Origin of the sequence: Frankia sp. ACN1ag (assembly GCF_001414035.1) — a bacterium.
GTDB classification, from domain to species: Bacteria; Actinomycetota; Actinomycetes; order Frankiales; family Frankiaceae; genus Frankia; species Frankia torreyi.
This window is the reverse complement of sequence record NZ_LJPA01000042.1, coordinates 1-57,671: the sequence shown is the minus strand read 5'-3', so window position 1 is coordinate 57,671 and position 57,671 is coordinate 1. Positions and strand designations below refer to the sequence as shown.

Sequence of the window (57,671 nt, the reverse complement as noted above, 5' to 3'; positions counted from 1 at the left end):
ATGCCTCGACCGCCGCATCGACGACCTCGACGTGCTCAACACCGAACTCGCCGCCTGGCAGACAGCCGTCAACGCCGACCAGCGCCAAGTCCACTGGCACTTCACCACCGCCGACGCCCGCACCAAACTCCGCCACCTATACCCCAAACATTAGTGGCGACGGTCTACTAGGATGTCGCCGGTCGGCGGGAAGTCCTGGTTCGCACAAGAGGAGACGCCACGGCGATGGTCACGCTCGACAAGGACGCCGTGCGGCAGGTCGGTCGGGAGATAACGATGTTTCTCCCCGATCTGGTCATCATGCTGCGGCAGGTCGTCGCCGATCCACGGGTGCCGCAGTCCGCGAAGGTCGAGGCCGCGGCGGCGCTGGCGTACCTGGTGTCGCCGCGCAACCGGCTGACGAACATGATTCCCGTGGTGGGCCAGCTCGACGACGTCGCCATCGTCGCCTTCGCGTTCCGCCGGCTGGTCGTCGGCGCCGGCGAGCCGATCCTGCGCGAGCACTGGCGGGGCAGCGACCGCGGCTTCCAGGTGCTCATCGGCGCGTCCTCGGCCCTGGCGAGCCCGGCCGGGGCCCTGCGCAAGGCGAAGGTGGCCCGGTCGCTCGTGGCGGCCGGCATCGACCGGGTCCGCGGCGCCGCTCCGGGCGGAGCGGGGGGCGCCGGCGGGGTGGGTGATGCCGGCGGGCGGGCTGCGGGTTCTGCGGGCGCCACGGGTGCGGCCGGGCGCGCGTGGGGTCGCGGGCGCGGCGGCCGTGCTGGCGATCCGGCCGGAGATCCCGGCCGCATCGTCGACGGGGAGGTCGTGGACCGGGCCGAGTGGGTCGCGGCGCCGGATTCGGACGGCGGCCCGGCGGGGCCGCGGCCGCGGCGGCCGCGCTCCTGGGAGCCGGGCAGACGGGGTCGGTGACGCGTCGGGCGCGGCGCCGTCCCACCCGGGGTAGGGACGCGCGCGGGCAGAACGGGCGCGGGCAGAACGGGCGCGGGCGGCCGGTCGGGGCGTGGCTGCCCGATCCGGTGGTGGTGCTGCGCGACGGGGAGTGGGTGGTCCGCCCGGTCACCGGGGCGGCGACGGCGAAGGTCTACCGGTGCCCCGGGTGTGACCACGAGATCAACCCGGGCACCGCCCACCTGGTCGTCTGGCCGCCGGAGCGCGTCGAGGACCGCCGGCACTGGCATCGCCCGTGCTGGGATCGCCGCTGTCGGGCGGCGCGCCTGCGGTCGGAGGGCCCCGGCTGAAGGCGCGCCCGCCCGAGTCAGCCGCGGAGGTTCCGGCCTGGGCTCAGGCGCTGCGCACGCTGGCGGGCGCGGGCAGCACGGTCGTCTCCGCGCCGATCGCCTTGCGCTCCTCGACCGGCGCCGCCTCGATCGAGGCGATCGAGGCACTGGCGGCGGTGAGCTTGTCGCGCAGCGCGCCGAGCTGGGCCGTCACCTGCTCGCGCAGGGCGGCGAGCTGGGTGGTGACCTGCTCGCGCTGACGCTCCAGATCGGCCAGCCGGCGCTTCGACTCCTCCTCGGCCGCCGCCGCGGTGGACCGGGCGATCTCGACGATCCGCTCGGCCTCGGCACGCGCCGTCGAGACGATCGAGGCGGCCTGCTCGTCGGCCTCCCGCAGCGTCTTCTCCCGGGCGGCCTCGGCCTCGGTGACGATCCGGCGGGCCTCCTCGAGCTGGGCGTCGGCCTCACGGGTCCGCTCGGCGCGGACGGTGGCCGCCTCCTCCTCCGCGAGCTGCAGGATCTGGGTGACCCGGCCGCCGAACTCCTCCCACGCGGGACGGTTCGCGACCAGATCGTCGCGCACGCGGGCCGCCTCCGACGCTGCCTCGGACGCGGCGGCCTCGGCCGCGGCCCGGTGCGCCTCGGCCTCGCGAAGCTGCTCGACGAGCCAGTTCACGTGGTGGGTGACCTGACTGGGGTCGTAGCCACGGCGGACCAGATCGAAGGCTGGGGGCCCGTCGGTCTCGCCGGCCATCGGGATGAGATCCGTGTGTTCGGTCATAGGACCTCAGCATCTCAGACCGTCAATGCGAACGTGACGCCAGCCGGGCATCGGGTCCGTTGCGATTTCCCCGGCTACACGCCGCGGAACCGGTTGATTGCGGTCAGGTGGCGGGCGCGGAGCTCCTCGTCGCGGATCCCCAGCCCTTCGGCGGGTGCCAGACAGAGCACGCCGACCTTGCCCTGGTGGGTGTTGCGGTGCACGTCCTGGGCGGCCTGCCCCGTCTCGGTGAGCGGGTACACCCGGGAGAGGGTGGGATGGACCATCCCCCGGGCGATGAGCCGGTTGGCCTCCCAGGCCTCCCGGTAGTTGGCGAAGTGGGAGCCGACGACGTGCTTCAGGTTCATCCACAGGTACCGGTTGTCGTACTCGTGCAGGAAGCCGGTGGTGGAGGCGCAGGTCGCGATGGTGCCGCCACGACGGGTCACGTAGACGGAGGCGCCGAAGGTCTCCCGCCCGGGATGTTCGAGCACGATGTCCGGGTCGTCGCCGCCGGTGAGTTCGCGGANGCGCCGGCCGAACCGCTGCCATTCCCGCGGATTCTGCGTGCGTTCGTCGCTCCAGAACCGGTAGTCCTCGGCGGCCCGGTCGATGACGAGCTCGGCCCCGAGGGACCGGCAGATCTCCGCCTTCGCCGGCGACGACACGACGCAGACCGGGATCGCCCCGCCGTGCAGCGCGAGCTGGGTGGCGTAGGAGCCCAGCCCGCCGGAGGCCCCCCAGACCAGGACGACGTCGCCCTGCTTCATCCGGGCGCCGTTGGCGGAGACCAGCTGGCGGTAGGCGGTGGAGTTGACCAACCCCGGCGCGGCCGCCTCCTCCCAGGTGAGATGGCCTGGTTTGGGCATGAGCTGGTTGGCCTTGACGAGGGCGAGCTCGGCCAGCCCACCGAAGTTCGTCTCGAAACCCCAGATTCGTTGCTCCGGATCCAGCATCGTGTCGTTGTGACCGTCGGCGCGTTCCAGCTCCACCGACAGGCAGTGGGCCACGACCTCGTCCCCCGGGGACCAGACGTGTACGCCGGCTCCTGTCCTCAGCACGACTCCGGCCAGATCGGAACCCACGACGTGGTAAGGCTGGTCATGGCGGGAAGCGAGGGGAGATGTCCGACCGTAGCGTTCGAGGAAGCCGAACGTGGACATCGGTTCGAAGATCGATGTCCACACCGTGTTGTAGTTCACCGAGGAGGCCATGACCGCCACGAGGGCCTCACCGGGGCCGACCTCGGGTGTGGGCACCTCGTCGACGTGCAGGGAGCGGCGCGGATCCTTGTCCCGGGACGGGACGCCGTCGAACATCCCGGTCTCCTCGCGGCGCACGACGACGCCGCGGTAGAACTCCGGGACCGCGAACGCGGCGAACTCCGCTCGCCGGTCGGGGGACGGCGGGCTCTGGGCGAGGATCGCTTCGAGGATGTCCTTCACGATCGGCCTCCGGCGGTGCGCGGTCGAGGGCGGGTGACGGGCGGCACAGGCAGTTGACGGGCGGCACGNGCAGTTGACAGGGNGGCGCAGGTAGGCGCAGGTAGTTGACAGGGCGGCAGAGGTAACCGATGGGTACGGAGACGGGGTCGCGGGATGTGGGGGCTGTCTGTTTCGTGTGCGACGCGATAGAACTTTCGGGACAACTTCGAGTGCTCGGTCCGCGTCCAACGTGGTGTGACCGCGCCCATGACAGTCGTGGAGGGGTGGCGGCCCGTGCCTGCGCGGAGCGACGCCGCCCGTAGCGACGTCGCGCGGGACGCGGACGCCGCCCTGACCGCCTTGTACTCCGAGCACTACCGGTCATTGGTGCGTCTTGCCGCGTTGCTGCTGGATGACGTGGGTCTGTGCGAAGAGGTCGTCCAGGACGCCTACATCCGCGTCCACGGGGCCTGGGGACGCCTACAGGACCGGGACAAGGCCCTGGCCTACCTTCGGCAGACCGTCGTCAATCTCGCACGTTCCACGCTGCGTCGTCGACTCGTCGCTCTCAAGCATGCCCCCAAGCCCATGCCCGATGCCGCCAGCGCCGAGGAGGGGGCCTACTCTCTCGTCGAGCGAGCCGCCGTCATCCAGGCACTGCGAGAGCTGCCGCGGCGCCAGCGGGAGGCGGTCGTCCTGCGCTACTACGCCGACATGTCCGAGGCGGACGCGGCGGCGGTGATGGGCTGCAGCGTCGGCTCCGTCAAGGCCTACACCTCCCGAGGGCTGTCCGCCTTGAGCGGCAAGCTGGAGGGCCTACGGTGAGCGCGTTGGAACCGGACGAGCTCACTCGGCTGCTGACCGAGGCGGTTGAGCCCGTCCGGCCATCCCCGGACGCCTACCGGCAGATCCGCGCCGGCATCGCCCGCCGACGCCGCTGGCGCATCCCCGTGTTCACCGTCGGCGGGATGGTGATGGCGGCGCTCATCGGGCTGGCGGTGGTGGCCATCCGGCCGAGCCCGTCGAACCAGGTCGTCGAGCCGGCTGCGCCGCCCGTCCTGCCGAGCACGTTCAGCGAGCCGAGCCGGGCGGCGACCGTGCCGTCGTTGGGCGGCGGCTCGGGTCACTCCAGCTCCGGTGGCGGCGGCGGGTCGGCCTCGGGATCGACCACCCGCCTGCCGACGAGCCCGCCGCCGACCCGGCCGACGGCATCCGCGTCCGCGCAGTCGGTGGCCCCCACCAGCCCGCAGTCGTCCGCCCCGTCGAACTCGACCGGCCCGGGCAGCCCGCAGCTACCCACGCCGGTGGCGAAACCGGCGGGCGTGAACGACGTCGACGGCGACGGCCAGCCCGACACGGTCGCCGTGGAGGGGACGAACCTGCGCGTGCGGTTCTCCCGGGACGGCCAGCAGGCCAAGGTCCCCCTCGGCAGCATCGTCACCCCGCTGAACAGCGCGGTCGTCGACATCGACGGCGACGGTTTCGGTGAGCTGCTCGTGCAGACCCAGGTGACCAACGGGACGAAGAGCTACGCCCTGCTGCGCTACGTCAGTCTCGACCAACTGGTCGTGGTGACGCCGCCGAGCGGACTGGCTCTCGGTGCCGGCGTCCACGGCAACTCCGGCATCGGCCTGCGCTGCGCCGACAAGACCCTGCAGATCAGCACCGGGACCTCGAACGACGGCACCCTGTTCAACGTCGTCACCACGACGCTGGGGTTCACCCCCGACGGCCTGACCGTCCAGGACTCCGCCTCCAGCACGGTGCGGCTGCCGGCGGATCCCTCCCCCTTCGTGGTGGCCTGCGGCGCGCTGTCCTGACCGGGGGCCGGGCGGCGGGGCCGGGGGTCCCGCCCGGCCGCCGCGGGGCGGCCCCGGCCGGTCACGGGGTGCGCCGCCGGGCCGGGCACCAGGAACAAGATCACGTTATCGTGGTGTTGCGGGTACCCGTGGGGTGAGCGCACCGACCGTACCGCCGTGACGTCGTCGCAGGGGTACGTGCGGCGTCGGCCCGTGGGAGGACGCCGGCGAGGATCTTCCCAACAGTGATGAGGAGGCAGCCATGCCTGGTTCCGTGATCGTGGCCGGCGCGCGGACACCGATCGGGAAACTGTCCGGGGCGTTGAAGAGCTTCACCGCGACGGACCTGGGCGGCATCGCGATCTCCGGTGCGCTGGAGCGGGCCGGGCTGTCCGGCGACGCGATCGAGTACGTCATCATGGGGCACGTGATCCAGGCCGGCACCGGTCCGATCACCGCTCGGCAGGCGGCCGTCGCCGCCGGCATCCCGATGACGGTGCCCGCGATCACCGTCAACAAGGTGTGCCTGTCCGGCCTCGACGCGATCGCCCTCGCCGACACCTACATCGCCAGCGGCGAGTTCGACCTGGTCGTCGCCGGTGGGATGGAGTCCATGACCGGGGCGCCGCACCTGCTGCGCTCGATGCGCGCCGGGGTGAAGTACGGCGCGGCCGAGGCGCTCGACGCCATCGACCAGGACGCTCTGTTCTGCGCCTTCGACCAGATCTCCATGGGCGCGAGCACCGAGCGTTACAACGGCGCGCTGAACATCTCCCGTGCCGAGCAGGACGAGTTCGCCGCCCGGTCGCACCAGCGGGCCGCCGCCGCCGCCAAGAACGGCCTGTTCGACAACGAGATCGTCCCCGTCTCGGTGCCGCAGCGCCGCGGCGAGCCGCTCGTCGTCAGCCAGGACGAGGGCGTGCGTGCCGACACCTCCGCCGAGGTGCTCGGCAAGCTGCGCCCGGCGTTCGGCAAGGACGGCACGATCACCGCCGGGTCCGCGTCGCAGATCTCCGACGGGGCGGCCGCGGTCATCGTGGCCAGCCGGGCCAAGGCCGAGGAGCTCGGCCTGCCGATCCTCGCCGAGGTGGGCCACCACGGCTTCGTCGCCGGCCCCGACACCTCGCTGCAGTCCCAGCCGTCCAACGCCATCCTCGCCGCCCTGGCCAAGGAGCGGCTCACCCCCGCCGACCTCGACCTCGTCGAGATCAACGAGGCGTTCGCCGCGGTCTCCATCCAGTCCATGCGCGACCTCGGGATCGGCTCCGACATCGTCAACGTCAACGGGGGGGCGATCGCCATCGGCCACCCGCTCGGCGCGTCCGGCGCCCGCATCGCCCTGACCCTGCTCAACGAGCTGGCCCGGCGTGGCGGCGGGATCGGCGCGGCCGGCCTGTGCGGCGGCGGCGGCCAGGGCGATGCCCTGATCCTGCGCGTCCCGGCGGCGTGACCACCGGCTCCGCCGCGGGTGTCGGCCGCGAGCGGAGTCTGCCCGACCGCGCTCGCGCCCCGGCCACGGCGGGGCTGGGCGGGGCGGATCCGGCCACGGCGGGGCTGGCCACGGCGGAGTCGGCTGGAGCGGAGTCGGCTGCGGTGCAGTTGGTCGCGGCGGCCGTCGGCGGTGATCGGCGGGCGCTCGCGCGGCTGCTCTCGGCGGTGGAGAACACTCCCCGGTGGTGGCCCGAGATCAGCGCGGCGCTGGCCGGGCACGTCGGCGGCGCGCAGACAGTCGGCCTGACCGGCGCCCCGGGCGTCGGCAAGTCGACGACCGTCACCGCGCTGGTGCGGGCCTACCGCCGCGCCGGGCGCCGGGTGGGGGTGCTCGCGGTCGACCCCTCCTCGCCGTACTCCGGCGGCGCGCTGCTCGGCGACCGGGTGCGGATGAGCGAGCACGCCGGTGATCCCGGGGTGTTCATCCGCTCCCTGGCCAGCCGCGGGCGCCTCGGTGGGCTGGCGGCCGCGACCGCGCAGGCACTGCGGGTCCTCGACGCGGCCGGGTTCGACGTCGTCATCGTCGAGACCGTCGGCGTCGGCCAGGCGGAGATCGACATCGCCGCGCTCGCGGACACGACCTGCGTCCTGCTCGCTCCCGGCGCGGGCGACGACGTGCAGGCGGCCAAGGCGGGCCTGCTGGAGGTCGCGGACGTTCTCGTCGTCAACAAGGCGGACCGGCCGGGCGCGGCACGCACCGTCGCCGACCTGACCGCGCTGACCCGGATGCGCGCCGGCGCCCGGCGGCCGGCGGTGGTCCGCGTCGCCGCGACCCTGGGCGAGGGCATCGACGAGCTCGTCGCGCGCATCGCCGCGCACCGGCGGGAACTCGCCGCGACCGGTGAGCTCGACCGCCGCCGGCTGGCCCGCGCCGCCGACGAGATCCGGGGGCTGGCCCTGACCGCGCTGCGGGACCTCCTGGCCGCCCCGCCGCACGACGCGCGCCTGGCGGAGCTCGCCCACCAGGTCCTCGCCGGTGCCGCCGACCCCTGGTCGGCCGCCGAGTGCCTCCTCGGCGACATCCTGACGGCACAGCCGGCTCCGTCCCGCTGACGGTCCGGCCGACCCGGCACGTCCCCGGCGTGTCGCTGTCCCCGGCGTGTCGCTGCGCCCGGCACGTCGCTGCGCCCGGCACGTCGCTGCGCCCGGCACGTCGGTGCGAGCTGTGGGGGAGGATCTGCCGATGAGCCGTCTCGACGACCCGACGACGTCCGCCGACGAGCTGATCGACACCCTCGGCCTTGAGTCCCACCCGGAGGGCGGCTGGTACCGCCAGACCTGGGCCAGCCCCGACGTTGTCACGGCGCACGGCGGGCAGCGCCCCGCGATGACGTCCATCCTGTTCCTGCTGCGCCCGGGCGAGGTTTCCCGGTGGCATCGGGTGGCCTCGGCCGAGATCTGGCTCTGGCAGGGTGGTGGCACCCTCGAGCTCACCCTCGGCGGCACGGCCCGCCGGCCGTCGCCGGGCCCCGCAGGCCTGCTCGGGCCGGATGCGACGGCCGGCGAGGTGCCGCAGCTCGTCGTTCCGGCGGGGCAGTGGCAGACGGCCGCGCCCCGCGACGGGCGGCACGTTCTCGTCGGCTGCGTCGTCGCGCCCGGCTTCGACTGGGCCGACTTCGAACTCCTCGCCGACTAGACGACTCAAGTCCACACAGGGCGGGCCGGTGGCGGAGAACGCTCGTGGTCCGGGGGCGAGCGTGAGGTCAGGGCGGCGGCACTGCTGTTACTCAACGTCGATCGTCCACGACTCGGAGCAGGTGGGGCTTGCTCGCCTCAGCCGCCTGTCTACTTGTGATCACAATCGGATACGCGCCTGAACAGCCATCTCCGAGCTCATGAGGAAGGGTCCGGCGGCCGGTCGGTGCCCCATGACGGTCATCAGTTGCTGGAGGTCAGTGGCGGTTCGTCCGCCCGCCGACGTCATCAGCCTCCGGCAATTGCCGGAGCAACCGGCGGCTGGGGGCCGAGCGGGGGAGCGGACGCGGATCAGCGGGGGGCGGTCATCGCGGCGGTGAGGGCAGTCGCGGCGGCGACGAGGCTCGCCGGGTCCAGCGGGAGGGCGAGGATGTCGACCGCCCCGGCGCGGCGCAGCATGGTGCGCTCGCGGGGATCGGTGTCCTCGGTCAGGACGAATGCCGGCGTGGCGGCCGTGGTGGGGTCCGCCGCGAGCTGGGCGAGCAGCTCGGGCGCGCTCGCGTCGGGCAGGTCGCGGTCGAGCAGGATGAACGCCGGCCGCGCGCGGCGCACCGCGTCGACCGCGAGGGCCGCCCGTGGCACGGTGACCGGGTCGGCGGCGAGGCTTTCGGTGAGCATGTCCGCGACGGCCGCCCGCACGGCCGGATCGCCGCTGACGTGCACGACCCGTAGGCCGCCGGGAGCCGCCCGCCGCCCGACTCCGCCCGCTGCGCCGCCGACGGAGACGCGCGCGTGTCGCCCGCCGTGGGCACCACCCTCGCCGGTGCCGGTAGGGCGGGCCCGCCCATTGCCGGCGTCGCCATAGGCGGCGTCGCCATAGGCGGTGTCACCGTAGCCGGCGCGACCGTGACTCGCTTCGCCGTAGCCGGCGCGACCGTAGCTCGTCCCACGGTAGCCGTGGCCGCCGAGGTGATCGCCGAAGCCGTCGTCGTCGGAGTCGGGGTCCTCGAAGCGCATGTCGACGGCGTCGAGCACGATGGCGAACACGCTGCCGACCCCGTAGCGGCTGGCGACCGTCAGCACCCCGCCCATCGCGGTGACCAGGGCGTGGGAGAGGGCGAGCCCCAGCCCGCTGCCCTCGATCCCGCTGCGTTCGGCGCCCAGCCGCTCGAACGGTCGGAACAACCGGTCGATCGCCCGCGGGGACAGGCCCGCGCCGTCGTCCTCGACCTCGATGCGGATGCGGGAGCCCGTGATCGGCACGATGCCGACCCGCACGCTGCCGCCTTCGCGGCCGTACTTCAGGGCGTTGCCGACGAGGTTGAGCAGCACCTGCCACAGCCGGCGGCGGTCCGCGTCGGCGATGAGCGGCACGGCCGGGTCGATCACGCGGCGGATGCTGCGCTGCGCGGCGAGCGGCTCGACCAGCTCCACCACGCCCTGGACGATGTCGAGGACGTTGACCGGGCCCTTGTTGATGTCGCCGCGACCCGCACGCAGCCGGGCCAGGTCCAGCACGTCATCGATGAGGGCCTGCATGTGCCGGCCGCCGGTGATGATCCGCTCGACGTCGTCGTGCAGGTCGGGGGTGAGTGGCTCCAGCTCCAGAAGCTGGGCGAAGCCGAGCATCGCGTTGAGCGGGGTGCGCAGCTCGTGGCCCAGGCGGGCGATCAGCTCGTCCTTGGCCCTGGAGTCGTTCTCGGCGATCTCGCGGGCACGCTGGTCGGTCGTGTCGCGGGCGAGCAGGACCAGGCCGCCGTCCGGATCGCGCCGGATGGTCACGTGGTGCGGCACGGTCGTCCCGGCGGGGTCGACCAGACCCACGGAGCCGCGCCACTGCCCGGACTGCGCCAGCGCGGCCGTCGCAGCCTCGCTGAGCGCGGCGCGGAACGCCGGGTCGACCACCTCGACGAGGTCCCGCAGATGCGGGTCACGGGGGATCCGGTCACCGAGGAAGGCGCGAGCCGCGGCGCCCATGTCGGTGACATGGCCGTCCGCGCTGACGACCACAGCCAGGTCCGTCAGCGCGTCGAGCAGTGTGCGTGGCCCCACCTACGCCTCGTCATCCGTCTTCTTCCACCCCACGGCGGGCAATGGTAGGGCGTGCCGTCAGAGCCCGTTGTCCCGGGTTTGCGTAAGCGCCCACACGGGGGTCGATCGCGCAACTTTTCGTGACAAGTCGCTAGCTTACCGACCCATCCGTTTTGTCAAAGTAGCAGGCGCGTGGCACTGCGTCGGAGCGATGGTCGTCGCGGCGTCGGCGTGGTAGGTCTGATCCCATGCTGGTTGCCTTCAGTGTCACGCCCATTGGAACCGGCGAGGGTGTCGCCGAGCTGGTCGCCGAGGCGGTCCGCATCGTGCGCGCGAGCGGCCTGCCGCACGAGACCAACGCCATGTTCACCACGATCGAGGGCGAGTGGGACGAGGTGATGGACGTCGTGCGCCGGGCCACGCAGGCCGTGGGCGCCCGTGCCGGCCGGGTCAGCCTCGTGCTCAAGGCGGACCTGCGCCCCGGCGTCAGCGACGCCCTGCACGGAAAGGTGGCGAGCATCGACCGGCTGCTCGCCGGGGGTCCCGCGGGGGACGTCGCGGGGGACCTCGCGGGGGACGATGCGGGCTGACCCGGGCCGCCGGGAGACGGCGCGGACAACGGGCCCCGAAAAGTCATCCGCCGGCAGGGCCGTCCGCCCCACCCGGATGTCACGATGGAGGCATGCAACGTAGGCCACCAGTCCCATCCGGACCGCCGCGGGGTGCGGGAGGCCCGGGACGACCCGGGCGCCTGCCCGACAGCCTCGGCGGTCTGCGCCTCGCCGGCGCCGTCCCCCTCGACCCGAAGCCGGCCACCCCGCCCCCGCCCGCGAACGCCGGGCCCGCCGCGACGGGCGCGAACGGCGCCACCGCCGCCGGCTCCGGTGACGCGCCCGGCGGTCCCGTGGTCATCGACGTCACCGAGGCGAGCTTCGCCACCGACGTCGTCAGCCGCTCGATGCAGGTGCCGGTCGTGCTCGACTTCTGGGCGTCCTGGTGCGGCCCGTGCAAGCAGCTCAGCCCGGTGCTCGAGAAGCTGGCGCTGGCCGACGGCGGTCGCTGGGTCCTCGCCAAGATCGACGTCGACGCCAACCCGGGCCTCGCCCAGGCGGCGGGGGTGCAGGGCATCCCGGCGGTGAAGGCCGTCGTCGGCGGCCGCATCATCGGCGAGTTCACCGGCGCCGTCCCCGAGCGCGAGGTGCGCAACTGGCTCGACCAGCTGCTTTCCCTCGTCGACGAGGCGATGGGCGGGATGCCCGGTGCGGCGGCCGGTGATTCCGCGCGGGATCCGCACCTGGCGGCGGCCGAGGCCGCGCTGGCCCGCGGCGACATCGACACGGCGGTCGAGTCCTACCGGGTCCGCCTCGCCGAGGCGCCGGCGGACCCGGATGCGCTCACCGGTCTGGCCCGCGCCGAGCTGCTGCGCCGGGTGCGCGACCACGACCCGGCGGACATCCGCGCGCGGCTCGCGGCCGATCCCGACGACGTGGACGCCGCGATCGCCGCGGCCGACCTGGGCATCGCGCAGGGCGACGTGGCCGGTGCGCTCGCCGGTCTCGTCGCGGTCGTGCGGCGTACCTCCGGCCCGGAGCGAGAGCAGGCCCGTGCCCACCTCGTCGACCTGTTCCAGGCACTCGGCGACGCCGAACCCGCCGTCGCCCCCGCCCGCCGAGCCCTGGCCGCAGCCCTGTTCTGACCGCGGCCCGGCGGCTGCGGCCCCGACTCCGCCGACGAGACGCCGACCCCGGCCAGGCCTTCAGGCCGGGGAACCGGGGGAGTCGGCGGTGCCGGGCTCGTAGCGGAACCAGACGGTGCCCAGCGGCGGCAGCGTAAGGGTCGCGGAGGCGGGCAGGCCGTGGTGGGACTCCTCGACGGCCTGCACGGCGCCGAAGTTGCCGACGTTGCCGCCGCCGTAGCGCTGTCCGTCCGAGTTGAGCACCTCCCGCCAGCGGCCGGGGAAGGGCAGGCCGAGGCGGTAGCCGTGGTGACCGATTCCGGCGAAGTTCGTGACGCAGGCCAGGACCCCGCCGTCCGCCGCGTCCGCCCCCGTCGGGTTGCCGCCGGCCGTCGGCTGCCCCGCCACATCGGCCCCGGCCCGGGCGGCTGCGTTCGGGGCGGCTGCGGCCGGGTGGCCGCCGGCCGAGGTCCCGTCCGACCAGCGCAGGAACGAGAACACGTTGTTGGCGGTGTCGTTGGCGTCGATCCAGGAGAAACCGCTCGGATCGCTGTCTCGGCGGTACAGCGCCGGGGTGGACCGGTACAGCTCGTTGAGGTCCGCCACCAGGTTGGCCACGCCCCGGTGCGACGGGTCGCTCAGCAGCGGCCAGTCGAGCGAGGCGGCCTCGTTCCACTCGTTGTCCTGGCCGAACTCGCAGCCCATGAACAGCAGCTTCTTGCCGGGATGCGCCCACATGTAGGCGTAGAGCGCGCGCAGGTTGGCGAGCTGTTCCCACCGGGTGCCCGGCATCTTGCGCAGCAGCGACCCCTTGCCGTGGACGACCTCGTCGTGGCTGAACGGCAGGACGAAGTTCTCCGAGTAGGCGTAGACCATCGAGAACGTCATCTGGTGGTGGTGGTAGCTGCGGTGCACCGGCTGGCGGGAGTTGTAGTCCAGCGTGTCGTGCATCCAGCCCATGTTCCACTTGAAGCCGAAGCCCAGCCCGCCGAGATGGGTGGGGCGCGTGACGCCCGGCCAGGCCGTCGACTCCTCGGCGATCATCATGACGCCCGGGAAGCGCCGGTAGACCGTCGCGTTGGTCTCCTGCAGGAACGCCACCGCCTCGAGGTTCTCCCGGCCGCCGTGCACGTTCGGCAGCCAGCCGCCGTCGGGGCGGGAGTAGTCGAGGTAGAGCATCGAGGCCACGGCGTCGACCCGCAGGCCGTCGATGTGGAACTCCTCGAACCAGTACAGCGCGTTGGCGACGAGGAAGTTGCGCACCTCGTTGCGGCCGACGTCGAAGACGTAGGTCCCCCAGTCGGGCTGCTCGCCCCGGCGCGGATCGGGGTGCTCGTACAGGGGCGTGCCGTCGAAGCGGCCCAGCGCCCAGGAGTCCCGGGGAAAGTGGGCCGGCACCCAGTCGACGATCACGCCGATGCCGGCGCGGTGCAGCGTGTCGACGAGGTGGCGGAACTCGTCCGGGCCGCCGAAGCGCGCCGTCGGCGCGTAGTACGCCGACACCTGGTAGCCCCAGGAGCCGCCGAACGGATGCTCGGCGACGGGCAGCATCTCCACGTGCGTGAAGCCGTTGTCCAGGACGTAGGCGGTGAGCTGGTCGGCGAGCTCGCGGTAGGACAGCCCGCGCCGCCACGAGCCCAGGTGGACCTCGTAGACGCTGATCGGCTCGGCGTGCCAGGCCGTGCGGGCACGCCGGTCGAGCCAGTCCTGGTCGTCCCACGTGTAGTCCGAGTGGGTGACGACACTCGCGGTGGCGGGCGGGACCTCGGTGCGGAAGGCCATCGGGTCGGCCTTCTGCCNCCACACCCCGTCGAAGCCGAGGATCTCGTACTTGTACCGAAGCCCGACGCCGGCGCCGGGCACGAACAGCTCCCACACGCCGCTGTGGCCCAGCGAGCGCATCGGGAACGCCCGGCCGTCCCAGAAGTCGAAGTCGCCGACCAGCCGCACCCCCCGCGCCGACGGTGCCCAGACGGCGAAGCTCACCCCGGTGACGGTCGTGCCGCCCGGGGTCGACAGCTCACGCAGGTGCGCCCCGAGCACCTTCCAGAGCTCCTCGTGCCGGCCCTCGCTGATCAGGTGCAGATCCATCTCGCCGAGGGTCGGCAGGTGCCGGTAGGGGTCGTCGACGACGTGGGAGCCGTGCGGGTAGGCCACCTCGACGCGGTAGTCGGGCAGGACCTCCGGCAGCGCCACGGCGAACACCCCGCCGCTGTGGAGTCGAGCCGCCGGGTGGCGGTCCTCGCCGACGAGCACGGTCACGGCGCTCGCGTCGGGACGCAGCACCCGCACGACGGTCGTGTCCCCGGCCGGGTGCGCCCCGAGCAGCGAGTGCGGGTCGTGGTGGGTGCCGTTGACGAGCCGTTCGAGGTCCTCGCGTGGCAGGCCGAGCGGCACGCCCGGCGCCGGCGCGGCGGCGGCGAGGGACGTCGGCGGCCTGGTAGCCGCGTCGGGGCCGCCCGGGGTCGCTGGGTCGCCGGCCGCCGCCGGCGCGTCGGTCGCCGAGTTGTCCAGATCGGGCAGGCGCCCCGGGACCCGGTCGGCCAGGGCCACGCGGCCCGAGCGGTCGCGGGCCGGTGCGCTCGCCGGATCGGCGTCGGGTCGGCCGGTGATCTGCCCGGCGCCGCGGTGTCCCGTCCGCGCCGTGCCGTTGTTGACGTCGCCGCTGTTCACTGGGACACCCCTGCCTCTCTCCGCGATGGGGACGATGGTTCGGCGCACCGGCGGCGGATCGGTCCGCCCGCTCCCGCTCATCCGGCCGGTGGGTGGGTCTGAGCCGGTGGGTGGATCTGAGCCGGTGGGTGGGTCTGGGCCGGTGGGTGGGTCTGGGTGAGCCGCTCCACCGAGGCCATCGGGATGCCGATCCACCCCGGCCGGTGGCGCGCCTCGTAGAGCACCTCGTAGACCGCCTTGTCGAGCTCGAACGCACGCAGCATCGCCGCGTCCTCGCGTGGGTCGCGACCGGCAGCGGCGCCGTACCCCCGGCAGAACGCCTCCCGGTTGCGGTCGGCCCACTCCTGCGCCCGGTAGACCAGCGCGGGCTCGTCGCCCCGCTCCAACAGCATGGAACGAGCCGCGTAGTCGAACGACCGGAGCATCCCGGCGACGTCGCGCAGCGGCGACTCCAACCCCACCCGCTCGGCGACCGGGCGGGCCGGCTCGCCCTCGAAGTCGAACAGCACCCAGCCCGAGTCGACCCGCAGCACCTGGCCAAGATGCAGGTCGCCGTGCAGCCGCTGGAACGGCCGGGGATGAACGACTGCCGGCGCCGCGCCGGTGAGCTCGTCGTAGGACTTGCGCACGGCGGCCTCGAAGGGCCGCAGCTCGGCAACGGCCTCGACGGCGGCGTCGAGGCGGCCGTGCAGGTACGTCACCAGGGCACGCAGCGCGTCGGCGGTGGGTGGGCGCGTCGGCAGTGCCCGGGCCAGGTCCGCGTGCACCTCGGCGGTGGCCACGCCGAGCCGCTCCGCTTCCGCGTCGAAGTCCCCGCCGACCTCGTCGGCGTGCAGGTCGGCCTCGGCGTAGAGGTCGCGCACGCTGGCCAGCGCCAGCCGCCAGCCCTCGGTCCCGCTGCGCAGGTACTCCTGGAGGAAACCGAGCGTGGTCTGCCGCCCCTCGACCTCCCCGGAGAACCAGGCGACCGGGGCGGCGACGTGCGTGCTGCCGACCCCGGCGAGAGCCCGGGTGACCTCCAGGTCCGGGTTGATGCCCGGCCAGAGCCGGNGGAACACCTTCAGGATGTAGGCGTCGCCGTAGATGATCGAGGTGTTGGACTGTTCCGCGCCGACGGCGTGCGCGGGCAGGTCGTCCAGCGTCCGCGTCGTCTCGGCGACGAGGTCGTCCCGGCGGGCCGAGCGGCCGAGGAACTGCAGCAGGGCGGCGCTGCCGTCGGGGTCGTGCAGCCCGTCGTACACCAGCCCGCCGGCACACTCGCCGATCAGGAAGCCCTCGTGGCCGAAGGGGGCGTCGGTCCGGACCACCAGGGGAACCTGGTAGTGGTCCGGTGGCCCGTGGTCGTAGTCCACGTCGACGACGAGCAGCCGCAGCGGCTCGAAGACGGTGGTGTCCCGGCGAATCCGGATCCGCCCGGCGCCGCGGCCCTTGCCGGCGAACCAGCGCTGTCGGGGAAGCCAGTCGGTCAGCAGGCCGGTCAGTTCGGCGTGGTGGTCACCCATCCTCGACCTCCCGATGCCTGTGCTCGACGATCATCGTGTGCACCTAACGTCGAATGTCCCGAAAGTTACCTTTCGTCAGCCACGTCGCGCGCGTACCACCGCGGCGACCTCGGTGTTCCCGCCGGCCAGCCCCGCGGTCTGCCGGCCGGCCCGCCGGTTTCACCGGACCCTGCCGCCGTCACCGGGACCGGGTCTAGCGCTCTACTCTCCCCCCGTCCGCCCCAGGGGGCTAGGGGGTGAATTCCCCCGGTACGGTCAACGCGAACCAGTAATGTCCGTGCCCGGGCAACGTCAGAAGGTAGGGAAGCTCGCCGATCGGCGGGAAGTGCACCCGGCCGAGCAGCTCGACGGGCACCAATCCCTCGAAACGGCGCAGATCCAGCTCCACCGGCTGGGCGAAGCGGGACAGGTTCGCGACGCACAGCACCCGGTCGTCACCGAATTCGCGCACGTAGGCGAAGACCGACGGATTGGACGAGGCCAGCTCCTCGTACGTACCCAGACCGAAGACGGGATGGCGCTTGCGCACCTCGATCATCCGCTTCGTCCAGGACAGGAACGACGTCGGCATCCGCTGCCCGGCCTCGACGTTCAGGGCCTGGTAGCCGTACACCGGGTCCATGATCAGGGGCAGGTAGAGCCGGGCCGGGTCGGACGTGGAGAAGCCCGCGTTGCGGTCGGGCGACCACTGCATCGGGGTCCGCACGCTGTCCCGGTCGCCGAGGTAGATGTTGTCGCCCATGCCGATCTCGTCGCCGTAGTACAGCACCGGGGAACCCGGCAGCGACAGCAGCAGGGCGGTGAACAGCTCCATCTGGTCGCGGCTGTTGTCCAGCAGCGGGGCCAGCCGGCGGCGGATGCCGATGTTCGCCTTCATGCGGGGGTCCTTGGCGTACTCCGCCCACATGTAGTCGCGCTCGTCGTCGGTCACCATCTCCAGGGTGAGCTCGTCGTGGTTGCGCAGGAAGATGCCCCACTGACAGTTCGGCGGGATCTGCGGCGTCTGGGCCAGGATCTCGGAGATGGGATAGCGCGACTCCCGCCGTACCGCCATGAAGATGCGCGGCATCAGCGGGAAGTGGAACGCCATGTGGCACTCGTCGTCGTTGCCGAAGTACTCGACGACGTCGGAGGGCCACTGGTTGGCCTCGGCGAGCAGCACCCGGTCGGCGTACTTGGCGTCGACCTCCTTGCGGACCCGCCGGAGGTACTCGTGGGTCTCCGGCAGGTTCTCGCCGTTGGTGTTGTCCCGCACGTAGAGGTAGGGCACCGCGTCGAGCCGGAAACCGTCGATGCCGAGGTCCAGCCAGAAGCGCAGGACCTCCAGCATCGCCTCCTGCACATCCGGGTTGTCGTAGTTGAGGTCGGGCTGGTGGGAGAAGAAGCGGTGCCAGTAGTACTGACCGCGCACCGGGTCCCAGGACCAGTTCGACTTCTCCGTGTCGACGAAGATGATCCGCNCCTCGGGATACCGCTCGTCCGTGTCTGACCAGACGTAGAAGTCCCCGAAGGGCCCCTCCGGATCCGACCGGGACGCCTGGAACCACGGGTGGGCGTCGGAGGTGTGGTTCATCACCAGGTCGGCGACGATCCGGATGCCGCGCCGGTGCGCCTCGTCGACGAGACTGACAAAGTCGCCCAGGTCGCCGAATTCGGGCAGGATCTGGAAGTAGTCGCTGATGTCGTAACCGCCGTCGCGCAACGGCGAGGAGTAGATCGGCAGCAGCCACAGACAGTCGACGCCGAGCCACTCCAGATAGTCGAGCTTGGAGATCAGGCCGCGGATGTCGCCCGTGCCGTCGCCGTTGGAGTCGGCGAAGCCTCGGATGAGCACCTCGTAGAACACGGCGCGCTTGAACCAGTACGGGTCGCGGGACGACTCCCCGACGGGACCGGCGGGGGCCGGGCGGGGGGTGTCGTCGCCGATGGGCTCGCTGAGGGGCTCCGGCTCCGTCACGACCGGGCTCGCACGGTGAGGATGTGCGCGGGCTCGACGGACGGGTCGAGCCGGACGTAGTTGTCCCGGCCCCACCGGAAGGTCTGCCCGGTGATCTCGTCGGTCACGTCGAAGGAGTCGTCCCAGCCGAGGCCGAGGGCGGGCATGTCGAGGCGCACCGTGGTCTCCCGCGTCTCGTGCGGGTCGAGGTTGACGATGACGAGCACGGTGTCAGCGCCGCCCGTCCCGCCCGGACCGGCTGGCCCGGCCGATCCGCCCGGGTCGTCCACCTCCGCCAGCCGCTTGGAGTAGACGATGAACTCGTCGCCGTCGGCGTGGTGCAGGTGCAGGTTGCGCAGCCAGTGCAGCGCCGGGTGGGCCCGGCGGATCTGGTTGAGCCGGGTCAGGTAGGGCGCCAGCGAGCGGCCCTCCCGCTCGGCCGCCGCCCAGTCCCGCGGCCGGTACTGGTACTTCTCCGAGTCGAGGTACTCCTCGCTGCCCGGCCGGACCGGGGTGTTCTCGTACAGTTCGTACCCGGCGTAGACGCCCCAGGTCGGCGACATCGTGGCCGCGAGCACCGCCCGGATCCGGAACGCCGCCGGCCCGCCCTCCTGCAGGTAGCCCGGCAGGATGTCCGGGGTGTTCACGAAGAAGTTCGGCCGCATGTAGTGGGCGGCATCGATCAGTTCGCGGGCGTACTCCTCCAGCTCCCACTTCTGGTTGCGCCAGGTGAAGTACGTGTACGACTGGGTGAAGCCGACCTTGGCGAGGGTGTGCATCATCGCCGGCCGGGTGAACGCCTCGGCGAGGAACAGCACGTCCGGCTCGGTCGCCTTCACCTGACCGATGAGCCACTCCCAGAACTCGACCGGCTTCGTGTGCGGGTTGTCCACCCGGAAGATTCGCACTCCGTGCGCGGTCCAGTGCCGGACGACCCGCAGGATCTCCTGGTAGAGCCCGGTCGGGTCGGTGTCGAAGTTCAGCGGATAGATGTCCTGGTACTTCTTCGGCGGATTCTCCGCGTAGGCGATCGAACCGTCGCTGCGCACGACGAACCACTCCGGGTGGTGCTTCGCCCACGGATGGTCCGGCGCGCACTGCAGGGCGAGATCCAGGGCGATCTCCATGCCCAGGGAACGGGCCCGCGCGACGAACAGGTCGAAGTCCTCGATCGTGCCCAGGTCCGGGTGCACGGCGTCGTGGCCACCGTGCTCACTGCCGATCGCCCAGGGCGAGCCGGGGTCGTCCGGGCCGGGAACGAGGGTGTTGTTCGGACCCTTGCGGTTGACCTCGCCGACCGGGTGGATCGGGGGCAGGTAGACCACGTCGAAGCCCATCGCCGCGATCGCCGGCAGGCGCTCAGCGGCGGTGAGGAAGGTCCCCGAGCGCGGCGGGTCGAGGGTCGCCCCCTCCGAGCGGGGGAACATCTCGTACCAGCTCCCGTACAGCGCCCGGGGCCGGTCGACCCAGACCCGGTACAAGGAGGAGCGGGTCACCAGCTCGCGCAGCGGGAAGGCGTCCAGCAGGCTCGTCAACCGAGGGTCCAGGGCGGCGGCGATCCGTTCGTGGGGATCATCGCGACTGTCGTCGCGCAGCGCGGCCACCGCCCGGGCGATCTCGGCGCGCCGGCCCTCCGGCACGCCCGGCAGCGCCCGCAGCAGCAGCCGCGCGCCGTCCTCGAAGTCGACCGCGAGCTCGTCGACGTCCTGTCCCGCACCGACCTTGAGCTCGATGCCGTGCCGCCAGGTGGCGACCGGATCGGACCACGCCTCGACGCGGTAACCCCACAGGCCCTCGTCGCCGGTAGTGATCTCCGCCTCGAGCCGGTCGGTGCCGGAGCCCGCGGACCGCATGCGGATGAACGGCGTGCCCTGGCCGTCGGGTCCCGACAGCACGACGTTGGCGCCGATGAGGTCGTGACCCTCCCGGAACACGGTCGCACCGACGGTGAGGTTCTCGCCCACGACCGCGCGCGCGGGCCACTGCCCACACGACACGACCGGGGTCACATCGGAGATGACAACCCGGCCTACTGAACGTCCGATCATCATGGCGACCTTATCCAGACGAACCACGCCTCAATAGTCCGCCCTGCACGTGGCGAATAGCGACACCTCTGCGTGAACTGCCTGCGGCCACCGGATGGGTGATTGTTGGCGTTGGGGTGGGTCTGACGGCCCCGTCCGGATGGTTCCCGCCGAAGCCGATGTTCCCCAGTTGCTGCGCCTACGAACGTCCGAACCTCGTCTGTTGTGCCGTCCGGCGTGCACATTCGCTGCCGCACCGGTGACAGTGTCGGGCCCGGAGCGGATCCGGCGGGGCCGCCCCGCGTTGTTGTTGCGTTGGGTGACCGGTCGGGTCGTGTTCCATCCGCGTTTCCGCCGGGTGAAGTGACCGCCTGATGGGGTCATCGCGGGGCTGGTCCTGGTCCTGTCGGCTGCGCGACGGCGAGCGGGCTGGCGGCCCGGTATACCGGATCGGGTCGCGCGGCCGTCCGCCGCCGGACCGGCGGCGGACCGGCGGCGGGAACCTCGCGCGTGACTCGTTCGTCCCGCAGAGCACACGTACTCCGGCACGTGGCCTCCGCGGGCGGAGAGTCACCGTGCCGAACGCGTCGGGCAGTAGGCTGCCGGCGCCCGGCCGCCGGGGTATCCGGGACACCCGGGGGCGTGCCGCGCTTCCGGACAGCGGCCGCCGCCCGGCTCGGGTGCGGCCCCCAGACAACGCAGTCGACGCACAGCAGGAGGAACACAGTGGGAGTCAGTCTCAGCAAGGGCGGCAACGTGTCGCTGTCCAAAGAGGCGCCCGGCCTGACCAACATCCTGGTCGGCCTCGGCTGGGACGTGCGCAGCACGACCGGCGCCGACTTCGACCTGGACGCCAGCGCCATCGCGTGCCGCGCCGACGGCAAGGTCGTCTCGGACGGGCACTTCGTCTTCTTCAACAACCTCAAGAGCCCCGAGGGCGCGATCGAGCACCAGGGCGACAACCTCACCGGTGAGGGCGAGGGTGACGACGAGGCCATCTCCGTGAACCTCACGTCGTTGCCCGCGGAGATCGACAAGATCGTGTTCCCGGTCTCCATCTACGACGCGGACTCGCGCCAGCAGAACTTCGGCCAGGTCCGCAACGCCTTCATCCGCATCGTCAACGGCGCCGGCGGCACCGAGATCGCCCGCTACGACCTCACCGAGGACGCCTCCACCGAGACGGCCATGGTGTTCGGCGAGGTCTACCGGCACGGATCGGACTGGAAGTTCCGCGCCGTCGGCCAAGGCTACGCCTCGGGCCTGGCCGGGATCGCCCGCGACTTCGGCGTCAACGTCTGACCCGGGTTCGCAGCACGTGCGGCACGCCGGGCCACGTGCCCGGCGGCGGGGACGGCCGGCGCCGGTCGCAGGACCGGCACCGGCCATCCCGGGGAAGCCGTTCACCGGCCCGGGACGGCCGGCGGCGGCCCGGCGGCCCGGTCACCCGGAGTGTGTGGAGGTAGTGCGCGGGTAGGGCGCGACCTATCCGGTGTAACCCATTTGTCAGGTCGCGCCCACCGGATGAACAGCTACGATGCCGACGACCGCCGCTCCGGGCCAACCGGCCGCGGGCCGACGCGGTCTCCGGCGAGTTCAGGCGACGCGGCGGGATCCGACGGACCGCGGATCCGCCCGCGCGGCGCGACCGGGGTCTGGCGATCGGTCCGGAAAGGTGTTGATGGGCGTGCACGCCTTGCGGATCTTCGGGTGGTCGTTGGCGATCACCGCGATCGGGGTGGCCGGAGCGGGGGTGATCGGCAGCCCCCGGGACGCGGCGATCGTCGCCATCCTCGCCGTGCTCGAGATCAGCCTTTCCTTCGACAACGCGGTCATCAACGCGACGATCCTGCGCCGGATGAACCCCTTCTGGCAGAAGCTCTTCCTGACGCTTGGCGTCGTCATCGCCGTGTTCGGCATGCGACTGCTCTTCCCGATCATCATCGTGGCGCTCACCGCGCACCTCGGTCCGATCAAGGTCTTCGACCTGGCGCTCAACGACAGCGCGCAGTACGCGGAGAAGCTCGGCGACGCGCACCCGGCGATCGCCGCCTTCGGCGGGATCTTCCTGTTCATGCTGTTCCTGGACTTCCTGTTCGACACGGAGCGGGACGTTCAGTGGATCAAGAAGCTGGAGGAGCCGCTGCGCCGCGCCGGCCAGCTTGACGTGATCCCGACCGTGATCGGCCTCGTCGCGCTGCTCGTCGTGGGCGAGGCGTTCTCCGGTGACCACACCCAGCAGGTGCTGACCGCGGGCGTCGCGGGCCTGGCGACCTACCTCGGCGTGCGGGGACTCGGCGAGTTCTTCGAGTCGCGCGGAGTCGGCGCCGACGCCGACGAGGACGAGGACGCCGACGACGACGCGGCCGCCGAGGGCGCCGGGAAGACCGCTGCCCCGCGGTCCTCCGGGCAGCCGAAGCTGGTGCTCGCCACCGGCCGGGCGGCCGCCTTCCTGTTCCTCTACCTGGAGGTCATCGACGCGTCGTTCTCGTTCGACGGCGTCGTCGGCGCGTTCGCGATCTCCCAGAACATCTTCGTCATCGCCACCGGCCTGGGCATCGGCGCGATGTACATCCGTTCGCTGACCGTGTACCTCGTCCGCCGCGGCACCCTGTCCGAGTACATCTACCTCGAGCACGGCGCGCACTACGCGATCGGCGCGCTGGCGATCATCCTCGCCATCTCGATCGAGACCGAGGTCCCGGAGATCGTCACCGGCCTGGTCGGGGTCGCCTTCATCGGCCTGGCGCTGGTGTCCTCCATCCGCCACCGCCGCCGGCACGCCGACGCCGACGCCGATGCCGACTCCACCGGCTCCACCAGGGGCGACGGAGGCGAGGGCGGCCAGGGCCAGCCGCGCGAGGCGGTGGGCGCGCCGCTGTAGCGCCGGCGCGACCGGCCGGGGCCGGCCGGCGGCGGACGGGTCGCCGACGGTCCCGCGCATCCGGCGGGTAGCTGCGGTCTGGAGTGGTCCACCGCCGATGTGACATCGTCGAGGCGACATCGGGCGCAGCCGGCGACGGTCCACCCACCGGTCGTGTCCGTCCACCGATGGCAGATCACCAATCCGGCAACCGCGAAGGAGCGGACCATGGGCATCGACTACACCAAGCGTCCCGCCACGCCACCGGCCGGCTCCGGACCGGTCTCGCTGAGCAAGGTGACGCTGACGAAGTCCGCGCCGTCCGTGTCGCTGAGCAAGCAGGGCGGCGGCGGCCGGCTGCACGTCAACCTCAACTGGAACCAGAACCCGTCCGGAGGCCAGCAGCAGAAGGGCGGCTTCCTCAAGCGGGTGCTCGGCGCCGCCGGCGGGGGCATCGACCTGGACCTCGCCGCGCTGTTCGAGCTCACCGACGGCCGTTCCGGCGTGGTGCAGGCGCTCGGCGACGCGTTCGGCTCGTTCGACGGGCCGCCCTACGTCAACCTCGACGCGGACGACCGGACCGGCGCCGCCGTGGGCGGCGAGAACCTCTACGTCAACCTCGCGCAGATCGGCCAGATCCGCCGGCTGCTCGTGTTCGCCTTCATCTACCAGGGCGTGGCGTCGTTCGACCAGGCCGACGCGGTGGTAACCCTGACGCCCGCCCAGGGTGCCCCGATCGAGGTACGCCTCGACGAGCAGGCCGGCGGCGCCCGGATGTGCGCGATCGCGCTGCTGACCAACACCGGCAACGACTTCACCGTCAGCCGTGAGGTCCGGTACGTCAGCGGTCACCGCGAGCTCGACCAGGCTTACGGCTGGGGGCTGAACTGGACTGCCGGCCGTAAGTGAGTAACGCCGGTACCTCGCGATGACCCCCCCGGTCCCGCCGCCCGGCGGCGAGGAGGATCGATACCCGATGTTCCAGTCACGTCGCGATCCCGCGTCCCGCGGCCGGGCAAGCTGGTTCCCGCCCGGCGGGCCGCGCTCCGGCCCGCCGGACCACCTGGTTCCCGATCCTCTGGTTCCCGATCCCCTGGATCCGGAGTCGCTGGATCCGGAGTCGCTGGAGCCCGACCCGTCGGACCCGGATCCGCTCGCGGCCCCCGGCGAGTCGGGCCGTGACCCGCGGGGGGCACGGGATGGGCTGGAGCCGTTCGGCGCGGACGACTACTCGGCCTGGCGGGGACCGGACCATCCTGCGGACCGGGCGGCCCACGACCGGGCGGTCCACGACCGGGCGGTCCACGACCGGGCGGTCCACGACCGGGCGGTCCACGACCGGGGGGCCTTCGAGCGGTCGGGGCGGGACCCCGGGTCGCGGCGCGACGACCTGCTCCGCGGCTGGGATCCGCGGCCGGCCGACCATGGTCCGAGAGACTACTTTGACCTGCCCGACCGCACCCACGGCTCCGGCGGGCGTCCCGAGGCGGGTGGAGAGGCCCCCCCTGGGGCCGGCGTGGGCTGGGACGAGTCCGTGCCGGTGGGGGTGCGCGGATTCGGGGTGCCGCCCCTGGGCTCCGCCCCGCCGATCAACTCGTACGAGCCCGCGGGACGCGACCGTGCCGGTACCGCGGACGTCCGCCACGCCGATGACACCCCAGGCCCCGCCGCCGACGCCGGTTCGTACGCCGACGCCGATTCGTATGCCGACGCCGGTTCGTATGCCGACAGCTCCCCTTATGTCGCCGGCGTCCCCTACGCCGACGCCGCGCCTCACGCCGGCGGCGCCCTGGACTCCGCGGCCGACGCCCTCGGCTCCTCCGCCGATGCCTTCGGGGGTGCGGCGGCGGATACAGCCGCCACCGACGCGGGGCCCGCGGACGACGGCTACGAGGGCGGGCACTGGCGCGACGAGCCGGCCGGCGGTCACCGCGGCGAGCCCTACCCGCCCGCCGTCCGGCGCTACGCCACCGATCCCCAGCACCTGGCCGAGCCTGCCCGTTGGGCTGACTCCGGTCGTCGAGCCGAGCCTGCCCACGAGGCCGACTTCGCGGATCCGGATCACTCGGGCCGCGCCGAGCCCACCTGGCCCGGCGGTGTCGAGCCGGTCCCCGAGTCGGACCCCGGCGGCCCGCGGCGGGCCGGCGGCCGGCGTCTGTACCCGCAGGAGCTGGAGCGTTCCCGCCGCCTGGACTACCCGGATCTGCTCGCGCCGGGGGAGCGCCACAACCCGGGCAAGTATCCCCACGGGGCGCGGCCCGACGACCCGATGGTGGCGGCGGCCGGCGGGTATGCCGATCTCGCCGGGCCGGCGCAGCGCCCTGGGCCGACCCTGGGTGTTGGATCGGCGCAGGATGTTGGGCCGGTGCACGGTGCTGGGCCGGTGCGGGATGTCGAGGCGGTGCAGGGCGTTGCACCGGTAGCCGAGGCGTGGGGGACGGGCAGCGCGTGGGGCGCGGGCGAGGCCGGGGCGATCGCCCGCGGCGTCGACGACGACGCGCTGCGGGCGGCCGGTTTCGCCCTATCGCCGGCGACGGGCCCGCTGACAGCGCCCGGCGACTATGCGGATCCCGGCGACTATGCGGATCCCGGCGGGCGTGACGCCGACCACGCCGCCGACGCCGGGTCCGGTGCGGGCGGGTCGAGTGCCGTCGAGGTGGGGGACATCGGGTCGCCAGCGGTCCGGGGCGGCGGCGACCACGACGACGTGGCGAGCCCGGCGGGCGAGAGGTACCACGACGAGGTGGACGATCCCGCGGAGGCGGACTACCACGGAGGACCGGATCATCCCGGCGACTCGGACTCCTCCGGTGACTCGGGCTACCCCGGCGACTCGGACTTCCCCGGTGACTCGGGCTACCTCGGAGACTCGGACTTCCCCGGTGACTCGGGCTACCTCGGTGACTCGGACTATCTCGGTGGATCGGATCATGCCGAGGGATCGGATCATGCCGGCGGTTCCCTGCCGGACGGCGGGACCCGTGGAGGTGCGGCGCGCGTCGGCGGGCTGCCGGGCCCGTCCGTTCCCGGCTTCGACGATGATGCGGACGGAATGTTGACGGCGCAGGTGGCGGGCGGTCGGAGCGGCGAAGTCGGTCGTCACCAGGATCTCAACCGCAGGGATACCGACCGTGAGGACGCTGCCGGTCGTCATGAGGATGCCGGGTCGGCGGGAGACGGGGACCTGGCCGGGTCGATCGGCGCGATCCAGGCGGTGGCCCTCGAGCGCCTCGCCGGCCAGGTCGACGAGCTCGCCCGGCTGCGCCGCCACGATGCGGAGCTGGTGGACCGGCTGCATGCGGAGAACAGCCGCCTGCGGGCCGGGGAGCTCACCGAGGCGATGGCGCCGCTGCTGCGGGGCCTGATCCGGCTCCACGATCAGATGGGTAGCCTGGGGGCGGACGATCCGCAGAGCGTCGCCGGCATCCTGCGCAAGCAGCTCCTCCAGGTGCTGGACCTGGCCGTGGACGTGCGGCCGTACACAGCGGTACCGGGCGGGACCTTCGACCCGGCGCGGCATCTCGGTGTGCGGCGGGTGGCCACGGACGATCCGGGACGGGACGGGACTATCGCCCGCACCGTGCGCCCCGGCTTCGTCCGTGGCGAGACGACCGTCGTCCGGCCCGCGGAGACCGAGGTCTACCGCACGCGCTGAGTCGCGGTGGCGGCGAACGCTGACGAGACTTGCGAAGGGAAGAGTTCAGACGGTGGCGGGTACCAAGGTGTTCGGGATCGACCTGGGCACGACCTACTCCTGCATCGCCCAGGTCGACGAGTACGGCCGGCCGGACGTGATCCGCAACATCGAGTCCCAGCCCACGACGCCGTCGGTCGTGTTGTTCGACGGCGGTGGCGAGGGCGCCACGTCCTTCGTGGTGGGCACTCAGGCCAAGCGGCAGGCCCGCATCCGCCCCGACGACGTCGCGCGGCTGGTCAAGCGGCACATGGGCGCGTCCGACTGGCGCTTCGTCGCGCACGACGTGGAGTACAGCGCCTCCGCGGTGTCGAGCCTCGTGCTCAAGGCGCTCGCCGCCGACGCCGAGCGGGCGACCGGTACCCCGGTCACGGACGCGGTGATCACCGTGCCGGCGTACTTCGGTGACGAGGAGCGCAAGGCGACCAAGCTCGCCGGCGAGCTGGCCGGGCTGAACGTGGTCGACATCATCAACGAGCCCACGGCCGCGGCGTTCGCGTACGGCTTCGGCCAGGACGGCGCGGAGGAGTCGACCGTCCTGGTCTACGACCTCGGTGGCGGCACGTTCGACACCACGGTCATCCGGCTGAGTGAGGGTGCGATCACCGTGGTGGCCACCGACGGTGACCACGAACTCGGCGGTGCGGACTGGGACAACGAGCTCGTCCGCTACCTGGCGCAGAAGTTCACCGAGGCCCAGCCGGACGCGGGCGACCCCCTCGACGACGTCTACGACGAGCAGGAGCTGCTCACCGCGGCCGAGGACGCCAAGCTCGCGCTGTCCGGACGGGACAGCGTCGACGTCCTCGTCGTGCACAAGGGCAAGCGGGTGAGCGTGCCGGTGACCCGGGCGACGTTCGAGGAGATCACCGGGCCGCTGCTGCGCCGCACCCTGGACCTGACGGGTTCCGTGCTGGAGCGGGCCCGGGAGAAGGGCGTCGAGAAGATCGACCTGTGCCTGCTGGTGGGCGGCATGAGCAAGACCCCGGCGGTCGGCCGCCGGTTGCAGGAGTCCTTCGGGCTCACGTCCCGGCTCGTCGACCCGGATCTGGCGGTGGCCAAGGGCGCCGCCGTGTACGGGCAGAAGAAGGCCCTCGAACGCGAGGTCCACTCCGACCTGGTGGCCAGCGGGGCGCTGCGGCCCGATCAGGACCTCGCCGCGGCCGACGCCGCCGAGGTGGAGAAGGCGGCGGCGGCCAGCGCCGACGCCGCGGGGCTCGCGACCGCGGCCGTGGTCGACCTCGTCCGCACCAAGGTCACCAACGTCACCTCCCGCGGCTTCGGGATCTTCGCGGAGGACCGCGGTGTGCCGGTCGCGGCCTTCCTCGCCCACCAGAACGACCCGCTGCCGATCTCGGTGACCCGCACCTTCTACACCGTGACCGACGATCAGGCCGAGGTCGACATCCGGGTCTTCGAGCAGGGGACCACGGCCGAATCGACGGCGATCGACGACAACAAGGTGATCGTCGCCGGGGCGATCTCCGGAATTCCGCCGGGTCACCAGCGCGGCACGCCGGTCGAGGTCACCTTCGCGATGGCGGGGGACCAGACAATTCGGGTTACCGCGGCGCACGAGGGTGCCGCCACCGCGCTGGTCCTTCAGGTGCGTGCCGGGGTCGGTTCGGAGGAGATGCGCGCAACCGAGTCGGCGAAGGTCAGTCTGCTCAAGCAGCGGGACTGAGCCGGTCGATCCCGCGACCAGGGACTTCTCCCACGGCCCGGGAAAAAACCGCTCGAGAAGTGTTATGAGCTGCCAATTTCCCACGTACGCAGGCGCTTCCGGGTGTCGGCCCCGTAGTCGGTAGGGTCAGCCGGGACGCACGGTCAGGGCCCGCCAATCGTCGCCAGACGGCGATACCGGGCCGCCGATCCGCAAGGACCGGGCTGGGCGTCCGCGGCGTCCGGGACCCGGGGCGGGGCGCCGCTTCGTACTCTCGGGTGTGGGGCCTGTCGGGTGTGGGGCGGTAAACTGCCGCCCCGCGTTCGGCGCCCGAAGACGGGCCGGTTGCCGGTCCGTCCGGAGGGCACGGCGGTCACGTGGGACGAAGGTGGATCCTTGAGCGCGGCGTTCGACGGCAGCGGCTATCGCCAGCGGGTGCTCGCACCGCTGCGGGCGGGCTCCTTCCTGGACACCGCCGACCCCTTTCTCATCGCCGGTCTCGACCCCACCGTGCCGTATACCGACTCCGACATCGGAGCCCATCTCGTCCGCGTCCTCGCCTTTCTGCAGCGGGAGCGCAACTCGGCCAAGTACGCCACGCTCGCCACCGAGCTGGTGCGTCGCCGCGGGGAGTGGGAGGAGCCGCTGCGCGACGCGGAGTCCCGCGAGCGGGTCCGCGCCCACGTGCTCGCCGCCCGGCGCAGCGGTGACGCGGAGCGGCTGGCCAAGGTCGACGGCTACCTCGCCACCGTTCGGGAACGCTTCGGCGGCATCCCCGCCTCCCGCGTCGACGGCCTGCGTCGGCTCGCCGTCGCCGCCGGGGTGACCGTCGAGGAGTTCGACGCCCGGCTCAGCCGGGAGCAGATCATCGTCGACGGGGTCGGCGGCGGGGTGGAGCCGCTGCCCCCCGAGGTCCGCCGCCAGATCGCCGAGCGGTTGGCCGAACTGCGCGCCCTGCGCGGCGGCGACCGGGTGTCCAGCGCGTCGCTGTGGGCGTTCCTCGGGCTCGCCCCCGACGCCTCGCTGGAACGGCTGTCCGCCGCCTACGCCGCGGTGGCGGCCGCCAACAGCCGCCGCCCGCACGACCGGGAGAAGACGGTCACGGCCGACCTGCTGGCCCTCGTCTCGACCCGGTTGGTCGAGGGTGATCCGGCCGCCTACACGGTCGGCCTGATGGCGGACGCCGCCGACGAGTTGCGCCCCGCGGTCGAGGAACACGTCGTCCTCGACGGTGAGCTCACCGCCGTCGCCTTCGAGGGCCTCGTCCGCGCGGCGCTGGCCACCGGGCGCGGGCTCACCGCGGCACAGGCGAAGTCCGTGGTGCTCGGGGTGGCGCGGGAGCTCGGCGCCGCGGTCAACGTCGGCGGGGTCGTCGACTACGTCGTCTGCCCCGGCTGCGGGCGCCCGGAGGCGGCCGGCGCCGCCCGGCACTGCCGGTACTGCGACACCGACCTCTACACGACCTGCCCGTCCTGCGGCTCGATGACCGAGGCCGCCGCGGTGGTCTGCCGGCACTGCGGGCACAGCCTGCGCCAGGCCCGGGAGGCGGCCGAGGCGCTCGCCGCCGTGCGCCGCGCGCTCGAGGGCGGACGCCCCCGCGAGGCCGGTGAGCTGCTCGCCGCCGCTCGCCCCGTGCTGGTCGCCGTCGGTGGCCCCGTCGCCGGCGCCGCCGACGAGCTCGGTGCCCGGGTGTCCGCGGCGCTCGGCGCGGCCGACGCCGGCTGGCGGGCCCTGTCCGAGGCGCGCGCGGCCAACCGGGCCGACGCCGCCCTCGACGACGCCCGCTGGCTCGCCGCGCAGGCGGCGGACGTGCCCGGTCCGGACGGCCGCAGCCCGGCGGAGGTGCTGGCCGAGCTCATCGCCGCCCAGGCAGTGATCCGCCGGCGGGTGGAGGCCGCCCGGGCGCTGCCGCCCGAGGCCCAGGAGGCCGCCCTGGCCGCGGTGCTCGCCACCGCCGCGGACAACCGGGAGGCGCTCGCGGCGTTGGCGGCGCTGCCGCTGTCGCCGCCGTCGGACCTCGTCGCGGTCGCCGGCCCCGACGGTTCGGTGCAGGTGCGCTGGCGGGCGTCGCCGTCCGTCGGCGGCCCCGTCTCCTATCGGGTGGAGCGCGTCGTGCTCGTCGAGGGTGGCGGGGCGACGCTGGGCCGGCGCAGCCTGGGCACCACCCGCTCCACCGAGCTCTACGACGCCGGCGCGCCGGCGTGGACGCCGGTGCGGCACGAGGTCACCGCGATCTGCGGCGAGCGCCGCTCCGAGCCGGTCGCCTCCGCGCCCGTGGTCTGCACCCGTGACCTCGCCGAGCTGCGCGCCGAGCGGACCGCCGCCGGGATCCGGCTGGGCTGGCAGCTCGACGGCGCCCTGTCGGTCGTCACCGTCGAGCGGACCCTCGCGCCCGGCTCGCCCGTCAGCCAGCCGCCCCGGCGGGCCCGGGTCACCGGCGGCGTGTTCCACGACACGGACGTCGTCGTCGGCGTGACGTACCGTTACCACGTCTTCGTCGAGTACCACGACGCGGCCGGGCGCCCCGTCCGCACGCCCGGCGCCGAGGCCGAGGTCGAGGTGACCGCCCGGCCCCGGCCGGTGCAGGATCTCGCCGCCGTCACCACCAGCGGGCGCACCACGCTGCGCTGGACGCCCCCGCCCGGCTGGGAGGTGCGGATCTACGCGACGCCGGTCGCGTCGGGTCCCGCCGGCGGCACCGGGAACACCGGTCCGCGGCTGGTGCCGGGCTCGGGCTCCGGCCCGCTGCCGCTGCCCGGCGCCGGCTCGGGCCCACTGGCGATGCCCGGCTCCGGCCCGCTGCCCCTCGGCGGCCTCGGCGGCGAGGGCGACGACGTGCAGCTCGCCGCCATCACCGGGCCCGTCCGCCTGGTCGGCGCCAGCCGCGCCGGGCAGGCCGCGGAGTCCGCCCCGGTCGGCGAGGTGATCTACACCCCGGTGACGGTGCACGGGGAGTCGGCCGTCGTCGGCCGGGCCGTGCGGCACGTGGTGATCGAGCCCGTGCGCGACCTGCGCGCCGATGACCGCGGCGAGTCGATCGTGCTGTCCTTCCAGATGCCGCCCGGGGTGACCGAGGCGCGGGTGCTCTGGCGGCGGGACCGGACGCCCACCGGCCCGGACGACCCGTACGCCGCCAGCGCCAAGGTCACCAACACCAGCCTGGAGATCAAGGGCGGCTGGCATCTCGCCGCCCCGGCGGACGGCTGGGCCTACCACGTGGCCGCCTATCCGATGTACCGGGCGGGTGGGATCGCCCGCGTCGCGACCGCGGGGGTGGCGGTGCTGGCCCGGCCCGCGACCCGCAGCGACCCGCCGCCGCCGCTTCCCACGGCATCCGGGCCCGCCACCGGCGGTCACGTCGTCGGTGGACCGGGGGGAGGGCCCGGGAGCATCCTCGGCGGTCCGTTCGCGGGGCGGCCCATCGCCGGGTCCGACCCGCCCGGCTCCGATCCGATCACCGCCGCGCACCCGCTCGGGGGCCCGGCCCAGCCGCGCACCGGCGCGGTCCCGATGCCCGTGCCGGTCGGCGCCCGCCATCCGGTGGCGGGGGTCCCCCAGCCGGGCGGGACCCGGGGGTCCGCGCATGGGGACAACCCGCCCACGACCCCGCTCGGCGGGCTGCCGCTGCCTCTGCTCCCGCCGGCCGGCCGGAGCATGCCGGCCGCGGGCGGCCCGGCGCAGGCGTGGCACGGGCGGTTCGCGCCCGGCGCGCCCGGCCCGCTCGGCCCGCTCGGCCCCGGTGGCGCGGCACCGGGGGGACCTGGTCCCGGCGCGGGGCAGCCGGTCGTCCCCGACGGTCCCGGCGGGTCGGACGGCCGCGGTGTCCCCGGTGCTCCGGCGATGCCCGGTGCTCCGGCGATGCCCGGGGCCCCGGCCGGTTCCGGGGCCTCGGCGGGCGCGGCGGGCGGTCCGGTGGTGACCGGACCGGTGCCGCTCGGGTCGGATGTCGGTGCGCTGATTCAGCCGACGGTTACCTACACGGTGAGCCGATCCGGTTGGCGGCGGCGGACCATGCGGGTTCAGGTGCGCACCTCCGGCCCGGTCGGCGAGCTGATCCTGTTCGCGCGGCCGGGCGCCGCGCCGCCGCGGGTGGCCGCCGAGGCCCACGAGCTGTCCCGCCTGGCCGCCGTCGATCAGGCCGTCACCCGCACCATCGACGTCACGCTGGATGGGGCGCAGTTGCCGTGGGGCGTCCGGCTGTTGCCGGCGCTGGTGGCCCCCACCGGCTGGACCGTCACGCATCCCGCCGACGAGGATCTGGTCGTCCGCTGAACGGCCGTTCCGCCCCGGTCAGATCACGTTTCTCCGTGCTGCGATTTGGGTAAGTGTTGTCTTCTGGCGGCGGCCGTGCGGAGATGTCACACCAGATCTGCAATGATGGCACTACCACGGAAAGTATTCGTCCTAGTGCTGTTCCTTGTAGCCGGTGTGCCCCTTACGATTGGGTCCATCACGCGTAGTTCCAGTACCGGCCAGGTGGGTGTTCGCCACCCGGTCGGAGCATCTGTCGAACCGTCCTGACCCCGAGGTCGGAGACGGTCGGCGTCACGGACGGGCCGCAGTGGCAGCCCGGTCGACGCGCCCGCCGCGGTTTCGTCGAACTCTGATGGCGCGCTGAGTGGCCGCGCAGGCGGCAACTCGGAGGGGACGCCCCATCAACGGTCGTGATCCGACCATGCTCCGTTGTCGGTGCGCGGCGCGCTCGGCGGGTGCGTCTCACGCCAACTCCGAAAGGCAGCGCGCGAGCATGGTCTCGACCTCTCGTCGCCGACCGTCCCCTCCGGTCGGCCGTTCGGTCTCCCCGCCCACTCGACCTCGTGGCGCGCCCGGCCGCCGCGGCCCCGGCCGCCGCCGGGCCCGCCGGCCGGTCCGTACCAGTGCCCGGCTGGGCCTGGTGTCGGTGTTCGTCCTCGGTCTGCTGGGGGCGGTCACCCCGCTGGCGCAGGCCGCGGGCGAGACGCCGAGTCCCCAGCCGTCCCCGACGCTGCCGAGCGCGGTGTCGCCGAGCGCCAGCCCGACGGCCTCGACCGAGCCCGCCGGCACCGTCCAGCCCGGGGTCCCGATCTCCACGATGACCCCGCAGGCCCGCAGCCGCATCACGCTGGTCCTGTTCGACGAGGACATCGTGCTCGTCGGCGGGCGTGACTTCGCCGCCGGAGACGACGTCACCGTCGCCGCCGAGACCACCAGCCTGGGCGGCAGCGCGCTGACCAAGGCGGACGCCGACGGCCGCTTCATCCTGGGCTTCCGGGTCCCGGCGGACTTCAAGGGCACGGTCAACGTCAAGGCGAGCCAGGGTGGCGCCACCGCCGCCGACGCCCTCGACGTGACCGGCCCCGAGGCGGCGGCGAAGGAGTTCAAGGAGGCGCCGGCCCTGCCCGACGTCCCCGTGCAGCGCTCCGACACCACCACCGCGACGGGCACCACCACCGCGACGGGCACCACGGGCACCGCCGCCTCGGCGAGCCCCGGCACCGCGTCGCCGAGTCCGGACGCCGCGGGATCGCCGACGCCGAGCGCCGCGCCGCAGCCGTCGCCCACTGCCGACGTGACCGCGTCGCCCAGCCCGACCGCGAGCCCGTTCGCCGCCGTGGGCAAGGGTGGCCGCCGGCAGTTCGGCGCCGCCTCGCCGTCGGCCTCGGCCGCCTCGCCGTCGGCCGCCGGGCTGCCGACGGTCCCGCCGGCAAGCCCGACCCCCACGACCGGCGCGGCCGCCCCGGCTGCCGGCGGCGCGCCGGAGATCGACGCCGGTGGGACCAAGTCGGGCCTGCCCTGGCTGTCCGGGTTCCAGTCGCACCAGCTCGCGCAGCTCACGGAGTTCGGCAACTGGCGCGGGCGGCCCAACGACCTCGTCCACGTCTACACCGACCGCACCTCGGGCTGGGGCGGGCTTGTGGAGCCGACCTGGCCGGTCGACCTGTTCAAGGGGTTCGCCGGCAAGCTGCTGATCAGCGAGCCGACCTACCCCAAGGGGCAGGGCGACAACGGAGCCTGCGCCCGCGGTGAGTACGACGGCCAGTGGAAGAAGCTGGGCAGCTTCCTGGTCCAGCACGGCCGGGGCGACTCCATCGTCCGGATCGGCTGGGAGTTCAACGGCACGTTCATGTACTGGCACACCGACGCCGACCCGGCGACGTTCCGCACCTGCTTCCAGAAGATCTCGGCGGCCATCAAGTCCACCGACCCGCAGGTGAAGATCGACTGGACGTTCAACGCGCACAACTCCCCGGTGCCCACCGGTAACAGCCCGTGGGGCGCCTACCCCGGCGACGAGTACGTTGACTACGTCGGCATCGACGCCTACGACCACTTCCCGCCGTCGAAGGACGACGCGACGTGGAACAAGCAGTGCGAGGACGTCAACGGCCTGTGCTACGTGATCCGGTTCGCCCGGGAGCACGGCAAGAAGGTCGGGGTCGGCGAATGGGGCGTGGCCTCCTGCAGCGGTGACGGTGGCGGCGACAACCCGTTCTACATCCAGAAGATGTTCGAGACGTTCAAGGCGGCTGGCGACGTGATGGGCTACGACGCCTACTTCAGCGATCCCACCCCCGGCAACGTCTGCTCGACGATCACGAACGGCGGCCAGAACCCGAAGTCCGCCGCCGAGTACAAGAAGCTGTTCGGCACCGGAGCAAGCTGACCGGACGCAGGGCGCGCCAACGGCAGATCGTCGGGCCGGGACGGAGGGATCCGTCCCGGCCCGACCCGTTGAGGGTTGCTCAGCCGCAGGTCGGCTGCTTGCTGATGACCCCAGGGTGACCGCCGAATGTCGGCTGACTGACGGTTGTCGTTGTCTGTTGTCAGACGCCCCCGGGCAGGTACCGTCACCCGAAAGGCGACGTTTGACGATCTTGCCAGTCCGGCCGGCGCACACCGAACCGGGGACCTTGGTCGAGCGACGCCGCCGCCTTTCACGAGGGGAACGTCGCTTGCGCCACTTCGCCTTCCTCGACAACGAGACGATCAAGACCCTGTTCCACCGTCCGCCGGAGGAGATCGCCGTCGATGGGGACCGCCGGCTGCTGGCCACCGCGCTCGGCGCGACGCTGTACGCGCCGGGCACCAGGCCCCACCTGGCGTTCGACGTGCGCCGGCAGAGCGCGGCCGGGGTGAACTCGATGGTGCTCTGCCTCGAGGACTCGATCGCCGACACCGAGGTGGCCGACGCCGAGGCCAACGTCGTCGCGGCGCTGCGCTCGCTCGCCGACGACCCGCCGCGCTCCGGCGACGGGCTGCCCCTGCTGTTCGTCCGGGTGCGCGCCGTCGGGCAGATCCCGGACCTGATCGCGCGGCTCGGTCCGGGCGGGGCCCGCTGCCTCGCCGGGTTCGTCCTGCCCAAGTTCGCCGAGGAGGGCGGCGAGGCGGGGTTGGAGGCGGTGCTGCGGGCCTCCGACATCGTCGGCCGGCCGCTGTGGGCGATGCCGGTGCTGGAAAGCCCACCGGTGATCAATCGGGAGACCCGGGTCGAGGCGCTCACGGCCGTGCGGCGACTGGTCGACAAACACGCCGAGCAGGTTCTCGCGATCCGGCTCGGCGCCACCGACCTGTGCGGGCTGTTCGGGCTGCGCCGGGACCGGGACCTGACGATCTACGACATCGCCGTGGTCCGCGACTGCATCGCCGACATCGTGAACATCTGCGCCCGCGGCGGCGATCACATCGTCACCGGCCCGGTGTGGGAGTACTTCGCCCAGCCGGAGCGCCTGTTCGTCAGCTCGCTGCGGGTGACTCCGTTCGAGCAGGCCGACCGGGTCGACGGCAGCCAGGAGGCGATCCGGATGCGCAGCGCGCTGGTCTCGGCCGACCTCGACCGGCTGATCCGGGAGGTCGTCCTGGACAGGGCCAACGGTCTGATCGGCAAGACCGTGATCCATCCCAGCCACGTCCCGGCCGTGCACGCGCTGCACGTCGTCAGCCAGGAGGAGTTCACCGATGCCGAGACGATCCTCGCCGGGGACTCCGGCGGGGTCCGCCCGAGCAGCTACGCGAACAAGATGAACGAGCTGCGCCCGCACCGGGCCTGGGCCGAGGCGGTGCTACGCCGGGCCAGGGCGTTCGGGGTCCTGCGCGAGGGGGACACCTTCGTCGAGGTGCTGGCGGCGACCCGCGGCCACAGCGGCGTGGGGACCGCCCGATGACCACGACGACGCCGGTGCCGGCGGACCCGGGCTGGCTGTGGGCGGAGCTGGGACTCGCCGTCGAGGTCAGCGCGGACGTGCGCGGCGGGGGCCTGGACGCGCTGGTCGGGCTGGCCCTGCGGCGCAACCCGCGCCGCGCCCACCTGCTGGTCAGCCGGGTGCTCGGCAAGCACCTGCCGGTCGCGCCGGGTGCGGGCCTGGCCGCCGGCGCGGACCTCGCGGCGCTGGTACGGGCTCTGCCCGACTTCCCCGCCGACGGCGCGGCCGCCGCCGCGGCCCGCCACGACGGTGGCGTGCGGACGGGGCCGCTCGTCATCGGCTACTGCGAGACGGCGACGGCGCTTGGCCACGCCGTCGCCGACGGCCTGGCGGGTAGCCATTACCTGCACACCACCCGGCGGGGCCTGTCCGGAGTGCCGCCGGTGCTGGAGTTCACCGAGTCGCACTCGCACGCCTCCCACCACTGGCTGGTCCCCGAGGACCCGGCGATCCTGCGCGGCGGCGAGCCGATCGTGCTCGTCGACGACGAGCTGTCCACCGGCCGGACCGCCCTCGGCACGATCCGCATCCTGCACGCCCACGCCCCTCGCGGGCGCTACGTGGTGGCGACCCTCGTCGACGCCCGGCCGGCCGCGGCGCGCACGGCGTTCGCCGAGCTCGCCACCGAGCTCGGCGTCCGGATCGAGGTCGTCGCCCTGATCGCGGCCACCGTCACGGTGCCGCCCGAGATCGCCGACCGGGCGGCGAGCATCCGCGCCCGCCTCGCCGGGGCCGCGCCGCCTACCCAGGTGTCGCCGCCCGCCCAGGTGTCGCCGCCCGTCCAGGTGTCGCCGTCCGTCCAGGTTTCCGCGCCCGCCCGGGTCTCCGCGTCCGTCCAGGCCGGCCATCCGGTTCGGTGGCTGGCCGCGGACTGGCCGGCGGACCTGCCCGAAGGCGGCCGGTACGGCTGGTCGCCGGCTCATCGGCGCCGGCTCGACGACGCCCTGGCACCGGTCGCCGCCGCCGTGCGCGCGGCGCTGACCCGGCCGGACGGCCGCACACTCGTCCTTGGGACGGAGGAACTGATGTACACCCCGATGCGGATCGCGGACACGCTGGCCGCCGCCGGCTTCGGCGAGGTCCGTTACCAGTCGACGACCCGCTCGCCGGTCCATCCGGTCGACGTCGAGGGCTACGCCATCCGGGCGGCGCTCACGTTCCCGGCGCCGGACGACCCGAGCCGGGTCAGCCACGTCTACAACGTCCGTCCCGGCGTCTACGACGACATCGTCCTGATCGTCGACTCCGGCGCGGACGCCGCCTCGCCCGCGCCGGTCGCCGACCCGGCGGGCCTCGTCGCCGAGCTGCGCCGCTGCGCCCCGGTCGCCGTGCTCACCCTGCCCGCCTACCGCCCGGCCCGGCCGGAGCAGGCTCGATGAGCGCCACCGGTTCCGGGCCGGCGACGCCGGTGGCCGGGCGGCCGGGCGACCCCGCGCTCGCGGGGACGATCGGCTCGGGCTCGTACGACCCGGCGGACGTCACCTTCCTGCTCACCGATCTGAGCGCCGTCGACCTCGAACGGCCCACCGAGGACCGCGAGGAGGCGATGCAGGCCGGCCGGCACTACTCCGAGGACCTGCCCGTCGAGTACCAGCCCGACGCCGGTTACCTCCGCCTCTACCATCAGGCACTGGAACGTTCGGCCCGGCGGGTGGCGCTGGCCACGGGGCTGGTCGCCGAACTCGTCCGGGTCACGAAGCCCGAGCCGGTCCTGGTCTCGATCGCCCGGGCCGGAACGCCGGTCGGGATCCTGATGCGCCGCTGGTACGGCTGGCGGCACGGCCTGGACACCCCGCACCACGCCATCTCCNTGATCAAGGATCGCGGGGTGGACATGAACGCCGTGCGCTACCTGACCGACCGGTTCGACCGCGAGGCGATCCAGTTCGTCGACGGCTGGACGGGCAAGGGTGTGATGACGCGGGTGCTCAGCGAGGCGGTCGCGGGTCTCGGCCTCGACGACACCCTCGCCGTGCTCGCCGATCCGGCGCGGTGCGTGCCGCTGTACGGCACCCGCGACGACTTCCTCATCCCGAGCGCCTGCCTGAACTCCACGGTCAGCGGGCTGGTCAGCCGGACCGTCCTCAACGCCGAGCACATCGGCCCGAACGACTTCCACGGCGCGAAGTACTACGGCGAGCTCGCGCCGCACGACCTGTCCCGGCACTTCATCGACACGGTCGTCGCGCAGTTCGACGCGGTCGCGGACGAGGTCGCCGAGACCTGGCCGCGGCTGTGGGCGGGCGACCGGCGGCCGACCTGGGCCGGCTGGGCGGCGGTGGAGCGCATCGCCGCCGCCTACGACATCCCGGATGTGATCATGGTGAAGCCCGGGGTCGGCGAGACCACCCGGGTGCTGCTGCGCCGGGTGCCGTGGCGCATCCTCGTCGCCCCGGACCGCGTCGACGAGCTGCCCCACGTCCTGGCGCTGGCCGCCGACCGCGGCGTCGAGGTCGAGGAGATGGCCGACCTGCCGTTCTCGTGCGTGGGGCTGGTGCGTCCGGTCGGCGCGGCGCCGGTGTTCCACACCCCGAACGCGCGCTGGCGCCCGGACGTCCCGGATATCTCGGACATCCCTGATGTCCCGGGCCCCTCGGACGCCTCGTGACGGCGGGAGGCGGCCACCTGGTGGCCCTCGACCTGGACAAGACACTGATCTTCTCCCGGCGCTCGCTGCTGCCGCCAGCCGGCACCGTCGAGCCCGCGCTGGTCGAGCCCGCGCTGGTCGAGCCCGCGCTGGTCGAGCCCGCGCTGGTCGAGCCCGCGCTGGTCGAGCCCGCGCTGGTCGAGCCCGCGCTGGTCGAGCCCGCGCTGGTCGAGCCCGCGCTGGTCGAGGTCGAGCTGGTCGAGGTCGAGCGGCTCGACGGCGCCCCGCTGTCCTTCGCGACGGCGCGGGAGCTCGCACTGCTGGCCGAGCTGCATCGCCGCGCCGTCGTCGTTCCCGTCACCACCCGCACGCTCGCCCAGTACCGCCGCGTCGACCTGGGCATCCGGCCGCGGTACGCGATCGCGGCCAACGGCGGGCACCTGCTCGTCGATGGAGCACCCGACCCGGCGTGGGCGGCCGGGATCGCGGCGCAGCTGGCCGCCGCCGGCGCGCCGCTGGCCGAGATGCTGGCGCTCGCCGAACGGTTCGCCGCCGGCGGCTGGGCCCGGACGGTCCGCGCCGCCGACGACCTGTTCGTCTATCTCGTCGCCCACGACCGGCCCGCCATCCCGGACCTGACCGGCGTCACCGCGGCGGCACGGGCGGCCGGCTGGTCGGTGTCGGTACAGGGCCGCAAGGTGTACCTGGTGCCGACGGTGCTGACCAAGCAGCGGGCCGTCGACGAGGTGGTCCGCCGGGCCGGGACGGCGACGCTGCTGGCCGCCGGCGACTCGGTCCTGGACATCCCGATGCTGCTGGCCGCCGACGCCGCCGTCCGGCCTGCCCACGGTGAGCTGCACGAACTCGGCTGGTCGGCGCCGAACGTCGCCGTCACCGCCGACGCGGGGGCGGTCGCGGGCGAACAGGTGCTGGCGGCGCTGCTGGACCGGGTGCGCGCCGACCGGCCCGATCCGACTCCCGCCGTCCCGTGATGAGCCTGGGCGGCGGCCGGTCTTCGTGGTAGACCGGGGACGGTGTCCAAGCGCACACCGTTTCGTCCAGGAGGAACCGTGACCGATCCGGGCGTGAGCGCCACGACCGACCCGAGCGCCACGAACGATCTGGAGGCCACGCTGGAGGGCCTGCTGTCGGTGGAGAGCTTCGATCCACCGGCGGGGTTCACCCGACGCCGGCCCGTGGACGCCGACCGGGCCGCCGCCGCGGCGGACCCGCAGGCGTTCTGGGCCGCCGCGGCCCGCGAGCTGCTCACCTGGGACAAGCCGTTCACCCAGGTGCTCGACGACACGAACCCGCCCTTCTACACGTGGTTCGCCGACGGCGAGCTGAACCTGTCGGCCAACTGCCTGGACCGCCAGGTCGAGGCCGGCCGGGGCGAGCGGGTCGCGTTCCACTGGCGCGGCGAGGAGGGCGAGCACCGCGACGTCACCTACGCCGACCTGCTCGCCGAGACCCAGCGGCTGGCGAACGGTCTGCTGTCCCTCGGCGTGCGGGCCGGGGACGTCGTCGGCATCTTCCTCCCGATGATCCCCGAGGTGGCCGCCGCGATGCTGGCCTGCGCCCGGATCGGCGCAGTCCACAACGTGGTCTTCGGCGGCTTCGCACCGTCAGCGGTCCGGGAGCGGATGGAGGTCTCCGACGCCAAGGTGCTCATCACCGTCGACGGGGCGCGGCGCAAGGGGCGCCGGTCGCCGGTGAAGGCCGCCGTCGACGTCGAGCTCGGCGATCTGCCCGCGCTGGAGCACATCGTGGTGGTCCGCGGCCCGGGGGAGAACGCCGCCGAGGTGCCGATGACCGCCGGCCGCGACGTCTGGTACGACGAGCTGCTCGCCGCCGCCGACCCGGTGTGCCCGGCGGTGGCGCTCCCGGCGGAGCATCCGTTGTTCATCCTGTACAGCTCCGGCTCGACGGCGAAGCCGAAGGGCATCCTGCACACCACCGCGGGCTACCTGCTCGGGGCGACCTACACCCTGCGGACGGTCTTCGACCTCGACCCGGAGACCGACGTCTACTGGTGCTCCGCCGACGTCGGCTGGATCACCGGCCACTCCTACATCGTGTACGGACCACTGTCCAACGGCGTCACCAGCGTGATGTTCGAGGGCGCCCCGGACTATCCGGACCACGACATCTGGTGGCGGATCATCGAGGAGTACAGGGTCACCGTCTTCTACACGGCACCGACGGCGATTCGCACCTGCATCAAGTGGGGCGCGCAGTACCCCGCCCGCCACGACCTGTCCTCGCTGCGGGTGCTCGGCACGGTCGGCGAGCCGATCAACCCGAAGGCGTGGCTGTGGTACCACCTGGTGATCGGGGGTGGCCGCTGCCCGATCGTCGACACCTGGTGGCAGACCGAGACCGGGTCGGTGCTCATCTCGCCCCTGGCGGGGGTTACCCCGACCAAGCCGGGATCGGCGACGAGGCCGCTGCCCGGGATCAGCCCGGCGCTGCTGGACGAGGACGGCCGGCCCGTCACCGAGGGCACCGGAATTCTGGTGATCACCCAGCCGTGGCCGTCGATGCTGCGCACCCTGTACAAGGACGACAAGCGCTTCGTCGAGACGTACTTCTCCCGCTTCGGCCCGAGGACGTACGTGGTCGGGGACGCGGCCCGGCTCGATGCCGACGGCTATTTCTGGATCATCGGCCGGATCGACGACGTCATCAACGTCTCCGGGCACCGCCTGTCCACCGCCGAGGTCGAGTCGGCGATCGTCGCCCACGAGGCCGTGGCCGAGGCCGCCGTCGTCGCGCAGGCCGACGAGCAGACCGGCCAGGCGATCGTCGCGTTCGTGACGCTGGCGGGCGAGCGGGTCGGCGACTCCGCCGTCGAGGCCGAGCTGCGTGAGCACGTCGCCCGGCGCATCGGCAAGCTGGCCAGGCCGCGGCGGATCGTCTGGGCCGACGACCTGCCGAAGACCCGGTCCGGCAAGATCATGCGCCGGTTGCTGCGGGACGTCGCCGAGGGGCGGGAGCTCGGCGACGTCACGACCCTGCGGGACCCCGCGGTCATGTCCGCCCTCGCCGCGAAGGTGGCCGCCGGGCCCGACGACGAGTAGCAAGACCGGTCGGTCTCAGGAGTGCAATTCCGGAGGATTCCGACTGGTCGTTCGGCCGGGCGGCGAGTTGTTCGGAGAACGTAACCCGCCGGTCGAACCCGGGTGCGCCCACGTCACCGGCACTCCTCTAAGCTCACGTCTTCGTGAGAGCCCTACGACGGTTCACCGTCCGTGCGCAGCTCCCCGAGCAGCTTGCTCCACTGGGGGAACTTGTCCTGAATCTTCGCTGGTCCTGGCACCCCGAGACGCTGGACCTGTTCGAGTCGGTCGATCCCGAGCTTTGGCGGGCCACCAAGGGTGACCCGGTACGTCTGCTCGGCGAGGTCGATCACGATCGGCTCGTCGCGCTCGCCGCGGACCGCCGCTTCGTGCGCCGGCTCACCGACATCGCGGACGATCTCCAGGACTACCTTTCCGCCGACCTGTGGTACCAGCGGCAGCAGCTGCCGGGCGCGCCGGCGGCGATCGCGTACTTCTCGCCGGAGTTCGGCATCACCGAGGTGCTGCCGCAGTACTCCGGCGGCCTGGGCATCCTCGCCGGCGACCACCTCAAGACCGCCAGCGACCTCGGCGTGCCGATCATCGGCGTGGGGCTGCTCTACCGGGCGGGCTACTTCGTCCAGTCCCTGTCGCGCGACGGCTGGCAGCAGGAGCGCTACCCGGGCATCGACCCGCACGGGCTGCCGCTGACCCAGCTCACCGACGCCGCCGGCGTGCCGGTGAAGGTGGCCGTCGGGCTGCCCGAGGGCCGCACCCTGCACGCGCAGATCTGGAAGGCGCAGGTCGGGCGGGTTCCGCTGCTGCTGCTCGACTCGGACGTCGAGGACAACCAGCCGGCCGAGCGGGGGGTGACCGACCGGCTCTACGGCGGCGGCACCGACCACCGACTGCTGCAGGAGATGCTGCTGGGCATCGGCGGTGTCCGGGCGCTGCGCGCCTACGCGGCCGTCACCGGCACGCCGACGCCGGAGGTCTACCACACCAACGAGGGCCACGCCGGCTTCCTCGGCCTGGAGCGGATCCGCGAGCTCGTCGAGACCGGGCTCAGCTTCGACGAGGCGCTGGAGGCCGCCCGCGCCGGCACGCTGTTCACCACGCACACCCCGGTGCCCGCCGGCATCGACCGCTTCCCCCGCGACCTCGTCGCCCGCCACTTCGGCGGGGACAACTCCTGGCCCGGCGTGCCGGTCGAACGGGTCCTGGAGCTGGGGGTCGAGTCCGACCCGAACGTGTTCAACATGGCGCACATGGGCCTGCGCCTCGCCCAGCGCTCGAACGGCGTCAGCAAGCTGCACGGCATCGTCAGCCGGGAGATGTTCGCGGGCCTGTGGTCCGGGTTCGACTCGGCCGAGGTGCCGATCGGCTCGGTGACCAACGGCGTGCACGCCCCGACCTGGGTGTCGCGGGCCGTCATCGAGCTGGCCGACCGCCAGCCCGGCCCCGGGCTGCTCGCCGACGACGCGGCCGGCTTCGCCAAGATCTCCGCCCTGCCCGACGAGGTCATCTGGGCCACCCGCCGCCAGTTGCGGGAGCGGCTCGTCGGCGAGGTCCGCCGCCGGGTGCGCGCCTCCTGGCTGGAGCGCGGCGCCGCCCCCGGCGAGCTCGACTGGGTCGAGTCCGTCTTCGACCCCGACGTGCTGACCATCGGCTTCGCCCGCCGGGTGCCGTCCTACAAGCGGCTCACGCTGATGCTGCGTGACTCCGACCGGCTGCGCCGGCTGCTGCTGCACCCGCAGCGGCCGATCCAGATGGTCATCGCCGGCAAGGCCCACCCCGCCGACGACGGCGGCAAGCAGCTCGTCCAGCAGATCGTCCAGTTCGCCGACGACCCGGCCGTGCGCGCGCGGATCGTGTTCCTGCCCGACTACGACATCGGCATGGCGCGGTTCCTGTACTCCGGTTCGGACGTCTGGCTGAACAACCCGCTGCGCCCGCTGGAGGCGTGCGGCACGTCCGGGATGAAGGCGGCGCTCAACGGCTGCCTCAACCTGTCCATCCGGGACGGCTGGTGGGACGAGATGTTCGACGGCCAGAACGGCTGGGCGATCCCGACCGCCGACGGCGTCGAGGACCCCGACCGGCGCGACGACATCGAGTCCGCAGCCCTGTACGACCTGCTGGAGAACACCGTCGCCCCGCGGTTCTACGACCGCGACGCCGGCGACGGCGCGCCGCGGCGCTGGACGGCGATGGTCAAGCACACCCTGTCCAGCCTCGGCCCCCAGGTGCTGGCCAGCCGGATGGTGCAGGAGTACGTCGAGCGGTACTACGTGCCGGCCGGCGTCTCCGCCCGGACCGTCGCCGCCGACGGCCTGGCCGGTGCCCGCGACCTCGCCGCCTGGAAAAGCCGGGTCCGCGCCGCCTGGCCGGGGGTGCGGGTGCTCAACGTCGACTCCGCCGGACTCGGCGACACCCCCCAGGTGGGCCAGTCGTTGGTGGTGCGGGCCACGATCGACCTCGGCGGGCTCGCCCCCGACGACGTCGACGTCCTCGCCTCCTACGGCCGGATCGACCAGACCGACCGGATCCTCGCCCCGGAGGTGCTGTCGTTGCAGCTCGCCGGCGAGGGCGAGGGCGGGCCTCGTTACGAGGGCACGATCCCGCTGGGCCGCACCGGCCCGTTCGGCTACACCGTGCGGGTGCTGCCCCGTCACCGTCTCACCGCGAGCGTCGCCGAGCTGGGTCTCGTCGCCAACCCGTAGCTCGCCGACTCGTCACCCGCCCGTCGCCCGTCGCCCGTCGCCCGGCCGCCGGCCTCCGGCCACCGGCTCGGCGGGCGCCAACCCTGATGGCCCCGGCTGGCTGATCAGGCCGGAGGATGCGCCCGCAGCAGCAGGACGCTGCGGGCGCGGACGGGCACGACGGCGCCGGGCAGCAGGGTCCGGCGAGGGTCGGCCAGGGTCGCCGGGAAACCCGCGAGGTCCTCGTCTGCGGTGTCGAGCAGCAGGTCGTAGCGCTGCGCCCACGGCGCCGCGGGCAGGGTGACGGTGGTGTCCGCGCCATCGGGGTGGATCACGCCCAGCACGCCCGGCGCGCACCCACCATCGCGCCCTGCCTCCTCGGTGGCGTCCGAGGGGGCGTCCGAGGGGGCGCCCATCCGTGCGCTCGAGGGGGCGCCCGCGGCGATGTGGGCGACCAGCGTGACGACCTTCGGCGCGTTCCAGTCCGCCGTGGACATCACCTGCCCGTCGGCGCGGAACCAGGTGATGTCCGCGAGCCGGCCGGGGCCTGACTCGCCGCCGTGGAAGAACACCTCGCGGCGTAGCGCCGGCTCGAGGCGACGCAGCGAGATCAGGCCGCTGACCAGGCGTAGCAGCGCCGGGTCCGGCCCGGCGGGGTCGCGCCCACCGGCCCCGGCACCGGCTGCGGCACCGGCTCCGGCCCTGGGCCTGGGTTCGGAGCCCGGCCAGGCCAGCCAGGACACGGGGTTGTCCTGACAGTAGGCGTTGTTGTTGCCGCCCTGAGACCGGCCGAACTCGTCGCCGGCCAGCAGCATCGGCACCCCGGCCGACAACAGCAGCGTGGCCAGCAGTCCGCGGCGCACCCGGCGGCGGGTGGACAGGATCGTCGGGTCGTCGGTCGGGCCCTCCGCACCGTAGTTCGACGAGCGGTTGTCCGACTCCCCGTCCCGGTTGCCCTCGCCGTTGGCCTCGTTGTGCTTCTCCGCGTAGGAGACCAGGTCGGCCAGGGGGAAGCCGTCGTGGGCGGTGACGAAGTTCACCGACGCCCACGGCCGCCGCCCACCGTGCTCGAACAGGTCGGACGAGCCCGTCACCCGGTAGCCGAGGTCGGCGACCCCGCTGGTCCGCCCGTTCCACACGTCCCGCACCGTGTCGCGGTAGCGTCCGTTCCACTCCGCCCACGGCGCCGGAAACGAGCCGACCTGGTAGCCGCCCCAGCCGACGTCCCACGGTTCGGCGATCAGCTTCACCGACGACAGCAGCGGGTCGGCGTGGATCGCCGTCAGCAGGCCGGCGGTGGGATCGAAGGCGTCGGGGTTGCGGGCGAGCGCGGTGGCCAGGTCGAAGCGGAAGCCGTCGACGCCCATCTCGCTCACCCAGTAGCGCAGGGAGTCGCAGATCAGCTTCACCACGTGCGGCGACGTCATGTTCAGGGTGTTGCCGCAGCCGGTCACGTCGCGATAGCGCCGCGGGTCCGTGGGTTCCACCCGGTAGTAGGTCGCGTTGTCCAGGCCGCGCAGGGACAGCGTCGGGCCGCGTTCGCTGCCCTCGGCGCTGTGGTTGTAGACGACGTCGAGGATCACCTCGATGCCGGCGGCATGCAGCGTCGCCACCATCGTCTGGAACTCGCCGATCGGGTCGCCGGTCGCCGCGTACGCGGCGTGCGGGGCGAAGAACCCCAGGGTGTTGTAACCCCAGTAGTTGATTCTCGAACGTTCGAGCAGTGCCGGCTCGGAGACCGAGGCCTGCACCGGCAGCAGCTCGAGTGCGGTGACGCCCACCCGGTGCAGGTGGTCGACCACGGCGGGGTGGGCCAGCCCCGCGTAGGTGCCGCGCAGCCGGGCCGGCAGGCCCGGATGAAGGCGGGTGAAGCCACGCACGTGCGCCTCGTACAGCACGGTCTGCGACCACGGGATCCCGGGTCTGTTGTCCGCCGGATGCCGCCCCCGGCCCCGGCGCCGAGTGCCGTCCCGGCGCGCGGGGCCGGCGACGACGCAGCGGGGCACGAAGGGGGCGGAGTCCCGTGCGTCCGGCTCGTAGCCGTAGGGATCGCCGCCGCCGAATCCGTAGATCGCCGGATCCGGCCGCAGCGCCCCGGTCAGCAGCCGGGCGTACGGGTCGACCAGCAGCTTCGCCGGGTTGTAGCGCTGGCCCCGGCCCGGGTCGTAAGGGCCGTGCGCGCGCAGGCCGTAGCGTTGCCCCGGTCCGACGCCGGGCAGGTAGCCGTGCCACACCTCGCCGTCGCGCTCCGGCAGGCGGTGGCGGGACTCCCGGTCGGCGTCGTCGAACAGGCAGAACTCGACCGCCTCGGCGCCGGGGGCGGCGACGGCGATGTTGACCCCGGCGCCGTCCCAGATCACCCCGAGCGGGCTGGGTCGGCCCGGGCGCGGGTCGCCGCTCGAGCGGGGTGACACGTGGGATGCGCGGGTGCTGCCGCCTGCGTCGGACACCTCGGTGACGTTAACGGACGCCCCCGCCCCCGGTGGGCCGATCGGGCGCCTCCGTCCCACCCCGCCCCCGCCGCCGCGATCGCAGGAAGATCAGCGTCGGTCGGCCTATCGTGACCTCCGACCACCCACCGATCCGCGCGATCCGACCCGGGCGGCCGACGCGACCCACCCCTGGAGCGACCGACGCCCAGGCCGGGTGGCGAGCGGCCCCGGCCCGCGAACGCCGCGGCCGGCCGGGTGTCGCCATGCCCCGCCTGCCCGGGCGCGGGCCAGAGCGGGAGGACCCTGGATGAGCGTCGTGCGGCTCGAGGTCGACGGTGGGATCGGCACCATCCGGCTGGATCGGCCGCCGATGAACGCGCTGGACTCCGGCGTCGCCGCCGATCTGCGGGCGGCCGCCGTCGAGGCGACCCGCAACCCGGCGATCCGGGCGGTGGTCATCTACGGGGGCGAGAAGGTCTTCGCCGCCGGCGCGGACATCAAGCAGATGGCGCCGATGGGGTACGCGGAGGCGTCGGCCTGGGTCGGCGACCTCAACTCCACCTTCGAGGTGGTCGCCCGCATCCCGAAGCCGGTGGTCGCGGCGGTCACCGGCTACGCCCTCGGCGGCGGGCTGGAGCTCGCGCTGTGCGCCGACGTGCGGGTGTTCGCCGACAACGCGAAGGTCGGTCAGCCGGAGATCCTCCTCGGGGTGATCCCGGGGGCCGGTGGGACGCAGCGCCTGCCGCGGCTGATCGGCCCGGGGCGGGCCAAGGACCTCATCTTCAGCGGCCGGCAGGTGCGTGCCGACGAGGCCGCCGAGATCGGGCTGGCCGACGTCGTCGTTCCCGCGGCCGAGGTCTACGACCGGGCCCGGGAGATCGCCGGGCGGTACACGGCCGGCCCCGCGATGGCGCTGGCGGCGGCGAAGCAGGCCGTCGACGACGGTTCGGAGCTCGCCCTCGCCGAGGCCCTGCGCCTGGAGGCCGCCCTGTTCGCCGGCCTGTTCGCCACCGAGGACCGCCGGATCGGCATGGAGTCCTTCCTCGCCCACGGCCCCGGCAAGGCCGAGTTCATCGGCCGCTGATTCCGCTACCGCATCGCCAGGTCGGCGATGACGGGGAAGTGATCACTGCCGAAGTCGTGGCCGACCTGGAAGCCGGTGACCGCGAAGGCGGGCGAGGCCAGCACGTGGTCGATGCGCAGCACCGGCGGCAGCAGCACCGAGCGGGCGCTCCACGTCGGCTCCCATCCGCCGCCGACGACGTCGTGCGCGTCGCGGACCCCGGCGCTGACGAGCCTGCGCAGCGGCCGGTGGTCGCGGGTGGCGTTGAAGTCGCCGGCCATGACCACCGGCAGGGTGGCGTGCTGGGCCTCGTGGCGCAGCGCGGTGAGCTGGGTGCGCCACCGGTCGGTGTACGAGCCGGACGTCGGCGAGATGGTGTGCACCGCATACATCACGAAGCGGCGGTTCTCGTCGACCTCGACGGTGGCCCGCAGCGACATCGACCCGCCGATGACCGGGGCGGCGGCGTCGCGCAGCGGGAAGCGGGAGTAGATCGCCGCGCCGAACGCGCCGTCGGTCGGGTGCACCTCCCGGTAGGGGAAGCCGGCCAGGGCGCCGGAGGCGTTCACCCGGGCCAGCGTCAGCGGCGAGAGCTCGACGAGGATGAGTACGTCGGGGTTGGCCGAGCGGATCTGCGCGCCGAGCCGGTCGGCGTGGGCGTTGTGGTACAGCAGGTTCGCCGACATGATCCGCAACCTGGCCGACCCCTGAGGCGCATTCTCGGCGCCGCCCGGGAGCACCTCGGGCACCGACCAGAACAGGTGGACGGCGACCAGCACGACCGACAGGATCAGCAGAAGGTTGCGGCGCAGGGCGAAGGCCACGGCGAGCGTGGCGTAGGCCGGCAGGTAGAGCAGCGGGGTGACGGCGTTGATCGCCGAGTAGGGCCAGTCGAGGCCGTCGTCGAGGTGCACCAGCCGGCCGAGGGCGAGCAGGGCGAGGCCCGCGGCGACCACCCAGGCGATCACCGTGATGACGGTGCCGACCGAGACGGCCGGGCGGGCCCTGGGCTCTGGGGCGGCGACCGGGATGTCGCCCGGTCCGGTGTCGGTCTTGGCGTCCGGCGCCGTGCGGCCGGACTCCTGCGCGGATGTCACCATCCCAGAGTGCCCGGCGCGCCGGGGCATCCGAGCGGTGGGTGACCCGCGTGACCTGGCGGGGACCCCCGCGCGGCCCGGCGGGAGCGCCGGGCCGCCACGAGGCAGGCCTCGGGAGTGCGTCACGTGGGGGAGGGATCACACCGAGTGGCCGCCTCCGTCGGGAGGTCAGGCGGCGGAGGCGGACTGGAGCAGTGGGCGGGCCTGTTCGCGCCACTCCCGCACCGCGACGGTCGGGTGCTTGCTGAGGGCCCCGTCCAGCTCGGCCAGTTTCCGCGCGATCCGTTGCGAGGAGACCTGCCCGGCGACGGAGACGGCCCGGTAGCCCGCCTCCAGGGCGCCTTCCAGCTCCGCTACCGGCCCGCTCAGGTACGCGAGTGCCAGGTCGGCCTCGGCGTAGCTGCGGGTGCGTGCGCGGGCCGCGCCCTGCAACGCGCGCGCCTCGACCAGCCTGTCCACCGCCTCGCGCGGCCGCTCCAGCAGCCGCAGGCAGTGACCGCGGCACTCGGCGGCGTCGCCGGCGTTGTAATGGCCGGCCCAGGACGGCCCGGCCCCGTCGTCGCGGGCGATCGCCTCGTCCATCTTGTCCAGGGCGCGCCGGCATCCGGCCTCGTCGCCGTTGCGCGCCAGCGCCCAGGCGTTCTTGTCGTACAGCATGGCGCGCACCGCGCTGGTGGAGTGCGTCAGCGACCGGCGCAGCGCGGCCCGGGCCAGCGCCAGGCTCTGGCGCGGATGGCCGAGCTGGGCGGCCTGGTCGCTCATGCCGGACAGGATCCGTCCGGCGAGCATGGCGTCGTCGGCATGCTCGGCGAGACTGAGGGCCTGGATGTAGTAGCGCTGGGCGAGCGCCTCGCGCCTGCTGTCCTGGGCGAGCCAGCCGCAGAACTGGGTCAGCTCCGCCAGGGCGCTGAACAGGTCCGGGTTGGGGCGGTTGTCGCGGGCGGCCCGGGTCTGGTCGTGCAGGAAGCTGACCGCCTGGGCGCGGATCTCGCTGCCGCCGAACTTGGCGTCGAGCGTGCGGAAGGTCTCGGTCACGTCGCGGATCAGCGCGCCGCCGCCCGCGGCCGGTGGCGGCGCGCCGACGATCCGGTCGACGACGCCGGTGAGGCTGGAGAGCACCGGCTCGGCGAAGGCGGACGCGATGAAGGCGGTTCCGTCCTGGAGAAGATCACGTCGCCGCATGTCTCTCCCCGATAGTCCGGCGAGGGTGCGCAGGGTCTCGACAGGTGCGTTCGCTCCGCTCAGCCCCAGGTCGTCGTGGCGGTAGGACTCCCCGCGCCAGCCGAGGTCGGCTGGCAGGACGGGGTAGCCCAGCGCGGCCGACATCTCGGCGGCCGCCAGCTCGGCGACCATCGGGTCGCGCGGGCGCATGCCCCGTCGCCAGTGACCGACCGTCGTCCTTGCCAGGCCCAGCTCGATCTGGCGCTGCTGGCGGGCGCGGGCGTTCACCTGACAGGCGAACCTGGTGTCCGATACCCCGGCCTCGCGCAGCAGACGCGCGAAGGGGGAGGTGGGTGCGGGATTTTCCGGCGGCGTATTCGACATCTGTCCCCCGTCGAAGTTAGGTCGGCCTAAGTTGGCGGCGGCCCGACCGCGCACACCGCCTGAGGCAGAAAGTAGTGGAACGGTCACTGTCAAGGGAAGAGGGTGTGCATAACCCGGCCGCAATGCACGCACGGCCGGGACCGATGCCTCTGGTGTCCTGTCGGCGGGCGGGGATGGCTTCGCGACAAGGCCACGGAGCGTGGATGTCCAGTCATCTGCTCATCCATGTGCATGGAACTTATGCACGTGCATGATGGGGTGGATTGGACAAATGCCCCGCAAAGCGATGTCGGCGGGGGAGACCTTGTCCTGCTCTGGGGGGAACTGGCCGGGCGTGATGCGCCCACCGCGGGGTATGGCTGCAGCGGGGCGCACGGACTAGTCTTGGTGACGGCGTGTAGTCGATCCCCGTCCCGAGCCGGCTGTCCAGGTCAGGGGCACAGTGCGGTCCGCGTCACGCCGCCGATCATCGGGCGTGTGAGCGCCCCAGATGCGACGATGTCAAGAGCACTGACATCGGATGTTGGCTACGGAGGNCCCAAGGCGTGAACATCGTCGTTACCGTCAAGCAGGTTCCCGATACCTGGGCGGAGAAGAAGCTCGACGCCGCGGACAAGACTGTCGACCGCAAGAGCGTCGACAACGTCATGAACGAGATGGACGAGTACGGGGTCGAAGAGGCCCTGAAGATCAAGGAAGCGCACGGGGGTGAGGTCACCGTCGTCACGATGGGGCCCGCCAAGGCGGTCGAGACGATCCGCAAGGCCCTGTCGATGGGCGCGGACAAGGCCGTTCACCTCACGGACGACTCGCTGCACGGGTCGGACGCGCTGGCGACCTCCGCGGCGCTCGCAAAGGTGATCTCGACGCTGTCCCCGGACATCGTCATCACCTCCTCCGAGGCCTCGGACGCCCGTGGCGGCGTCATCGGTGCCCTGCTGGCGGAGCGCCTCGGGCTACCCCAGCTCACCCAGGCCCGCAAGGTCACGGTGGACCCGGGCGCGAGCAAGGTGACGATCGAGCGGCTCGCCGACAACGGCTACGCCCTCGTCGAGGCGAGCCTGCCGGTGGTCGTCGGTGTCGTCGAGAAGATCAACCAGCCGCGTTACCCCTCGTTCAAGGGCATCATGGCGGCCAAGAAGAAGCCGCTGACGACGCTGTCCGCCGCTGACGCCGGGCTCGACGGCGCCGCGGTCGGCCTCGCGGGCGCCGCTTCGGCGGTCGTCACGTCGCAGCCCGCCCCGCCGCGTTCGAGCGGGACGATCGTCAAGGACGAGGGCGACGGCGGAACGAAGGTCGCGGAGTTCCTCGCCGCGCAGAAGCTCATCTGAGGGGTTTGTTCGATGGCTGAAGTTCTCGTACTCGTCGAGCACGCCGACGGTGAACCCAAGAAGGTCACCGCCGAGCTGCTGACGCTCGCCCGCACGCTCGGTGAGCCGTCCGCGGTCTTCCTCGGTGCCCCGGGCACCTACGCGAAGGCCAAGGAGTACCTCGCCCAGTACGGCGCCGCCAAGGTGTACGTCGCGGAGTCGGACGACATCGCGAGCTACGTCGGCGGACCGGCGGCGGAGGTGCTGGCCAAGCTGGTTGGCGAGGCGTCACCGGCGGCCGTGCTGGTCGCGGCCACCGCGGACTCCCGAGAGGTCGCGGCCCGGGTCGCGGCCAAGACCGAGTCCGGCCTGATCTGGGACGCCACCGCGCTGTCCGCGGACCTGGTCGCCACCCAGGGGATCTTCGGTGGTTCGACGATCGTGACCTCGAAGGTCACCAAGGGCGTCGCCGTGGTCGTCGTCCGGCCGAACTCCACGGCCCCCGAGGCCGCGCCGTCGACGCCGGCCGAGCAGACCGTGGATGTCGCGATCTCCGACGCCGCCAAGGGCGCGAAGATCGTCGACCGGGTGGTCGAGGCCAAGTCCGGCCGGCCGGACCTCACCGAGGCCCAGGTCGTCGTCTCCGGCGGCCGCGGTCTCGGCGCCGCCGAGCACTTCGCGCTGGTGGAGAAGCTGGCCGACACCCTCGGTGCGGCCGTCGGCGCTTCGCGTGCCGCGACCGACGCCGGCTGGTACCCGCACCAGAACCAGGTCGGCCAGACCGGCAAGACGGTGTCGCCGCAGCTCTACATCGCGGTCGGCATCTCCGGTGCCATCCAGCACCGGGCCGGGATGCAGACGTCCAAGACGATCGTCGCCGTCAACAAGGACCCCGAGGCGCCGATCTTCGAGTTCGCGGACTACGGGCTGGTCGGCGACCTTTTCAACGTCGTCCCGCAGCTCACCGAGGCGATCGAGAAGCGCAAGGCTGGCTGATCGGTTCCCCTGGACCGGCACGGCCGGGCCTCCACCCGTCCCCGACGAGGCTGGAGCCCGGCCGTTGTTGTCTCCGTATCCTGTCCGGATGTCGTCGCAGTCACAGTCGTCGCTGTCGTCGCAGTCGCTGTCGTCGCAGGCACAGGGCGCATTCCGGGTCGAACCATCCGCGACGGCGGCCGGGCTCGGGGCGCCGGGCCGCGCCGGCGGGCCCGCGCTCGCCGTCGACATCGGCGGCACCAAGATCGCGGCCGCGATCGTCGACGCGGACGGCACGATCGTCGCGACCGCCCGCCGACCCGTGCCCGTGCCCGTTCACCGGCCGGCCGAGGATCACCCGGGCGGGTGTACGCCCGGCCGCGGCGCGGGCGGGTCCGCCGAGGAGGTCTTCGGTGCGCTGCGGGACTGCATCGGCGCGGTGCTGGCGGCCGCAGAGGTCACGGCGGACGCGGTCGCCGGGGTCGGCTGCGGGTGCGCGGGCCCGATGCAATGGCCGGCGGGTGAGGTGTCGCCGCTGAACATCCCGTCCTGGCAGGCGTTCCCGCTGCGCACCCGACTGCGCGAGCTGTTCCCCGGGCGGCCCGTGCTGGTCCACAACGACGGCGTCGCGCTCGTCGCCGGCGAGCACTGGGCCGGGGCGGGGCGGGGCGTGCGCAACCTGCTCGCGGTGACCGTCTCGACCGGCGTCGGCGGTGGGTTGGTGCTGGGTGACCGGCTGTTCCACGGCACCTCCGGCAACGCGGGCCATATCGGTCACGTCCCGGTGGACGTGGACGGACCGGACTGCCCGTGCGGCGGTCGCGGCTGCGTCGAGGCCCTCGCGTCCGGTCCGCGCACGGTGCACCGGGCGCGGGCGGCCGGGTGGACTCCCGCCGACGGCCAGCCGGCCGACGGCCATACCCTCGCCGCCGCGGCCGCGGCCGGTGACGAGATCGCCCGCCGGGAGCTCGCCCGGGCCGGGACCGCCGTCGGCGCGGGGCTCGCCGCCAGTGCCAGCCTGCTCGACCTCGAGGCGGCCGTCGTGGCCGGCGGATTCGCGCAGTCCGGCCCGATCTTCTGGGATGCCCTGCTCGCCGGCTTCGAGCGCCATGCCGGTCTGGCCTTCGTCCGGCGGATGCGCATCGGGCGCAGCGACGATCCGGCCCGTGTCGCGCTGCGGGGAGCCGCCGCCTTCGTCCTGGCGCCGGAACGCTACGGCTGGCCCGACTGACAGCCGTCTCGCCGCACCCCCGTCGCGCCGCTGCCCCGTCACGCTGTGCCCTCGTTGCGCTGTGTCCCCGTCATGGGGTGCCCCCGTCAGGCGGGGTGCCGGGCTGGGCGCTCAGCCGGTGAACCCGCCGTCCGCGGCCAGCACGGAACCGGTCATCCCGCTCGCCGCGGGTGAGCACAGGAAGGCCACCGCGGCGGCGACCTCCTCGGGTTGCAGCAGTCGGCGCAGGTAGGCATGGCTGGCGAACTCTCCCGGGTCGGGCAGGTCGTAGATCTTCGCCGACTCGGCCAGCATCGTGGTGTCCATCGAGCCGGGGCAGACGACGTTCGCCGTCACCGCCGTCCCGGCGAGGTCCGCGGCAAGGCTGCGCACGAGCCCGACGACGCCGTGTTTGCCGGCGGAGTAGGCGGCCAGGCGGGCCAGCGGCCGCGTTCCCGCCGCGGAGGCGATCGCGACGAACCGGCCGGCGGGCGCCTCGAGCAACGCCGGGACCGCCGCCCGGATGACGTGGAACACACCCGTGAGGTTCACGGCGAGCAGCGTCTGCCAGGAGTCGTCGTCGGTCTGCCAGATCGGGGGCCCGCCGGCGATGATGCCGGCGGCGGCGACGGCGGTGTCGAGCCGGCCGTAGCGCTCCCGGGCGACGGCGACGGCCGCGTCGACGTCGGCCTGCCGGCGGACGTCCACCCGGACCGCCACCGCGTCGCGGCAGCGGGCGGCGACGGCGTCGAGTTCTCGCCCGGTCGCGTAAGGGTAGCCCGCCGTCGGCGGCTCCGGCACCGCCAGATCGGCAAGGACGAGGCGGTATCCGGCCGCGTCGAGCGTTTCGGCGACCGCAGCCCCGAGACCGCGCGCCGCCCCGGTGATCAGCGCGACGGGGGCCGGCGACGAGGCCGGGCCGCCGCTGCCGCGCGTCACGCGGACCGATCCACGGTTCGCGCCGCGGGGGGTGTGAGGCCCTGGCGCCGCGTCCAGCCCAGCAGCCGTTCGACGGCGTCGTCGACGTAGGCGTCGAGCAGGCGGGCGCCCTCGGCCGCCGACGCGCCCCCCGGGTCGCCCAGCACCCCGGAGGGGCTGAGCGCGGCGACGCCGTGGGCGAGGAGGTCGTCGAGCGACGGGCTGGGCCCGGCCACGGCCAGGTCCAGCCGGACCAGGTCGGGGGCCAGATGTAACAGCAGCGAGGTCTCCGAGCGACCGGCGTGCAGGTCGCGGTTCGCCGCCGGCACGCCGACGGCCGCGGCCAGGGCCGCCGTCGGGGCCCACAGGTGCACCTGGCGACCCTCGTCGGCCAGGATCCGCCGGGCCGAGCAGAGGGCTGCGGTGTTCCCACCATGACCGTTGACCAGTACGACGGCGCGAGCCGTGTCGTCGACCGAGCGGACGAGCTCGACGACCACCCGCTCGAGCACCTGCGTGCCCAGCGAGACCGTGCCGGGGAACCCGGCGTGCTCGCCACTGGCTCCGTACGGCAACGCCGCCCCGACGAGCAGGGGCTCCAACCGCTGCGCGAGACCGTGGGCGACGGCGGACGCGACCCGGGTGTCGGTGTCGAGCGGGAGGTGCGGTCCATGCTGCTCGGTGCTGCCCAGTGGCAGCACCAGCAGCGGGCGGTCGTCTCCGAGCTCCCGCCAGGTGGCTCGGCCGAGCATCGACACCTCGTCACTCCTCTCTCCCGGACAACCGTGCTGGTCTCTTCGGACAACCGTGCTGGTCTCCCGGCCGCCCGTGCGGTGCCGGGCCGGCGCAGGCGCCCGGCAGGGGTTCCGTTGCGCGCGACGACCACGCTTCCGCCTCTCTGCGCGGACTGGCGCCGGCGGCATCCGGTCGGGACGCGGCCCTGCGCCGTCCCGCCGCGCTCCGGGCCGGGACTCGGCTGGACGCGCCGGCTGTCGCGGGGAGAATCCGGCCTGGCGGCCGTAGTGCCCGGCCTGCGACGCCGACGAGTGCGGCTCGGCCGGGCCTGGCCGACGCCGGAATCCGGGGCGATCGCGGCATGGCACCCGCGTCGGATCCATCCCAGCATGTCGGGGGACCCACGGTCGACCGGTGCGCCCGAGGTCGGCCTCGGGGTGCGACCGATCCACCGTCCGAGAGCCCGTCGTCCTCGTCCGGCGCTCGGTCGACCCGTCGGAGGCGAGGCCTGCGGCCTTATGGAACAGCCGCGGGTCGGCAGACCCGTACGCCGGCGGCTTCCCCGTTCACCCCCGGACGGGGTGCCGATCAGCCTCGGTCCGCGAAGGAAGGTTTGGGTGGCGTGGGTACCGGGCATCAACCCGGCAGAGCGCACCGAGGGCTTGGGCGGGCGGGCCGGGAACCGGGTCGAGGAGTCGGACGTTGACCTGGGCAGACGGCAACGGACTGTGGTTCGACGCCAGTCGGTGGGTGTCTAGCAGGGTCGGAACCACCCGAACGTCCCGGCCGTCGGACCGGGACGAGGGCTAACGCACCGTCCGTCGGCGGTGCCAGAAAGTTATGCCCTCGGGGTCGCCCACGGCGCCCCTCCTCGTGTATAGTTCTCCTTCGTCGCCCACCGAGCTCCGCAAAGAGCTCGATGTCGCGCAGGACCACATCTCCTCCGAGGGGGCACAGACCCCCCGAGGAAACGGGCCGCGGACGGTGCGATACGGTGTGAAAGTGGCAATCGCCGGCAGGTCGGTGCGAAAACATCGAAAGCCGGAGCGATTTGACACAATCCAGCCAAAGCTCGTAACCTAGAAACATCGCAGGAGCCAATCACCGTAGGGCGGATTGTCTCAGGCGCGCATGAAAGCAAAACCTGTTCGAAACGGTTCATCTCGCACAAAACGAAGCGATTTGACACCGAACGAAGAGGCCGAGTAAGTTAAAGAAGCACCAACGCGAACCCCGCAAGGGTAAGTGAGAAAAAGCAAGACCTGTTCGAAAAAGGTTCATCTCGCACAAAACAGAGCGATTTGACACCGAACGAAGAGGCGAGTAACTTAAAGAAGCACCAGAACGAAGCCCGCAAGGGCGAAGAGCTGGTAGCGCCTGCTCCTTGAGAACTCAACAGCGTGCCGATTGTCAGTGCCAATTGTTTTACCCCGTTCATGGCCTGGCTGGTTGTTCTTCGCGCATCGTT

Annotated in this window: 38 protein-coding genes and 7 pseudogenes (1 of these 45 running past the window's edge); 28 read left to right on the top strand and 17 right to left on the bottom strand. The window is 73.2% G+C overall.

Annotated elements, in window-relative coordinates:
- The 3 genes from UK82_RS26870 to UK82_RS26860 all read left to right on the top strand — a co-directional run.
- The coding region annotated (locus tag UK82_RS26870; RefSeq protein WP_173667358.1) for a transposase crosses the window boundary (this coding region is incomplete at its 5' end): on the top strand, window positions 1–154 show 154 of its 377 nt. 223 nt of the annotated region lie to the left of the window's left edge.
- 71 nt (window positions 155–225) lie between these two features.
- Complete coding sequence (locus tag UK82_RS26865) at window positions 226–909, top strand: YkvA family protein (RefSeq protein ID WP_044886692.1); 684 nt, start codon at window positions 226–228, stop codon at window positions 907–909.
- Window positions 906–1,238, top strand: coding sequence for a hypothetical protein (locus tag UK82_RS26860; protein WP_055410076.1), 333 nt, complete (start codon window positions 906–908; stop codon window positions 1,236–1,238). Before UK82_RS26865 ends, UK82_RS26860 begins: the two co-directional genes overlap by 4 nt.
- A 43-nt stretch (window positions 1,239–1,281) precedes the next feature.
- On the opposite strand, the gene UK82_RS26855 is transcribed toward UK82_RS26860, so the two are convergent.
- The 3 genes and pseudogenes from UK82_RS26855 to ccrA form a co-directional block, all read right to left on the bottom strand.
- A complete protein-coding gene (locus tag UK82_RS26855) occupies window positions 1,282–1,998 on the bottom strand; it encodes a sugar-binding protein (RefSeq protein WP_044886691.1) in 717 nt (238 codons plus the stop codon).
- 74 nt (window positions 1,999–2,072) lie between these two features.
- Window positions 2,073–2,506, bottom strand: a pseudogene (locus UK82_RS40420) (zinc-binding dehydrogenase); the annotation flags it as partial.
- A 1-nt stretch (window position 2,507) separates the two neighbouring features.
- The coding region (gene ccrA, locus UK82_RS26850; protein ID WP_236706487.1) for a crotonyl-CoA carboxylase/reductase at window positions 2,508–3,422 on the bottom strand (915 nt) is incomplete at its 3' end.
- Window positions 3,423–3,668: 246 nt separating this feature from the next.
- Between ccrA and UK82_RS26845 the strand changes: the two genes are divergently transcribed.
- From UK82_RS26845 to UK82_RS26825, 5 genes are all read left to right on the top strand, one after another.
- The gene (locus UK82_RS26845) at window positions 3,669–4,226 is read left to right on the top strand and encodes a SigE family RNA polymerase sigma factor (RefSeq protein ID WP_044886710.1); all 558 of its coding nucleotides are present in this window, start codon (window positions 3,669–3,671) and stop codon (window positions 4,224–4,226) included.
- Window positions 4,223–5,221, top strand: a complete 999-nt coding sequence (locus tag UK82_RS26840) for a VCBS repeat-containing protein (RefSeq protein WP_044886689.1) — start codon at window positions 4,223–4,225, stop codon at window positions 5,219–5,221. The genes UK82_RS26845 and UK82_RS26840 overlap by 4 nt, the downstream gene beginning before the upstream one ends.
- A 241-nt stretch (window positions 5,222–5,462) precedes the next feature.
- Entirely contained in the window at window positions 5,463–6,650 is a 1,188-nt protein-coding gene (locus tag UK82_RS26835; protein ID WP_044886688.1) for an acetyl-CoA C-acetyltransferase, read from the top strand.
- Window positions 6,647–7,744 carry a methylmalonyl Co-A mutase-associated GTPase MeaB gene (gene meaB / locus UK82_RS26830; RefSeq protein WP_083507384.1) on the top strand — a complete coding sequence of 366 codons (1,098 nt, stop codon included), beginning with the start codon at window positions 6,647–6,649 and terminating at the stop codon, window positions 7,742–7,744. The genes UK82_RS26835 and meaB overlap by 4 nt, the downstream gene beginning before the upstream one ends.
- Window positions 7,745–7,874: 130 nt before the next feature.
- Entirely contained in the window at window positions 7,875–8,327 is a 453-nt protein-coding gene (locus tag UK82_RS26825; protein ID WP_044886708.1) for a cupin domain-containing protein, read from the top strand.
- Between the two features lie 350 nt (window positions 8,328–8,677).
- On the opposite strand, the gene UK82_RS26820 is transcribed toward UK82_RS26825, so the two are convergent.
- On the bottom strand, window positions 8,678–10,378 hold the full coding sequence (locus UK82_RS26820) for a hybrid sensor histidine kinase/response regulator (RefSeq protein WP_044886687.1): 1,701 nt from the start codon (window positions 10,376–10,378) through the stop codon (window positions 8,678–8,680).
- A 227-nt stretch (window positions 10,379–10,605) separates the two neighbouring features.
- Here UK82_RS26820 and UK82_RS26815 point away from each other — a divergent pair, with 227 nt between their 5' ends.
- Window positions 10,606–10,947 (top strand): MTH1187 family thiamine-binding protein, encoded by a 342-nt coding sequence (locus UK82_RS26815; RefSeq protein WP_044886686.1) that lies wholly within the window; start codon window positions 10,606–10,608, stop codon window positions 10,945–10,947.
- Window positions 10,948–11,108: 161 nt separating this feature from the next.
- On the top strand, window positions 11,109–12,053 hold the full coding sequence (locus UK82_RS26810; RefSeq protein WP_044886707.1) for a tetratricopeptide repeat protein: 945 nt from the start codon (window positions 11,109–11,111) through the stop codon (window positions 12,051–12,053).
- A gap of 60 nt (window positions 12,054–12,113) precedes the next feature.
- On the opposite strand, the pseudogene glgB reads toward UK82_RS26810, so the two are convergent.
- The 7 genes and pseudogenes from glgB to UK82_RS26790 all read right to left on the bottom strand — a co-directional run.
- Window positions 12,114–13,831, bottom strand: a pseudogene (glgB, locus tag UK82_RS26805) (1,4-alpha-glucan branching protein GlgB); the annotation flags it as partial.
- A 1-nt stretch (window position 13,832) separates the two neighbouring features.
- Window positions 13,833–14,705: pseudogene (locus tag UK82_RS40415) on the bottom strand (1,4-alpha-glucan branching enzyme); the annotation flags it as partial.
- A gap of 77 nt (window positions 14,706–14,782) precedes the next feature.
- Window positions 14,783–15,755: pseudogene (locus tag UK82_RS26800) on the bottom strand (aminoglycoside phosphotransferase); the annotation flags it as partial.
- A 1-nt stretch (window position 15,756) separates the two neighbouring features.
- Window positions 15,757–16,207, bottom strand: a pseudogene (locus UK82_RS40410) (aminoglycoside phosphotransferase); the annotation flags it as partial.
- Between the two features lie 229 nt (window positions 16,208–16,436).
- Window positions 16,437–17,667: pseudogene (gene treS / locus UK82_RS26795) on the bottom strand (maltose alpha-D-glucosyltransferase); the annotation flags it as partial.
- 1 nt (window position 17,668) lies between these two features.
- The coding region (locus UK82_RS40405) for an alpha-amylase family glycosyl hydrolase (RefSeq protein WP_255354367.1) at window positions 17,669–18,134 on the bottom strand (466 nt) is incomplete at its 3' end.
- A gap of 26 nt (window positions 18,135–18,160) precedes the next feature.
- Complete coding sequence (locus UK82_RS26790; RefSeq protein ID WP_044886682.1) at window positions 18,161–20,194, bottom strand: alpha-1,4-glucan--maltose-1-phosphate maltosyltransferase; 2,034 nt, start codon at window positions 20,192–20,194, stop codon at window positions 18,161–18,163.
- Between the two features lie 702 nt (window positions 20,195–20,896).
- Between UK82_RS26790 and UK82_RS26785 the strand changes: the two genes are divergently transcribed.
- The 14 genes and pseudogenes from UK82_RS26785 (at window position 20,897) to glgP (ending at window position 44,939) form a co-directional block, all read left to right on the top strand.
- Window positions 20,897–21,472: a TerD family protein gene (locus UK82_RS26785; RefSeq protein ID WP_044886681.1), complete on the top strand. Its 576-nt coding sequence runs from the start codon at window positions 20,897–20,899 to the stop codon at window positions 21,470–21,472.
- A gap of 385 nt (window positions 21,473–21,857) precedes the next feature.
- Window positions 21,858–23,054 carry a DUF475 domain-containing protein gene (locus UK82_RS26780; protein WP_052681251.1) on the top strand — a complete coding sequence of 399 codons (1,197 nt, stop codon included), beginning with the start codon at window positions 21,858–21,860 and terminating at the stop codon, window positions 23,052–23,054.
- Between the two features lie 207 nt (window positions 23,055–23,261).
- Window positions 23,262–23,942 (top strand): Tellurium resistance, encoded by a 681-nt coding sequence (locus UK82_RS26775; RefSeq protein ID WP_055410074.1) that lies wholly within the window; start codon window positions 23,262–23,264, stop codon window positions 23,940–23,942.
- A gap of 67 nt (window positions 23,943–24,009) precedes the next feature.
- Complete coding sequence (locus UK82_RS40400) at window positions 24,010–26,688, top strand: hypothetical protein (RefSeq protein WP_236706485.1); 2,679 nt, start codon at window positions 24,010–24,012, stop codon at window positions 26,686–26,688.
- 52 nt (window positions 26,689–26,740) lie between these two features.
- Complete coding sequence (locus tag UK82_RS26765; protein WP_044886679.1) at window positions 26,741–28,411, top strand: Hsp70 family protein; 1,671 nt, start codon at window positions 26,741–26,743, stop codon at window positions 28,409–28,411.
- 375 nt (window positions 28,412–28,786) lie between these two features.
- The gene (locus UK82_RS26760; protein ID WP_055410055.1) at window positions 28,787–32,662 is read left to right on the top strand and encodes a zinc ribbon domain-containing protein; all 3,876 of its coding nucleotides are present in this window, start codon (window positions 28,787–28,789) and stop codon (window positions 32,660–32,662) included.
- Between the two features lie 622 nt (window positions 32,663–33,284).
- Window positions 33,285–35,033: a glycosyl hydrolase gene (locus tag UK82_RS26755; protein WP_313949842.1), complete on the top strand. Its 1,749-nt coding sequence runs from the start codon at window positions 33,285–33,287 to the stop codon at window positions 35,031–35,033.
- Between the two features lie 289 nt (window positions 35,034–35,322).
- Window positions 35,323–36,531 (top strand): HpcH/HpaI aldolase/citrate lyase family protein, encoded by a 1,209-nt coding sequence (locus UK82_RS26750; RefSeq protein ID WP_055410051.1) that lies wholly within the window; start codon window positions 35,323–35,325, stop codon window positions 36,529–36,531.
- Window positions 36,528–37,949: a phosphoribosyltransferase family protein gene (locus UK82_RS26745; protein WP_044886675.1), complete on the top strand. Its 1,422-nt coding sequence runs from the start codon at window positions 36,528–36,530 to the stop codon at window positions 37,947–37,949. Before UK82_RS26750 ends, UK82_RS26745 begins: the two co-directional genes overlap by 4 nt.
- Window positions 37,946–38,380, top strand: a pseudogene (locus UK82_RS40395) (cysteine protease StiP domain-containing protein); the annotation flags it as partial. The gene UK82_RS26745 and the pseudogene UK82_RS40395, both read left to right, overlap by 4 nt.
- A gap of 1 nt (window position 38,381) precedes the next feature.
- The coding region (locus UK82_RS26740) for a cysteine protease StiP domain-containing protein (RefSeq protein ID WP_236706484.1) at window positions 38,382–39,178 on the top strand (797 nt) is incomplete at its 5' end.
- Window positions 39,175–40,149, top strand: a complete 975-nt coding sequence (locus UK82_RS26735) for a hypothetical protein (RefSeq protein WP_055410049.1) — start codon at window positions 39,175–39,177, stop codon at window positions 40,147–40,149. The genes UK82_RS26740 and UK82_RS26735, both read left to right, overlap by 4 nt.
- 78 nt (window positions 40,150–40,227) lie before the next feature.
- The gene (gene acs, locus UK82_RS26730) at window positions 40,228–42,237 is read left to right on the top strand and encodes an acetate--CoA ligase (RefSeq protein WP_055410047.1); all 2,010 of its coding nucleotides are present in this window, start codon (window positions 40,228–40,230) and stop codon (window positions 42,235–42,237) included.
- A gap of 143 nt (window positions 42,238–42,380) precedes the next feature.
- Window positions 42,381–44,939, top strand: a complete 2,559-nt coding sequence (gene glgP / locus UK82_RS26725; RefSeq protein ID WP_044886672.1) for an alpha-glucan family phosphorylase — start codon at window positions 42,381–42,383, stop codon at window positions 44,937–44,939.
- 104 nt (window positions 44,940–45,043) lie between these two features.
- Here the strand turns inward: glgP and glgX are convergent, their stop codons facing one another.
- Window positions 45,044–47,332, bottom strand: a complete 2,289-nt coding sequence (gene glgX / locus UK82_RS26720; RefSeq protein ID WP_083507385.1) for a glycogen debranching protein GlgX — start codon at window positions 47,330–47,332, stop codon at window positions 45,044–45,046.
- 325 nt (window positions 47,333–47,657) lie between these two features.
- Here glgX and UK82_RS26715 point away from each other — a divergent pair, with 325 nt between their 5' ends.
- Window positions 47,658–48,434 (top strand): enoyl-CoA hydratase/isomerase family protein, encoded by a 777-nt coding sequence (locus tag UK82_RS26715; RefSeq protein ID WP_055410045.1) that lies wholly within the window; start codon window positions 47,658–47,660, stop codon window positions 48,432–48,434.
- Between the two features lie 5 nt (window positions 48,435–48,439).
- Here UK82_RS26715 and UK82_RS26710 read toward each other — a convergent pair whose 3' ends face one another.
- Both UK82_RS26710 and UK82_RS26705 read right to left on the bottom strand, forming a co-directional pair.
- Entirely contained in the window at window positions 48,440–49,513 is a 1,074-nt protein-coding gene (locus UK82_RS26710; RefSeq protein WP_044886670.1) for an endonuclease/exonuclease/phosphatase family protein, read from the bottom strand.
- Window positions 49,514–49,678: 165 nt separating this feature from the next.
- On the bottom strand, window positions 49,679–51,055 hold the full coding sequence (locus UK82_RS26705) for a hypothetical protein (protein ID WP_044886669.1): 1,377 nt from the start codon (window positions 51,053–51,055) through the stop codon (window positions 49,679–49,681).
- Window positions 51,056–51,600: 545 nt separating this feature from the next.
- Here UK82_RS26705 and UK82_RS26700 point away from each other — a divergent pair.
- The 3 genes from UK82_RS26700 to UK82_RS26690 all read left to right on the top strand — a co-directional run bounded on the left by UK82_RS26700 (window position 51,601) and on the right by UK82_RS26690 (window position 54,571).
- A complete protein-coding gene (locus UK82_RS26700; RefSeq protein WP_044886668.1) occupies window positions 51,601–52,386 on the top strand; it encodes an electron transfer flavoprotein subunit beta/FixA family protein in 786 nt (261 codons plus the stop codon).
- 12 nt (window positions 52,387–52,398) lie between these two features.
- Window positions 52,399–53,361 carry an electron transfer flavoprotein subunit alpha/FixB family protein gene (locus UK82_RS26695; RefSeq protein ID WP_055410043.1) on the top strand — a complete coding sequence of 321 codons (963 nt, stop codon included), beginning with the start codon at window positions 52,399–52,401 and terminating at the stop codon, window positions 53,359–53,361.
- An 88-nt stretch (window positions 53,362–53,449) separates the two neighbouring features.
- A complete protein-coding gene (locus UK82_RS26690; RefSeq protein ID WP_083507383.1) occupies window positions 53,450–54,571 on the top strand; it encodes an ROK family protein in 1,122 nt (373 codons plus the stop codon).
- A 111-nt stretch (window positions 54,572–54,682) separates the two neighbouring features.
- Here the strand turns inward: UK82_RS26690 and UK82_RS26685 are convergent, their stop codons facing one another.
- From UK82_RS26685 to UK82_RS40390, 3 genes are all read right to left on the bottom strand, one after another.
- Window positions 54,683–55,489 carry a mycofactocin-coupled SDR family oxidoreductase gene (locus tag UK82_RS26685; protein WP_044886666.1) on the bottom strand — a complete coding sequence of 269 codons (807 nt, stop codon included), beginning with the start codon at window positions 55,487–55,489 and terminating at the stop codon, window positions 54,683–54,685.
- Window positions 55,486–56,220: a mycofactocin biosynthesis peptidyl-dipeptidase MftE gene (gene mftE, locus UK82_RS26680; protein WP_055410065.1), complete on the bottom strand. Its 735-nt coding sequence runs from the start codon at window positions 56,218–56,220 to the stop codon at window positions 55,486–55,488. The genes UK82_RS26685 and mftE overlap by 4 nt, the downstream gene beginning before the upstream one ends.
- Before the next feature lie 1,193 nt (window positions 56,221–57,413).
- On the bottom strand, window positions 57,414–57,671 hold a 258-nt coding region (locus UK82_RS40390; RefSeq protein ID WP_236706483.1), incomplete at its 5' end, for a hypothetical protein.

Bases quoted from the DNA above. Each gene is read 5' to 3' on its own strand.
- UK82_RS26745 (WP_044886675.1), top strand. From the start codon at position 36,528: ATGACCACGACGACGCCGGTGCCGGCGGACCCGGGCTGGCTGTGGGCG.
- UK82_RS26715 (WP_055410045.1), top strand. From the start codon at position 47,658: ATGAGCGTCGTGCGGCTCGAGGTCGACGGTGGGATCGGCACCATCCGG.
- UK82_RS26825 (WP_044886708.1), top strand. From the start codon at position 7,875: ATGAGCCGTCTCGACGACCCGACGACGTCCGCCGACGAGCTGATCGAC.
- UK82_RS26835 (WP_044886688.1), top strand. From the start codon at position 5,463: ATGCCTGGTTCCGTGATCGTGGCCGGCGCGCGGACACCGATCGGGAAA.
- UK82_RS26690 (WP_083507383.1), top strand. From the start codon at position 53,450: ATGTCGTCGCAGTCACAGTCGTCGCTGTCGTCGCAGTCGCTGTCGTCG.
- mftE (WP_055410065.1), bottom strand. From the start codon at position 56,220: ATGCTCGGCCGAGCCACCTGGCGGGAGCTCGGAGACGACCGCCCGCTG.
- UK82_RS26845 (WP_044886710.1), top strand. From the start codon at position 3,669: ATGACAGTCGTGGAGGGGTGGCGGCCCGTGCCTGCGCGGAGCGACGCC.
- UK82_RS26815 (WP_044886686.1), top strand. From the start codon at position 10,606: ATGCTGGTTGCCTTCAGTGTCACGCCCATTGGAACCGGCGAGGGTGTC.
- UK82_RS26855 (WP_044886691.1), bottom strand. From the start codon at position 1,998: ATGACCGAACACACGGATCTCATCCCGATGGCCGGCGAGACCGACGGG.
- UK82_RS26865 (WP_044886692.1), top strand. From the start codon at position 226: ATGGTCACGCTCGACAAGGACGCCGTGCGGCAGGTCGGTCGGGAGATA.
- UK82_RS26710 (WP_044886670.1), bottom strand. From the start codon at position 49,513: ATGGTGACATCCGCGCAGGAGTCCGGCCGCACGGCGCCGGACGCCAAG.
- UK82_RS26705 (WP_044886669.1), bottom strand. From the start codon at position 51,055: ATGTCGAATACGCCGCCGGAAAATCCCGCACCCACCTCCCCCTTCGCG.
- UK82_RS26775 (WP_055410074.1), top strand. From the start codon at position 23,262: ATGGGCATCGACTACACCAAGCGTCCCGCCACGCCACCGGCCGGCTCC.
- UK82_RS26695 (WP_055410043.1), top strand. From the start codon at position 52,399: ATGGCTGAAGTTCTCGTACTCGTCGAGCACGCCGACGGTGAACCCAAG.
- UK82_RS40400 (WP_236706485.1), top strand. From the start codon at position 24,010: ATGTTCCAGTCACGTCGCGATCCCGCGTCCCGCGGCCGGGCAAGCTGG.
- UK82_RS26790 (WP_044886682.1), bottom strand. From the start codon at position 20,194: ATGATGATCGGACGTTCAGTAGGCCGGGTTGTCATCTCCGATGTGACC.